We start from the raw sequence: 57671 nt of genomic DNA, 5'->3' as shown, positions 1-57671 counted from the left end.
AAACCTGACCGAAGGTGAGATTGCCTTCAAAATTCTATTCAAACCCTCAGAATCAGCCCTTGATATTACCATCTCCGATTCAGGAGACGGGTTTGATGTCAGTGCGCTCGACGAAGACTGCCTAACGGCCTGTTATGGCCGCGGGATCTGTTTTTTACGGGAGCTCTGCGAAAGTGTCAGATTCAGTGATAATGGTTCAACGTTGAGTGTGCGGTTGTCCATGGCGAAATAAACGGCACGTAATTAATCGGCTGAAATTTGACGCTTGTCTCAGTGGAAAACACATTTTGTTCATTTACGCGTATATAAAGGTAATTTTTCTAAAACGGACATAAAGCTATGTTAAAAGCGGTACTTGAGCTTTTTCGCAACAATCAAGACGATAAACCACAACAACACACCGTCAAATTGGCTACCGCAGCACTGCTAAGCGAGATTATTCGTGCAGATAGGCAGGCCGACCCTCGCGAGTTACAAGCTTACAAAACACTGCTCAATGAGCAATTCTCCTTGTCAGATGATGAACTAAGTACATTAATGGAAGAGGGACAATCATCGGCGGAAGAGGCGGTGGATTTGGTGCAATTCACGCAAGTTATTAATCAAAAGTATAATAATAATGAAAAGCAGGATATTCTTACCGACCTGTGGAAAGTGGCCTATGCTGATGAAAATATTGCGCCCATTGAGGAGCATATTATACGGCGGATCGCCGATTTACTGTATATACCTCACAGCCAGTTCATAAAATCTAAGCTCTCGGTAACTGAAAATCATGCTGAGTAGCCTGCGCCTTTTTGCGGGTGCAGGATAGTTAAGGAAAGACGCCTTGTTCCGGTCGATAAAATTGCCTATTACACTGTTGGTAACAGCGGTAGTCTCTGTCTCTGTTGTGGCGACGTTCTATTTGTCTGCGCGCAGTCAGGACGATCGGATAGAGATGCTGGAAAAGCAAAAAGTATCGAACCTTTCTGACAATATCGCCATGCGAATAGCTAGTGAGAGTGATACTAGCCGGCAAAACGTCATCATCGATAGAGAGTTGGCGCTGCTCGAAAACAGTCAGGCCAACATTGCTGCATACATTTTCGACGAACAAAAACGTTTGCTTGGTTCTTCCGGTGGCGGTCGTTCAGAGGAAATGAAACAACTGGCCTTAAAGCATCCCTATGGTGTCCTTGCTGACGACGATCTCATTCTTAGCGTGTCGGAAATTGGAAGTGATTACGCGGTAGAAGGCACCGTGGTCGTTATCAGTGATTTATCTGACGTTAAAAAGCAAAGTCAGCAGGTCCTGGCTTTTCAGACTTTGCCTGAACTCATTGCGGTCATTATTATTGCCGTTGTCATCGCTTTTTTAATTATTCAAGTGCTCTTGAAGCCACTTAACGATCTTATCGACTTCACGCGAAAAATATCGCGAAACAAAGATTATACTGCCCGTTTCTTGCCTGGAAAAAGTCGCGAAATCAGTAGTCTCGTTGGAAACATCAATAGCTTTCTAGACACGATTGAAGTTGAACTAACCATCAATAAAGAGCAAAACGCGACACTGGTAGAGCAGCAGCAAACCATGATGCGACTTGCGAATTACGACAGCCTGACAGCGCTTCCTAATCGCCAGTTTGTCGTGGATAACCTCAGGTTAGAATTGGCGAGAGTGAGACGGCTACGAGAAGATTTAGCACTCATCTTTTTTGACCTTGACGGCTTTAAAAGTATTAATGACTCACTGGGTCATGAAACCGGTGATTTAATTCTCATTGAAGTGGCCGACAGGGTGCAAAATTTATTGCGGGAAGGGGATTTAGTGGCCCGTCTCGGTGGCGATGAATTTATCATCGTTCCCGACCGCGATGTGTCCGATGTGAGTCTGAATAATCTGGCGACAAAATTAGTGAGTGCTTTTGAAGAGCCCTTTATGTTGCGGGGACTAGCATTGTCTGTGGGGGTGAGTGTCGGTATTGCCAGAGCCACGGATGCAGGCTACGAGCTTAGTCAACTGATGAGCAATGCTGATCTCGCCATGTATCGCTCGAAAGCGAAAGGCCGGGGAACCCATACTCTCTTCACTGTTGATATGGTGGAATCGTACAAACGCAAAATGTCTCTGGCAAACAGTATCGACAGTGCGATTCGTCATGATGAGTTTCGTGTTTACTATCAGCCAAAAATCTCTAAACATGGCGCGGTCATAGGTCTTGAAGCGTTAATCCGCTGGGAGCATCCAGAGTACGGTATGGTGATGCCTGGCGAATTTGTTCCTATTGCAGAGCAGGGCGGACGAATTTCATCCATTACGCAATGGATGATAGAGCGGGTCTGTATGGAATTGCCTGATTTGCAGATGCTGGTCGACAATAAGTTTAGAGTTGCCATTAATCTTTCTGGTCATGATTTACGTCATACCGACCTATTCAACGATATTTATGAATTGTTCGAGCGCTATAAGGTGCACCCTGAATATTTTGAATTTGAAGTGACCGAATCCTCTTACCTGGAGAACTTTGATACTGCCGACAAGTTCTTTAAACGCTTGAGTAACATGGGCTGTGCCATTGCTTTAGACGACTTCGGTACCGGGTATTCATCGTTAAGCTATCTCACGCAAATCACCATTGATACGTTAAAGATTGATAGACAATTTATCTGCGAATTGGAGTCTTCAGAGCGGTCGCGAATGGTAACCGGCTCGATCATTGATTTAGCAAAGCGCCTTGCGCTTACCGTCTGTGCAGAAGGCATTGAGCAACCAAGCCAGTGGCGCTATCTCAATGAACATGGTTGTGATCATGTGCAGGGCTTCTTGTTCAGCAAACCTGTTCCGCTATCTAAATTAATAGAATTGCCGAAAAACTTCTCCCATTTTTTGGATGACACTACCTCCTTTGAGTAAATCCCATCTTCAGTGTGTAGGTATTTAGCAACACTCTAAATATCGTAATTAATTGGTTTTGCTGTAAGTATCTGATATTTATCTGCTTTTCATGTTTGGCATTACTCCTGCTTATTTATGAGTAGGTGAGCTTCTGTATCGACGCAGTGATTACGTTTCCATACATCCGCTCACGCACATTTGAGCACAGGAGGTCTGATATGAAACGTATTGAAAAACTATTTTTGCTGCTACTCACCATTGTCACTATCCAGGCAGTCGCCGTGGCAGATGCCCATGCTGTTGAAACAATGTTGTCAGATTTTGATGACGATCAAGACGGCGCTATTTCCTTAAAAGAGGCCGTAGCGGACACCCGATTATTGCGCTTGTTCAGTCGTATCGACAAGAACGGTGATGGTTTGTTGAGCATGGATGAACTGGAAAGTAGCAAAGAAGTGATTTTGGTGAGTTTGCAAACGCCAAACTAAGTGTTAATTACGATGGCTACGCTGTTTTTGGCGTTGCCATCTATTGCGGCAATCATAGGGGTGTGCGATCCTGAAAAACCGGATTTTACTTAGTGATCGAATTTTGCGAGTTGGTTCCCTCAGACAACTAACCCTAGGCAGTTTCATACTGGCTTTGGTTCCCCTTATTGCACTGTTGTGGCAAAGTCAAAGCGACCTTGCAAAAGTAAGCCGTATGACAACGGCGGAAACCCGATTCGTGGTTACCGCTGTGGGAATCATGCAGCAATTAGAAGGTGCTGCGATAGACTTGGAGCGTACCCTTCGACAGTATGCCATCATCCAAAACACCACCGTGGCAGATTTGACAGACAATGCCATTGCGCAGTTTGCCTCAGCGCGGCAGGATTTGTGTGACATCATCGACAATTCTGAAAACTGTCAGCAATTGGTTAAGCAAATCGAACAACTTCGAAATTTTCGCACGATCAACGATCAACTATTGCTCAATGCCTATCTTGCATCGTTAAGTAATGGCGTGATTGCAATGCGCAAAGACGTCGATGCATCCATTCAGGCGCGACTGGCTATTCAACGTGAAGATATGACCAGCATGCAGGCCAAACAAGCCTGGTCGACAGCCATGCTGGTATCGGTGTCGTTACTGTTAATTCTGTTAGGAAGCCAGCTGATTGTTAAGCCGGTCAATAAACTCAAACAGATCATTCAAATTCTCGCTCACCAACGGGGAGAGCTGCCGCCTCTTTCAACCAAAGCGCCGTTTGAACTTATTGGTGTGGAAAAAGATCTACACTGGCTTTCTGAACGTTTACAACAACTTGAGCATATCCGCACTGCGCTGTTACGTCATGCGGCCCACGAGTTAAAAACCCCGTTGGCAAGTATTAAAGAAGGCTGTAGCTTGCTGTCTGAGAATGTAGTCGGGGAGTTGAATCCCCAACAGGCAGAAGTTTTATCGCTTTTGAGTTCCAGTACCCAGCGCTTGAATACGTTGGTGGAAAAGTTACTCGACTACAACCTCTTGCTACAACAAGCCGAGCCTAAATTCACCAGTATCGATCCTGCCGAACTCGTACGTGACTGCGTAGAAGATTATGCACTGGCGCTTCAAGACAGAGAAGTGACGGTGGATGTACGCGTTGAATCGGTTAGTGTCGATGAGGAGCTCTACCGCCGTATCCTCGACAACCTCGTGTCGAACGCCGTTGCCCATGGTGCTATTGGTCGACCGATTTCAGTCAATATTTATGAGCAGGACGGCGTAGCCGTGCTCGACGTGGCAAACCGGGGGAAAAAAATACCGCCGGAAAAAGTGGGTAAATTATTTGAACCCTTTACCCGCGGTGACGATCCGAGAAATGACAATGTCATTGGAACAGGTCTCGGCCTATCTATCGTCTCAGATTGCGCGCGCTTGATGTGCGGTGATGTTGCTGTTGTTGAAGTTGATTATGCTGATGTGTGTTTCAGAGTCAGTATCCCGCAGAAGGAAAAACGTAAATGAGAATTAAATTATTGTTGCCCATCGTCGTCTTGTTAGGCGGGTGCGCAGCAATAGAAGGGAATCAGTCAGCGCCGGTAATCCCGGTTGAAGACAACAGTCAAACGCCACAACTCGTGGAAAGTGACTCCTTGTGTCTTGTTGACGAAGACGCAGCCAATTTTGAACATCAGTGCGACTTATTGTATTGGGTCAATCTATGGGTTCAGGCTGACAACACCCGCTGGCCTGTACGTAAACAAGCTATCGCTGATTTGGGCGAGGGCATTGACGATAAAATTAAAAAAGTCATTTTATCGTTACCCACAGACACGCCGTATCAGTCTCGACTGCGGGCTCAACACTGGTTAGAGGAAATCGTCAGTGAACTTACGCCAGAAATGCAAGCTGTGGTGAAAACCATTGTCGACGCGCCAAACAGCGAAATGCTGGAGTTGGAATCGGCACTGGTCATCCTAAACAGAGTGAATACCGACAAAGAAAAACAAATAAAGATGCTTGAAGAAGATTTAGAAGTGCAAACAAAGAAGATGGATGAGTTGCTCAAAGTAGAAGCAACGCTGATGGATAAAAACAGGAGTACCCAACGATGAATAAATCCGGAGAACGCAATGCCCGATTGCTACTCGTTGATGACGATAAGAGTCTGTTGCGCCTGCTAACCATCCGACTTGAAGGTGAAGGCTACCAAGTCACTGCGGTTGAAGACGGCCAAGCCGCTTTGCGTAAGATCCGCAGCGAAGATTTTGATGTGGTGTTATCCGATCTGCGTATGCCCGGACTCGATGGATTAAGTCTGTTCGAGGAAATAATGGGCGTACGAAAAGATATTCCAGTGATTTTAATGACGGCCCACGGCACCATTTCAGATGCCGTTGCCGCCACGCAACGGGGTGTATTTGGTTTCTTACCGAAGCCCGTTGACCATGATGAATTAAGAAAATTACTACAAAAAGCACTGAGCCAATCGCTTTCAGTGCAACCTGAAGATTGGTGTAAAGACATCATTACCCGCGCGCCGGAAATGACCAGCGTGATGGATCAAGCATTCCGCATTGCACAGCGTGAAGTGAGCGTGCTGATCAGTGGTGCTAGCGGTACCGGTAAAGAATTGTTAGCAAATGCTATTCACCGCGCCAGCAATCGTCGCGATAAACCGTTTATTGCGATTAACTGTGGCGCACTGCCGGAAAACCTGCTGGAGTCAGAATTGTTTGGCCATGCGAAAGGGGCTTTCACCGGCGCCGTACATGCGAATCCGGGTCTGTTCCGCGAAGCGGATGGCGGTACACTGTTCCTCGATGAAATTGGTGACATGCCGATGACACTGCAAGTTAAATTATTGCGTGCTTTGCAGGAACGACAAATTCGCCCGGTGGGTAGTGCTAAGCATGTGGATATTGATGTACGCATTATTTCGGCCACCCATAAAGATTTGCACAAAGAGATGGGAGAGGGCACCTTCCGGGAAGATTTGTACTACCGTCTTAACGTTGTGAATCTGAAACTGCCTTCTTTGAAAGAACGTAGCGAAGATATTCCGCTGTTGGCGCGCACCTTGTTGCAACAAAGTGGGCAGCGTCATGGCGTTAACGTGACGCAGTTTTCTGACGATGCTATGCAGTTAATGGTGAAATCTGAATGGCCGGGTAACGTGCGTCAACTGGTCAACGTGGTTGAACAGTGTGTGGCGTTAACCCAGACGCCGGTTATTCCGTTACACCTTGTACAGCAGGCGCTGTCGGCGACCCGTCAGAGCTGGCCAACCCTTACCGAAGCGCGGGATGCTTTTGAGCAGAAGTATTTGCATAAACTGCTTAAAATGACCGACGGTAATGTGACTCGCGCGGCTGAGCTGGCTGGTCGCAACCGCACTGATATGCACAAGTTGATGAAAAAACATGAACTTGATGCCGGAGATTTCCGCTAAATCTCTCGTTTGGATTGTTAAAACAGGCAAGTTTGTTCGGCTGCGGGGGGCGCAAAACTGAGTTGAGGTAATGCTGCCTGCGGATAGTGGGCGTTGTAAGTTTCGATAAATTCCGCAGCTAACCAGGGGGCATCGCCATTTTCCGGCTTATGGAAAAACATGTATGGTGCCCGGCCTTCTTGTCGCCATTGATGACATTTGCTGATCCAAGGCTGTAAACAGCGGGTATTGGCGGCATCGTCGGTGCCGCCTACAAAACGCACCACAGGGTGCATGCCGGTAGCAATCACGTTTACCGGCAATTTTGGCTTCTTGCTTTGTACTTCAGCAGTGAGTTCATCAAGTGGCGGGTTGGCGAACAAGCCGCGGGTATCCATGATCACCCGGTTAACCTGTCTTTCTATCAATAAACGATTAAATTGCTGTTCCGCATCCCCCTTTCCAAAAAACGCCGGGTGACGCACTTCCACACCCATCGCCACATCCTGAGGAAACTGCGCCAGTATTTCTGCCATGGCTGGCAGACTTTGCGGCCCGATGCTGGCCGGAAACTGCAACATAAGCATGCCGAGCTTGTCTCCTAATGGCGCCAACAACGCAAGCTGCTTCTCAATATCAGGATGAAACGGATCGAGTGCGCCGCTGTGGGTGATGGTCTGATGTACCTTAAAATTAAAGCGAAAGTCAGCAGGTGTCAGCTCAATCCAGCGCTGCACGGTTTCCGGTGATGGCAGGGAGTAGAATGTCGTGTTGCCTTCCACTGAATTCATTTGTTTTGCGTAGTGCCCGAGCATGTTTTTACGGGCACTGGCATCGTTAAACCAGTCCGCTGGCCATCGCTGATGCTGCCACTGAGGCACGCCAATGTAGACGGGTGGCAGAGAATTGTTCAGTTGGCCGTGGAAATCGTTTTTTGTCATTGGGCTTTACGATGCATTTGTTTATACTATGCGACCTTATTTTTATCTAAAGTCTGAGGCTTATCCGGATTGTTCTGTAAGTGGAACACGAATATCCGGCGGCATTGAAGCACTGACCGCAACGTCTTGCAAGTCAGCATCGCCAGGCAGACAACACATTACCAGAGGTTCAGGGACCATGCGCACAGATTACTGTGGGAATATTGATTCATCATACGTCGGCCAGGAAGTCACACTTTGTGGTTGGGTTAACAAGCGTCGTGACTTAGGTGGCGTTATCTTCATCGACCTTCGTGACCGCGAAGGTATCGTGCAGGTGGTTTTTGATCCGGATTTACCGGAAGTACTGGAAGTCGCGAACAAGCTGCGCAGCGAATTCTGCGTAAAACTCACTGGTAAAGTGCGTCCTCGTCCTGAAGGTCAGATCAATAAAGGAATGCGTACCGGTGAAATTGAAATTCTCGGCACGGGCCTGGAAATTATCAACAAGTCGGCAGTACTGCCTCTGGACTGGAATCAGGAAAACTCTGAAGAACAACGTCTGCGTTATCGTTACCTCGACCTGCGTCGCCCGGTAATGAGCGACCGCCTGAAGTTTCGTGCCAAGGTAACCGGCGCAGTACGTCGTTATCTGGAAGAGGAAGGTTTCCTCGATATTGAAACGCCAATCCTGACCAAAGCAACGCCAGAAGGCGCCCGTGACTATTTGGTACCAAGCCGTACTCATAAAGGTGAGTTCTTTGCGCTGCCACAGTCTCCGCAGCTGTTTAAACAACTGCTGATGATGTCGGGCATGGACCGCTACTACCAAATCGTAAAATGTTTCCGTGACGAAGACTTACGTGCTGACCGTCAGCCGGAATTTACCCAAATCGATTTAGAAACCACCTTCCTTGATGCCGATGGCGTTATGTCTATCACTGAAGGTATGATCCGCGACCTGTTCCAGAAAATGCTGAACGTGGATCTGGGCGAATTCCCGCGCATGACCTACGCAGAAGCGATGAAGCGTTTCGGTAGCGACAAACCAGACCTGCGTAACCCGCTTGAGCTGGTCGACGTGGCTGACTTGCTTGAAAACGTAGAGTTTAAAGTATTCTCTGGCCCTGCTACCGATCCGAAAGGGCGTGTTGCGGTTATCCGTGTACCGGGCGGTGCGAGTCTGTCTCGTAAGCAGATTGACGAGTACACCAAGTTTGTTGGCATCTACGGTGCCAAAGGTCTGGCATGGATGAAGGTTAACGAAGACAAGCCTGGTCAGGAAGGTCTGCAGTCGCCCATTCTGAAGTTCCTTTCTGAAGACATTACCGATGCGCTGCTTCAGCGCACTGGTGCACAAGCTGGCGACATTCTACTGTTTGGCGCAGATAACAAAACCGTGGTTACCGAAGCCATGGGCGCTTTACGCTTAAAGCTAGGCGAAGATTTCGAGTTGCTGGAAGGCGATTGGAAACCGCTGTGGGTAGTAGACTTCCCGATGTTTGAAGAAGCTGACGGTGCATTGTTTGCGTGTCACCACCCGTTCACAGCACCTCGCGGCCTAACAGCTTACGAGCTCAAAGCCAACCCGGCAGAAGCCATTTCTGATGCCTACGACATGGTACTGAACGGTGTAGAGCTAGGCGGTGGTTCTGTGCGTATTCACAATCAAGACATGCAATCAGCGGTATTCAGTATTCTGGGTATCGACGAAGAAGAAGCACAAAACAAGTTTGGCTTCCTGTTAGAAGCACTACAGTTTGGTGCACCACCGCATGCGGGTTTGGCATTTGGTCTGGATCGTCTGGTGATGCTGATGACCGGCGCAACGTCTATCCGTGACGTAATGGCGTTCCCGAAAACCACCACCGCTGCATGCCCGCTCACTGACGCTCCAAGCCCGGCGAACCCGGCTGCGCTGGCAGAACTGGCCATCGCGACTATCAAGAAAGACGCTGAATAATTCCGGATGCCATTTAAGCGACCGGAATCGGTGCTGGTGGTGCTCTATGACGAGCACCACCGACTTTTAGTGCTTCAGCGCGATGATGATCCGGATTTCTGGCAGTCTGTCACCGGTACCGTTGAGCATGGCGAAATGCCTGAAGAAACGGCACTTCGTGAAGTGGCAGAGGAAACCGGCATCGTATTGTTTCCCCAGCAGCTGAAAAACTGTCATCAAATCAACCGCTATCTTATCCGTAAACGATGGCTCCATCGTTATCCGCCAGGTACCCAATACAACACAGAGCATGTGTTTATTGCCCAGGTTCCCTCTACGGCGAACATCATTCTTACCGAACATTTAGCCCACGAGTGGCTGAGCAAACCCCTTGCGTTAATGCGTTTATGGTCGCCATCCAACCGCGATGCAGCAGAAGCATTTGTACCAGGACCACTAACATGATTATACTGGGTATAGATCCAGGGTCGCGAATTACCGGTTATGGCGTCATCGCCAGAAAGCAGGGAAAATTAGTGTACCTAGGTAGTGGTTGTATCCGTGTGAAAAGTGATGTGATGGCCGATCGACTGGCGCAAATTTTTGCAGGTGTGGGCGAAGTGATCCGCCAATTTAGCCCGCAGCAGTTCGCCATCGAGCAAGTGTTTATGGCTAAAAATCCTGACTCGGCATTAAAGTTGGGGCAGGCCAGAGGGGCCGCAATTGTCGCCGCGACACAGGCTGAACTGCCGGTAGCTGAATATTCAGCCAGGCAAATTAAGCAAGCGGTAGTAGGGAAAGGCAGCGCCGAGAAAACCCAGGTGCAGCACATGGTGAAACATTTGCTGAATCTGCCAGGCACACCTCAAGCTGATGCGGCCGATGCCCTGGCTGTGGCACTGTGTCACGCCCACACGGAACAAAGTCTAATTAACATGGCGGGACAGGCCAGCAAAACCGTCCGTCGCCGCTTGCGCTGAATCGGTGCTAGCAGGCTCTTTGGGAGCCACGTGTCGGTGCCGTTTAAAACACGCCGTGAACCCATCCCTGGGGGCTCTGCTGCAGCATCCATGCTGCAGAAGGTTTTAAACGTCCCCGACAAGTGTCTCTGCGAGCCTTTCGCACCTGAAAAGGTAAGCATGACTATTTTTGCAGTTGCGCACGAATTGCCAGCAAAAATTAGACATGCACCGATATTCAGTAACTAATTTGGTTATCAAATAAATGATTGGAAGAATTGAAGGGCGATTATTAGAAAAACAGCCCCCGGAAGTATTAATCGATGTGAATGGTATTGGCTACGAGATTCAGATGCCTATGACCAGTTTTTATCAGCTGCCAGCAGTGGGTGAGAACGTTGCGGTTTATACTCATTTTGTGGTGCGCGAAGACGCACAGTTGCTGTTTGGCTTTGCCGATAAAATGGAGCGGGAGCTGTTCCGTGAACTGATTAAAGCCAATGGTGTGGGGCCGAAGTTGGGCCTTACCATTCTGTCTGGCATGTCTGCAGGACAATTCCTGATCAGTGTGCAGAACGAAGATGTGAGTGCACTGGTAAGCCTACCGGGCATTGGTAAGAAAACTGCCGAACGGCTGGTGGTTGAACTGAAAGACCGACTGGCGAAGTTCGGTAAGCAACAAACTGTTCCCATGCCCGTAGACGTTGACGCCAAATTCATGAACACCATCGTGCCGGTAAACGATGCCAGAGAAGAAGCGCAAAGTGCACTGATTGCCTTGGGGTATAAACCTGCTCAGGCCAGTAAGCTGGTTGAATCTGTGTATCAGGACGGTATGGGTAGCGAAAGTCTTATCCGCGAAGCTTTAAAAGCGGCACTTTAACGGAATTTTTTGATGATTGAAGCTGATAGACTGATAGCGCCTTCTGCTACTACAGAAGACGAAGTCATTGACCGCGCCATTCGGCCAAAAATGCTGTCTGACTACACCGGTCAGCCTCACGTGTGTGAGCAGATGGAAATTTTTATTCAGGCTGCCCGCAACCGCGAAGATGCGTTGGATCATCTGTTGATTTTTGGTCCGCCTGGGCTAGGTAAAACCACCCTGGCAAACATCGTGGCTAATGAGATGGGTGTGAACATCAAAACCACCTCCGGCCCGGTACTTGAAAAAGCGGGCGATTTAGCGGCACTGCTGACTAACCTAGAAAAGAACGATGTGTTGTTTATCGATGAAATACATCGCTTGAGTCCGGTAGTAGAAGAAATCCTTTATCCAGCCATGGAAGATTATCAGTTAGATATCATGATTGGCGAGGGGCCTGCGGCCCGTTCTATCAAGCTCGATTTACCGCCATTTACGCTGGTGGGAGCGACTACCCGGGCCGGTTCGTTGACATCACCACTGCGAGACCGCTTTGGTATTGTTCAGCGTCTTGAGTTTTACAACGTTAAAGATCTCACCACCATTATTCAGCGTAGCGCTAGCTATTTAAATTTAGACATGGACGAAGAGGGCGCTCAGGAAGTGGCTCGTCGCTCTCGTGGCACGCCACGTATTGCTAACCGCTTGTTACGTCGTGTACGAGATTATGCAGAAATTAAAGCGGATGGACAGGTGCATGCCGATGTCGCAGCAAAAGCCCTGGACATGCTCGATGTGGACAAAGAAGGTTTCGACTATATGGATCGAAAGCTGCTCACTGCCATTATTGACAAGTTTGATGGTGGTCCGGTAGGTCTGGATAACCTGGCTGCTGCAATTGGCGAAGAAAAAGAAACCATTGAGGACGTGATTGAGCCTTTCCTTATTCAGCAAGGTTTCCTACAGCGCACCCCACGGGGACGTATTGTTTCTCAACGGGCTTATTTACATTTCGGATTTGAACCTGAATCCTGATATCTCCACTATATAAAGGAAAGAACAGCTGTTTTTTCCTTTTTCTTTCTATTCATGTATCTTTCAGGCAGTTTTCAACAGGCATAAAAAAAGCCCGCTCAAAATGAACGGGCTAAAACAACAAGTGTTGAAGGAAATAAATCCAGGGAACTCATGTCAATCAGGAGAAAACTCGTGTGAAACGTCTTACAACTGTTTCACTCTGTTCGACAGATGACGCGCATTATAAAGCGTATTTTTACCCTGGCAATTGAGTAAAATTATATTTTTTAATTAGAAAAACTAATGTGTTAATTCGGTGTTATCAACATGGTTGTTATTCGCTGTTAACCTTGATTTATCGGCGATCTATCGCCGAAAATAGACCATTTGGTGGGTGCGAAACGTTGAATTATACTGTGACAGTTACATTACATTTTTATAGTGGAGTATTGCATGGCTACCCATACCCTGAAAGTCAGGGTTTACTATGAAGACACCGATGCCGGCGGCATCGTCTATTATGCCAATTATTTAAAGTTCATGGAGCGTGCGCGCACAGAGTGGTTGCGGGAGCTCGGCTATGAACAAGACAAGTTAATGGAACAATCCATAGCCTTTGTCGTCAAACGGGTTGAAATGCATAACCATGCGCCAGCCAGATTTAATCAATTGTTGAGTATTGAATCGCAAATTGTAGAATTGAAGGGCGCAAGCCTGACGTTCAGGCAACTAATAAAAGATCCGCATGACAAATTGATTGTTTCGGCGGACATAAAAATTGCATGTGTCGACCCTGTGGCAATGAAGCCACGGAAAGTACCAGCCACTTTATTAGGGGATTTATCCAGTGGAATCTGATTTAACATTTATCGGACTTTTTTTACAGGCCAGCTTTGTAGTACAGCTCATCATGTTATTGCTGTTGAGTGTTTCCATTGCTTCCTGGACATTTATCTTCCAGCGCACTAAAGCGCTAAATGCCGCAGACAAAGAGATGCGCCAGTTTGAAGACAAATTCTGGTCCGGTGCCGACCTCAACCGCCTTTATCAAGAATTGTCTGCCCGCTCAGATGTAAAAGGCATGGCCAATATTTTCTGTGCAGGATTTAAAGAGTTTGTGCGTTTACGCAAAGGAAGCACGCCTGTAAACGGCATTGTCGACGGTACATATCGTGCCATGCGTGTATCCATGTCACGTCAGGTAGAAGAATTGGAAAGCCGTTTACCGTTCCTCGCCACCGCGGGTTCCATCAGCCCTTACATCGGCCTGTTCGGCACGGTGTGGGGTATCATGAATGCCTTCATTGCCTTAGGCGAAGTGCAACAAGCTACACTGGCTATGGTTGCGCCGGGCATTGCAGAAGCGCTGATTGCTACCGCAATCGGTTTGTTTGCTGCTATTCCAGCCGTTATTGCCTACAACCGCTTCAGCCACAAAGTTGAAAAGCTTGAAAATAGCTATGGCAATTTTATGGAAGAGTTTTCTGCGATTCTGCAGCGCCAGGCCTCAACAGCGCAACCACAATAACTTTCGCACTGGAGAACGAGTATGTATACCCGTAAACGACGTCGTCCGGTATCCGAAATCAATGTGGTGCCTTACATCGACGTTATGTTGGTGCTGTTAATTATCTTTATGGTAACCGCACCGCTTATCTCGCAAGGCGTGAAAGTCGAACTGCCAAAAGCCAGTGCTCAGCCGATTGAACAGGAAGACACGCCGCCGCTCATTGCGTCAGTCGATGTGCAAGGCAATTATTATCTGAATATTGGTAACGATCAGGAAACCGCTTTAGGTACGCAAGAGCTTACCGCCCTTGTCGCTGAGAAATTAAAAGCTGAGCCGCAAACGCCCGTCGTGGTGAAAGGCGACGGTCAGGTAGCGTATAACGAAGTCATTCAGTTGATGGTGTTGCTGCAGCAGGCGGGCGTGCCGTCAGTTGGCCTGATGACCGATCCTGTAGACGAATAGTCATAAAGTATGCGTAAATTAAATTCTAATCAGCAAGCATTAGCTAAAGCCATTGGCGTTCATGTGGCGATTGCTGTAGTGTTGCTAATTAGCGTCAGTTTTTCTCCTGAGCCTTTCGAGCCGGTGAGCAACAGTGATGCGCCTGTCATACAGGCGACCTTCATTGATGCTCAAGCAATAGCCGACAAGAAGAAAGCCGAGGAAGCTGCTGCAGCGAAAGCCCAGGCTGAAGCGAACGAGCGCCAGCGCAAAGCACGTGAAGCCGCTGCGGCGGAGAAGAAGCGTAAGGCTGACGCGGCTGCTCGACAGGCAGCAGAGAAAAAGGCGGCGGACAAAAAACGCCGGGAAGAAGCTGAACGTAAAAAGCAGCAAGAACTGAAACAGCTAGCCGCACAAAAAGAGAAAGATCGTAAGGCCAGAGAAGCCCGTGAAAAGGCTGAAGCCGAGCGAAAAGCAAAAGAAGCGGCTGAAAAAGCAGAACAGGACAGGATCTTGCAAGAGCAGCTTAAAGCGGAACAAGCCGCGCAGGCTCAGCGTCGTAGGAAGCAGGTGATGAGTGAGGTCGATCGTTATCGCGCGCTAATTACCGCAACCGTACAACGATTCCTGATTGCGGATGACAGCTTTAAAGGAAAAGAGTGTAAATTAAATATTCGCCTCGCAACTTCGGGTTATGTTACCCAGGTCACTCGTCGGGGCGGTAATGACGCACTTTGCCGTGCAGCAGAAACAGCCGTTCGTCGGCCGGATAAATTGCCAGTATCTGATGATCCGGCTGTATACGAACAAATAAGAGATATAAACATAACGGTGAGACTGTAGTGACGATGAGAAATATCAGGATGTTATTAGGTCTGGTTCTACTGAGCATCAGTGGCCTGGCCAACGCTTCATTAGAAATTGTGATCACCGAAGGGGTAGACAGTGCGCGTCCTATTGGCGTAGTGCCGTTCAAGTGGGGTGGTCCCGGTCAGATGCCGGAGAACATTTCAGATGTGGTTACCGCGGATTTAACCCGCAGTGGTAAATTTAATCCTATTGCACGGGCAAAAATGCCTCAGCAACCTACGACCGACAAACAGGTTAATTACAATGCCTGGGCCAAAGCGGGCGTCGATACTATTTTAGTGGGTACCATTACCCCGGAAGGCACAGACAAGTATCGTGTGTCATACGAACTGATCGACGTGTTACGAGGCCAGGTAACGGGGGGTAAATCTCAGGGCATGAGCAACGGTAAACTGGCAAACAGTGCCGACCATGTTATCGATAGTCGTCAGGCTGTGATCAGTTCGGCAGATTTTCGCCAATACGCTCACCGCATCAGCGATGTGGTGTATGAGAAACTTACCGGTGAACGTGGTGCCTTCCTGACTCGCTTGGCTTATGTTGTTGTGCGTGATCGCAAAACCAATAAATTGCCCTACCAGTTGGTTATTTCAGACTACGATGGTGAGAACGAAACGCGCTTGTTGTCGTCACCAGAGCCATTGATGTCGCCGGCATGGTCGCCAGACGGAGAAAAGCTGGCTTATGTGAGCTTCGAGAACAAACGTCCGCAGATTATCATTCAGGATATTTACACCATGAAACGGACCACGATGACGGATTTCCCCGGCATCAACGGGAGCCCGGTATTTTCACCCGATGGCAAGAGTTTGGCCATGGTGTTATCGAAAGACGGAAATCCTGAAATCTATGTTATGGATATTGCAACGAAAAATCTGCGCAGAATCACCCGTAACCGCGCTATCGACACTGAGCCAGGTTGGTTACCAGACGGTAGTGGGTTAATTTTTAGCTCGGAACGGGGTGGTAAACCTCAGATTTATAGCGTAAATTTATCTTCCCGGAAGGTAAGACGCCTTACATTTGAAGGCGAGCAGAATCTTGGCGGTACCATCACACCTGATGGCAGGCAGATGGTTTTGGTGAATCGCACCCGTGGTGATTACCATATCGCTAAACTTGGATTGGAAAATGGCGGTATACAGGTACTGACGAAAACCTTTTTGGATGAGTCTCCGAGTATTGCCCCGAATGGAAGCATGATTATTTACAGTACCCTTCATGAGGGCACTCAGGTACTATCTTTAGTGTCACTGGATGGGCGCTTTAAAGCCAGGTTACCAGCCACAAATGGACAAGTGAAGTCGCCGAGTTGGTCACCATTTTTGTTATAAAACAGATAAACATAAATAAAATATAAGGATTAAGAGGATGCAAATGAACAAAGTAATGAAAAGCTTCATTATTGCCTTACCGGTGGTGACTATGATGGCTTGTTCTTCAGGCCCTTCTGAGGAAGAGTTAGCCGCAGAGCGTAACCGTGTTGCGCAAGAACAAGCAGAAGCAGAGCGCCAAGCTCGTGAAGCAGAAGCTGAACGTGTACAGGCTGAAGCTGCTCAGCGCGTTGAACGTATGAAAGAAATTGTTGAAGAGCAGAAAGCTGCACTGAAACAAGAGCAAACGGTTTACTTCGATTTCGACCGTTCAACGATTAAAGCGGAATTCCAAACTCTGTTAGATAAGCACGCTGAGTTCCTGGTACAAAATCCAGATCAAAACGTGGTTATCGAAGGTCACACTGACCAACGTGGTACACCAGAATACAACATTGCACTGGGCGAGCGTCGTGCACAGGCAGTTGAAACGTATCTGATGAATGCTGGTGTAAGCAGCAGCCAGATCTCAACCGTTTCTTACGGTGAAGAGAAGCCAGCAGTTATGGGTTCTACCGAATACGCGATGGCACAAAATCGTCGTGGTATCGTTGTTTACCAATAAGGGCTTAAGCTTTGGTTAAACCAATGATTCAGGGCGTCACCTTGTGTGCCGCCCTTTGTATTTCAGCAGTGGCACAGGCGCAAGCTCCGGTCTACGACCTTGGCAATTCGCCTCAGGCATCCTCAGCGTCTTCTGGCGCGCCGTCTAGCACACTGGAACAGCGTATTACTGTTCTTGAGCGGATGGTCGACAGCCGTACGCAAATGCAACATCGCTTACAGCAGCAAATCGACACCATGCAAGGTGAAATTGATGAGCTGCGTGGTACGGTTGAAGTACACACTAATCAGCTAGAAAAAGTACTCGAGCGCCAGCGTGAGTTATATCTAGAGATTGATAAGCGAGTTGAAGCATTGAAGCAAGCGGGGATTGGCGCCGCGTCGTCAGCAGATCCTCAGGCTGCTTACACGCCGCCAGCGACACCAGCCGCTTCACGTCCTACGCAGAGTCAGCCCGCAGCAAGCACAAGTTCTGCTGCGAGGAACGATCAAAGCGACAGTGACGCTTACGAGGCTGCTGTGAATCTTATTCTCAAATCGGGTGAGTATGACAGGGCAATCGCGTCGTTACAGTCGTTCCTGAGCGATTATCCTGATAGCTCATACGTCCCTAATGCGCATTACTGGCTCGGGCAGATTTTGTTCCGTGAACAGCAGTGGGACGCCGCTTATGAGCAGTTTGATACTGTCGTTAATCAGTACAGCGACTCAGCTAAGCGTCCAGATGCGATTTTTAAGCTGGGTATGATTGCGGAAAGACAGGGTAATGCAAATAAAGCCCGTTCGTTATTCGAACAGGTGATCAAGGAATATCCTGATTCCGCCGCAACGAAACTTGCACAATCACGTATGTCAGGCGTTTAACGTTTTTAAAAACCTCCTCCGGGAGGTTTTTTTATTTTCGTGTCTCTACATTTCTCATGATTTATTTTTACCTTATCGTTTTTTATCGATAAAGGATGTCTTTTTCACACTTCCTTTGTACTAATTGTAACCAGTGGAAATATCGACTATTCATAATAACTTGCGGGAATTAGCAGGTTTACTGAACGATTTGATTTCATTTTGAGCGTTTGAACGGGAAAGGGCAGAAAAACACAAATAAATGCGTATTTTGGGTTGCGCTGCCTCAGAATATGAGTATTATATGCCGCCGTTGCCACAGAGTGGTGACAAAGAAAAGCGAATGGGTCGTTAGCTCAGTTGGTAGAGCAGTTGACTTTTAATCAATTGGTCGCTGGTTCGAATCCAGCACGACCCACCATTCATTTAAAATGAATAATTCGCCTTTCACGCAATCAAAAGATGGGTCGTTAGCTCAGTTGGTAGAGCAGTTGACTTTTAATCAATTGGTCGCTGGTTCGAATCCAGCACGACCCACCATCTTATCCAGTCGGAAAGACATCTTTTATATTGCAATCAAATGATGGGTCGTTAGCTCAGTTGGTAGAGCAGTTGACTTTTAATCAATTGGTCGCTGGTTCGAATCCAGCACGACCCACCATCTCTCCTTGATTGCACACTCACTCAGAAATATCCTAATAAGCACACGCTCTCTTTCATTCCAAGCTGAATAGTCATTACTTTACTTTCAAGCCACGTTATTCTTTCGTCTGATAATCCGCGATAACCTTATATTCGTAGCTTATCAGTATGTAATTTTTATGACAGTCGGGTATAATCCGTCGCCCTATTGTCCATAATTCAGGCTACTTGTTATGTCTATTGCTTTCAGAGTCGATCAAGTTGATTATCCGTTCCCAGCAAAGCCTGCGCCGTTAAGCGCAGAACGCAAAGCTGAACTTAAAGAACAGATCAAACAACTGCTCAAAGATCGTAACGCTGTTCTGGTGGCACATTACTATACTGATCCCGAAATTCAGGCACTGGCAGAAGAAACCGGTGGTTGTGTGGCTGACTCGCTGGAGATGGCGCGCTTTGGTCGAGATGCCGAAGCCGACACCCTCATTGTTGCCGGCGTGCGCTTTATGGGCGAAACCTCAAAAATTCTCAGCCCTGAGAAAACGGTGCTAATGCCCAATCTGGAAGCTACTTGCTCTTTGGATTTAGGTTGTCCAATTGAAGAATTCAGCGCATTTTGTGATGCCCATCCTGATCACACCGTGGTGGTGTATGCCAATACCTCGGCGGCAGTAAAAGCGCGCGCAGACTGGGTAGTGACTTCCAGTATTGCGCTTGAAATTGTTGAACACTTGGACGAGCAGGGCAAACCCATTATCTGGGGGCCTGACCGTCACTTAGGTTCATACATTGCTAATAAGACTGGCGCTGAAATGTTGATGTGGCAGGGCGAATGTATCGTGCACGATGAGTTTTCGGCACAGAAGCTTAACGATATGAAAGCACTGTATCCTGATGCGGCAATTCTGGTGCATCCTGAGTCTCCGGCAAGTGTGGTAGACCTGGCAGATGCTGTTGGCTCTACCAGCCAGCTTATCAAGGCTGCTGAAGATATGCCGAATCAAACCTTCATTGTGGCCACAGACAAAGGCATTTTTTACAAGATGCAGCAACTAATGCCACAAAAGACGTTTATTGAAGCCCCAACGGCCGGTAACGGCGCAACCTGTAAAAGTTGTGCTCATTGCCCGTGGATGGCAATGAACGGCTTACAGGCCATCTACAACAGCCTAACGGAAGGCGTAAACGATCACGAAATTCATGTAGACCCGGCTCTACGTGAAAAAGCGCTCATTCCACTGGATCGCATGTTGAACTTCTCTGCAGAATTAAAACGTAAACAAGCCGTAAGTGCTTAATTATAAAGCAGTCGGCGAATTTTTACTGACTTTTGCTTGATTCAGCGACGGAGTTTCCCTACTATACGCGCGCTCGACGATAAACCGTCGACACACAATTTGGAGAGATGGCTGAGTGGCTGAAGGCGCACGCCTGGAAAGTGTGTATACGTTAATAGCGTATCGAGGGTTCGAATCCCTCTCTCTCCGCCAGATTTGATGAAGCCCCGCTTATGCGGGGCTTTGTTGTTTCTGAGGCTCTATCTAATTAGGTTTTAATGCAATTCCTACTACAGGCAATGGCGTAGCTCTTGCCTAATCAACCCGTCGTATGTCGAAAGTGAGTGAAACCGACATGCCTGGTTTTAATCGCTGTAGGGAAATTTTGGCATTATGCAAATTGGCTATGGCATTAACGATGCTCAGCCCCAATCCACTTCCCGATGTACTTCTACTTCGGTCGCCGCGATAGAATGGTTTGAATAACAATGCAGAGTCTTCAGCTGAAATTCCTACGCCATTATCTGTTACGCTTAATATTGCCTGTCTCTCTGATATAGGTTCAAGGCTAAGTGTGAGGGTGGTGCCTGGCCCACTATGTTTAATCGCATTTTCCAAAAGGTTCACGATCAGTTGAGTCAGTAATCGCTTATTTCCAGAGACAACAACATTACCACTCGCATTGAGTAATAATTGTTGGTCGTTCTCTTCTGCTAAAGGGAGATAGATCTCGTAAATTGACTCCACCACATTATTTAGACACACCTTAGAAAAGTCTTGTTGGGTTGTTCCTGACTCGAGTTCTGCCAACTGCAACATAGCAGTAAAAGTCTGTAGGGTTTCATCGAGCATCGCTAGGGCATGCTTCGCATCTTCTGGTGTTGGAGCGTTGTTATGTGACATTGCCTCCAATTGCTGTCTCACCCTTGTCAGCGGCGTTCTGAGATCATGAGCAATGCTGTTGGTTACATGTCGAATCTCGTGCACCAAAGACTCTATGCGCTCTAGCATGGCGTTAATGGTTTCAGCAAGCTGATCAAAGTCATCGTTTGCCTTCGAAACAGGCAGGCGCATTGATAATGAGTGGCGGCCAATTGCTTTACTGGTTTGCGTTACTTCATCAACACGTCTGAGAAACCGGCGGGTGATGAGTAATGCACCTGCCACACTAAACAGCAGTGTAAAAAACAGAAATGTGAGGACATTGTTTCTGAGCACCGTTTTTAATTCTTCGATATTCTCCAGTGGTTCAGCAACATAAAGCGTATAGCCATCCTGCAAGGGTTTTACACTTATCAGTAATGCGGGAGCATCATGAGTTTGCAGCCAGCCGGCGGTTTCATTTACCGCTATTTCTTGGTCAAAAAGTACCCGTCCGTGACTATCTTTCAGCGCATAGAGCAAATCGTTGCCATCATGGAGTTCAACCCTTTCGCGGATGTCGTGTAAAAGCTCCTGAAGCCCATCTTGCCGGTAATCTACGAGTAGCCTGTTTTCTTCTTGGATAATGTTAGTGCGAACTTGCTCTTCCAGAGATGTTTGCAAACGATAAAAAATGAGAACGGCGAGTAGAAGAGTGGATAAACTGAAGCAGGATGCATAAACCAGCATCATCCTGAATCCGGCGCTATGAATGATTCGGTTCATCGAGTACATACCCAGCTCCACGTACCGTCGTTAAAAAATCGGGCTCGTCATTACCATTCAGCTTGGTACGAAGGCGACTGATGTGGGTTTCGACAATATTCGTTTTCGGGTCAAAATGAAAATCCCAAACCGATTCAAGTAACATGGTACGGGTAACCACCTGACCTTTATGGCGAAGTAAGAACTCAAGTAAACGAAATTCCGTTGGTTGGAGTTTAATTTCCCTATTGCCTCGCAAGATTATCCGCTTTAGAAGATCCATGGTTAAATCGCCACACTGTAAGCTGTGATCGACCTTTATTGCTGCGGGCCTGCGCAGCAAAGATCCAATACGGGCATAAAGTTCTGCGAACGCGAACGGTTTTACCAGATAATCGTCGGCAACTTTAAGGCCTTCGACTCTGTCATTTATTCCACCGAGTGCCGTTAGGAAAAGTGCTGGGCTTTGCACGCCCGCAGTACGAAGGCTTTTTAATAAAGAAAGGCCATCAAGCCCAGGCAGCATTCGATCTAGAATGAGAATATCGTAGTTTTCTTGAATGCTCAGCAGTAAGGCTTGTTGGCCCTCCGAGGCGTGATCAACGACATGCCCGTGTTCAAGTAATCCCTTAACAACAAACGCCGCTGTGGTTTCATCATCTTCGGCGAGTAAAATACGCATTATTGCTCCACGAATGAAAGGAAAAACGCGGGCTGAAAGCCCGCCGGTTCAATTTCAGAAATCAGTCGTCGTAATCTTCACGTACACCGGTTACTTCTCCACTTTTGGCATCGACACGAACATCAAACACTTTGTTGTCTTTCACCACCGTAACTTCGTATGCGGGTGTGAAGCTATCATCGTCGATACCTGCCTCAAACGCCTTGCCACCTTGTTCGCTTTCAGCGGCAGCTATGGCTTGGCTCAGGGTAATTTGGGCTTCATTAAACGCTCTGACATCACTGTAGTCTGCCCAGGCTGCTGTACCAGCAGATAAGATCATAATACCACTTGCGGCGATACAACTTTTTACTAATTTATTCATAGGTTTCTCCTGTAAAATGGCGCAGAATTGCGTCAGCACCTTTACATTGCCACAGTGCTCATTACCCCAGACATTCTGAAACTATACAGTTTTGTATAGAAAAGAGAGTGATCCGTTTTATATGGAGTAGATGCCTCTGTTACTTCACGTTTCTTTCACACTCGTTCTGCTCAAATAGCGCGATTGGGAATGCGAACATTTTATTGGTTGCAGGCAAACATAGGCATTTTTAGCGGGTAAAGACAGGAGTGAATGGATGAAAATACTCATTGTTGAAGACAACTTACAAGTGATGGAAACCTTGTGTGATTATCTCATGCTGGATGGCCACATCGTTGAATGTGCATATGATGGCAAGGCGGCGTTAAGCCTGCTGGGCGCTGTACGTTTTGATGTGATCATTATGGACATCATGATGCCCCGCTTAAATGGAATAGAAACGGTAGCCGCGATTCGTCAAACGTTGCATCTTTCCACTCCGATCCTTTTCTTAACTGCAAAAGATGCGATTTCCGATAAATTAGATGCCTTTAATGCAGGCGGTGATGACTATCTTGTAAAGCCTTTTGATATGAAAGAGCTTGAGTTAAGAGTAACAGCACTGTCTAAACGTGGAGAGCGCATAGATGTGACGCCTATCCGTGTTGGGGAGTTAAGTTTTATTGCCCACAAAGACCATTTTACTTACGCCGAATCAATATTAAAACTGAGTCCTAAGCAGCATCTTATTTTAAAGGAACTGATAACTGCATACCCCGCAACAGTAAGTCGTGAGCGCATGACCGAAGCCCTATGGGGCGATGAAAGCCCAGATAGCGATGCACTTCGGAGCCATGTTTACAGCCTGAGAAGTCATCTCAAAAAAGTCGCAGGTAAGGATCTACTCGGCACTGCTTACGGCAAAGGATTCAATCTTGTCCTCTAGTCATATTCCGCGTTTGGCGAAAAAATTATATTGGGTGTTAGGGGGAGTGGCTTCAGTATTCATCTTCCTCATTTGGTTTGTGCCCATTTTTGTTGAAGACCAAATGGAGGTCATAAGTCTGCATCACTGGTTAGAAACGGAGTCTCAGCGATATGCAAATAGCGTTGAAAGTGGGGAAGAGATTGCGTATCCGAATCCGTTGGAGTTTGAAATTTACTGGCAAAACAAACCAAAGCCCAATTGGTTAGACGCATTTTCTTCGCCAGGATTCTACGAAATGGAAGAGTTCGATAATGATAGGCATTTTGTGGTAGCGCAAATGCCTGGCCGCGATGAGCTTTACTATATCGTGTTTAAAGATGAAGCGGATGACTACCTTGATGAATATGAAGACAAATTGCAGGTGTTTATTACGCTCGCAGTACTCATATTACTGTTTACTGTGATTGTGCTGAGTGTTTATCTCGCCCGTTATTTTGCGCGCCCTTTGGAGAGAATGGCTGCAAAAGTAAAGTATATGGAGCCACAACAGCCAGATTTTCAGGTTGATACCACGTTTTACGAAATCGCTTCTATAGAAAAGACGATGCTAGCTTGTAAGCAAAGAATCAATAACTATTTCGAACGAGAGCAGGATTTCAGCCGGTTTTCTTCCCATGAAATTCGCACGCCGTTAATGGTAATGCAAGGTTCTGCGCAGTTGCTGGAAAAAGTGCCCAACCAATCACCACTGCAACTCAAAGCCATTCAACGTATTTTAACCGCCTGTGATGATGTCAGTTTGCTGACCGATACTTTTCTGTTACTGGGCAAAGAAACGATTGAAGCGCAGTTTTTCGAAGATATAGTGCTTGCATCGGTATTGTATGAACAAATCGACGTGGTTACCCGTGTCCTACAGGGGGAGCGGCCAGAGTGCAATATACAAATTAACAGCGATTCGGTGGTGCGGGCCCCCCGTAGTTTTTTGGTGATTGCATTCAGAAACATCATTAAAAATGCGCTTTCCTATGCGCATAGCAAGGTTCAGATCACGTTAGATTCGCACAGGCTTGTGGTAGAGAACGATTTTGAGCAGAGCGAATGTCAGAAAGGATATGGGTATGGCTTGGTGATTCTTGAAAGAATTGGCGCAAAGCTCGAATGGTCGTTGACCATCGAACAGTTGCCAGCAGGCTATCGCGTATCAATCACATTCCCTGACTAACATGTCCTCCCGGTTTTTGATGCCCAAGCAATAAAACCATCCTTTTCGTCCAAAAATGAATTGACCTTCACGTTTGCTTCACACCCGAAGAATTATCCTGCGTCATGACTACTTTTAAATAATCGTGATAAGGACTTTTCATGCAATTTCGTAAAACTTTGATAATGGCTGCTTTAGCTTCAACATTGATGGCCTGTGGCTCTAGTAGTGATTCCAGTGACAGTAATCAAACGCCCAATACTGACAACAGTAATTCTGGCAGCGACCAGACTCTCACGTCTATTCCAGACACTGTTATCGGTAAAATAGCCAGTGCGACGACAAATAGTATTTCGGTGAACAGCTACGAAGTTTCTACGGCGAGTGTTGAGACGACCTATCAGGGCGAAGTGATAGACGCTTCCGTCTTAATTGAAGGTATGCCGGTAACGGTTTTTAGTACAGATGATGTTGTTACCGAAATTGCAATCGACCCCGATGTGGCTGGTGAAGTAACGGCAATCAGTACCGATTCGATTACTGTTGCAGGGGAAACTTACACCTATTCCGGTAACGATGTCGCCGTGGGTGATTACGTGTTTTTGGTACTGGAAAATAGCAGCGTGGTAGCCCTTACCGATACAGGGGCGGGTATGGTACCGCTATGGACAGAAATAGAAGGCTTCATTGCAAGTTTGGACAGCACGGAACAACAGCTTGTCGTTAATGGCGTAACCGTTGATTACAGCACGGCACGCATTGAAGATGGTGAGATTGCGATCAACAGCTATGTTGAAATAGTCGGTACATACGCTGACGGCGTATTGGTAGCCACCGAGATTGAGATCGAAAGAGATAGCAATACCGGAGAAGTCGAAACTGGCGGAGTTATTACCTGGGTTAATGAAACTTATACCGCATTTGAACTGAGTAATTTGTATACCTTCGAGATATTGTCTTCAACACGCATTGAAGACGGTGTAGCAGCCGATTTACAGGTAGGGGGTTACGCAGAAGCGACTACCGTTGATGGTGTATTGACTGAATTAGATCTTGAGGGCACGGGCACCAATTCAAGTACACCAGAAGAAGGCGTTTCAGGTAGCACTATCCCTGCGAACTTCTCGGTTTCTGGCGTGATGGATTACAGCAATAATCTACTCACTTTTAACGGCTATACCTTTGTTATAGACAGTAATACGCGCTTTGATGATTATCTAACGCTGGAAACGCTTGCTGGCGCATCGTTGGAACTTGAAGGCGTGGTAAGAAATGGCAGTTATGTTGTGCGCGAAGTGGAATTAATGGATAACGATGCTGAACTTGATATTGAAGGTCAGGTTACCGACGGCACGCTATGGGGTTACACAATTACAGATGCTAGTTTAAGTGCCTATGAAGGTCTGTGGATTGATGTAGAGTGTTATTTTGACGGCAATACAATAAGCAATTGTGCGCTTGACGACTAAACGCATTGAGTAAGGTAATAAAACGAAACCGCCATTCAGGCGGTTTTGTTTTTTATAGTTAAAAGTGTAAGGCCCCAGATTATGACTTAATCACACCGCACAGTGCCCTGGCACCGCCACCACCAAGTTTTTCAGGGGCATCAGAATAGTTATCACCGCCTTGGTGAATCATTAATGCACGGTCTTTGAGGTCGTCCATGGTTAAGCGTGGCGCGAGTACGGGATGCGTTGCCATGCCGTCACTGTCTACCAGCAGGATAGGGAGGTCGCCGAGATGGCTGTTGTCTGCCCAAGGGTAGCCGTGCTGTCCCGTCTTCTCCGGATCGAGGTGACTGCCTGCGGCGCCGGCTGGTACAGTTTTACCGTCTTTCTCAGCACTTTCACAAGATGCGTTCTCGTGTACATGAAAACCATGTCCGCCCGGTGCTAAACCTTCCAGGGAAGGTGTGAACACCAGCCCATATTCGCTATCACTGATCATCACTTCACCGGCAGCCTCGCCGGAAGTGGGGTCCATCATATAAACCGTCAATTCGTCATCAGCCAGTGCGGCTGTAGTAGTAAGTGCAATCGATAAGGCAATAGCGGCTTTCTTCATTGTGATACTCCTTGATCCAATTTAAATTTTTTGCCGTCGCAGAGGAGCTGCCTTTCATGCAATGGCTTACAGGGTTCTTACCAAGGAAGGGAGCGGGGAAGATCAGAATTATTTTGTTAAAGCACGCAATACAGACAGCCACGACGGCACTCTGACAACGTTAGTTAGTCACTATTTAGATGCGCAAAAATCGACTCGTGCTACTAAAAATACCTCGCAAATAAGTCGTCAGTCTGGGGCTAAGTATACTTCCGTCTAATATGTTTCAGCGTTAGATATGTTAAATTTGCCACAAATGCGGATGAGAAGAATTCTTCTTTGCAATCAAGTTTTCGAAAACTTTGCAGTTGTTTGTCTATGTAAATGGGCTTTTTAACTTGGTTTTTTGCCATTTTGCTGTCGGTAGCAAGATTTTTCTCATAGCATATTAAGTAATAATAAATTGTTTATTTAGTTAAAGTGAGTGGCGTTAACATTTTTAACGTGGGCTTTACGATGCAGTTTGTTAGTTTTTGGGTTTAAAAGTTAAGGCGATTTTTTAATGAATTTAAGTAAACTTTCTGTGGTAATTTCTGCTTCTTTACTCCTTGGTGCATGTGGAGGTGGCTCTGGCGGAGACGACACGGTTACAACACCAACAACTCCCACGCCTACCAATACAGCCCCAACAGATATTAGCCTGACTACCGCCGTTGTTACTGAAAACGCAGCCGGTGCGGAAATCGGCACGCTGTCTGCAACCGATGCAGAAGGCGGAACCATGACTTATACTGTAGATAACGACAACTTTGTTATTGATGGTTCAGTGCTGTCTTTAGCTGAAGGTGTGACGGTTGATTTTGAATCTGAACAATCGCTTACGGTCACGGTTACCGCAACGGATTCTGAAGGTGAGAGCTTTTCGAAGGCATTCACGATTGATGTACAGGACGAACTTGATACTTACACCTTCGCAAGTAAATTTATCGACGGTGAATCAAGTGTTTCCTACAGCGGTCAGACGGCTCGACACGTACTCATCTCAGAACTGAACTACTACATTACGAATTCATTAAAAGATGACCTGGACAACGGTACCCTTACCGACCGTGCTGCGATTCTGGCTCAGTTAGACAAGTACTTCCGCACTACTGAAGAGCAATACGATAACTTCCCGATTACCTTTGTTGATGCTGAACAGGGCTTTCTGACTGATATTTCAGGCTCTCACAAAAATCTGGTTGGCAAAATCGCTGGTAACGATGCGCAAGGTCAGCATAAATTGTGGAACGACGGTGATTTCGAAGGTTGGGGAGCGAAAGGCTCAACAACCCCTGAAGGTCTGGTCGACATTTTCTTTGGGCAACTTGCCGATAACGCCGAAGCACACCTGAACGGTGAAGTGCGTCAGGCGGCAACGGGTGAAGCGATTGCAGACATTTACGTGAATGAAAACGGAACCGACCTTAAGCAACTTATTCAAAAATTCCTGCTTGTTGCCATCACATATTCTCAATCTACGGATGATTACCTGGGCAACGAGGCCACCGATGCAGCCGGTAATGACATCGACGGCAGCAAAGGGCTAACAACGGATAACATTTCAGCTGTTTCGGGCAAAGCGTACTCCACACTGGAACACCAGTTCGATGAAGGTTTCGGCTATTTCGGTGCCGCACGTGATTACCTGGCATACAACGACAATGAAATTTCTGGAAAAGTCAGTTCTGAAGAAGACGGACGGGCTGATTACAACGGTATGCATGACACCGACGGTAATGGTGAAATTGACTTGTTGTCAGAATACAACTTTGGTCAATCTGTGAATGCTGCAAAGCGTGACAGAGGCACTGCTTCTAACACCAACCCAACGGATTTTTCTACCGCTGCAATGGAAGCCTTCCTTAACGGCAGAAAGATCATTAATGACAATGCGGGTATGGCGTTGACCACCGAGCAAATGGACAGTCTGCTGGCGCAGCGTGATATTGCTGTAGATGCCTGGGAGCGAGCGATAGCGGCAACCGTTGTACATTACATCAATGACACCATTGCTGACCTCGATAATCTGGATACTACTGATTTCAGCTTCACTGATTTAGCAAAACACTGGTCTGAAATGAAAGGGTTTGCGCTGGGTCTGCAATTCAACCCTTACTCTTTGATTTCTGATGAAGACTACACCCAATTGCACGCATTGATGGCAGATGCTCCGGTGTTAGATACGGCATCAGTTGAAGACTACAAGGCAGACTTGCTGGCAGCCAGAGACATTATTCAAAACGCCATGAGTTTCGACGCAGAGAATGTTGAAAACTGGTAATCATCACTAGCGTGACAATATAAAAAGCTTGATCGGAAACGGTCAGGCTTTTTGTTGTTTAGATTTAGATCAACGTTTCCCTAAGAGGTATCAGATTCATGGCAGACGTGAAAACACATTCCGGTAGTGTGATTTCTATAGCAGTCGCCTCAGCTTTGCTCACTTCAGGCTGTGGTGAAAGTAGTTCTTATACTGCTGGAGAAGGTTATGGCACAGGCGGCAACGCACCGGTAACGACAAGTTTTAATGAGCAGGCATTACTTACACATTTGACTGACAATGTGATTACCCCTGTTTTTCAACAGTTCAATGCTGATGCGCTGCAACAGGCACAAGAGGTAAGCGCCTACTGTGAGTCAGAAGTGGCACTGGCCAATTTTGATATCACCGATGCCGAACTGACACCGTTTAAAAGTGCTGCGCGCTTGAGCTGGGAAAATGCAATGGAGTCGTGGCAGCAAGCAGAAATGATGCAAATGGGGCCTCTACTCGACAACGACGGCTTACTGAAAAACAACATCTACTCATGGCCTGTGGTTAATTATTGTGCAGTGGATTACGACGTTGAGTTTTTCCGTGAGGGAGAAGTCAATGGCGCGCCTTACGACATTACTCTGCGCACACCGTCAAGAAAGGGCATGGTTGCACTGGAATACTTGTTATTTAACGAGGATCTGGATGTTAGTTGTGAATCAGGTTCTCCGGGCAACTGGCATAACCTTTCAAACAGTGAAAGACGCGTAGCTCGTTGTGAGTTTGCCGTAGAAGTGGCCAATGATATTGCTACGAGTAGCGAAACGCTGCTGTCGCTTTGGGCTGGCGACAACGGCTACGCAGCACAGCTTAAATCAGCAGGAAGTGCTTCGAGTATGTTTGCCAGTGAGCATGAAGCGGTTAACCGAATTAGCGATGCTATGTTTTATCTGGACTCTATGACTAAAGATGGAAAACTGGCTACGCCACTTGGCCTTTTTGCCAATTCATGCGGTGCTCAGGCATGTCCAGAGGATGTGGAGTCCGGGTACGCGCAGCGTTCTTTTGCACATATCTTAAATAATCTCATTGGATTTCAAGCCCTGCTTACGGGCAGCGATGGCCCCGGCTTTACCGACTTTCTCATTGACGTTGGCGATACAGACACCGCAGAAACAATGCGTGACGACATCACCACAGCGATTGAAAATGTAAGGGCCTATGAAACGACGTTGGCTGAAGCACTTGTGCAAGATCCTGACGCCGTAACGCAGACCCATGCCGATGTTAAATCGGTGACGGATAATTTAAAGGCTGACTTCATTAACAGCCTTGCGCTTGAATTGCCGGCCACGTCAGCAGGGGATAACGACTAAGATGATTAAGACTACACCTTCTGTACTGGCAATTGCGATTTCATGCTGCTTCACTTCTGCATTTGCACAAGAGTCTACAGCGAACGATACGGCGGATATGTATGAACGCATTCAAATTATCGGCACCGACGATAGCCTGAGAACCGAAGCTGGTTCTACAACGGTTATCACCGAAGTCGAATTGGAGCGCTTCAAATTCGATGATATCAACCGTGTGTTGTACGGTGTCCCTGGTGTGAATATTCGGGAAGAAGATGGCTTTGGCTTACGTCCGAATATTGGTTTTAGAGGGGCTACACCGGAACGAAGTAAGAAAATAACGGTGATGGAAGACGGTGTGTTAATTGGTCCAGCGCCTTATTCTGCACCCGCCGCCTATTACTTCCCGATGATGAGCAAAATGACCGGCGTAGAAGTATTTAAAGGTCCAGCGGCCATTAAATATGGCCCTAACACGGTTGCCGGTGCGTTAAATCTGGTTACTCGTCAAATCCCTTCAACTACAGAAGGGCTGATTGATGTCGCTGCCGGTAGCGATGGGTATGGCAAGCTGAAAGGTTACTACGGCGGTGTTTCCGGCGATTTAGGTTATCTGATAGAAGGCATTCATCTTCGCTCCGACGGGTTTAAAGAACTCGATGGTGGCGGTGATACCGGGTTTGAGAAAAACGATGTCATGGTTAAGCTGAATTATGACTTGTCATCGAATACATTGTCGCAAATACTGGAACTAAAAGTCGCTTATGCTGATGAACTGTCTAACGAAACCTATTTAGGCATCACTGACAATGATTTTGCTATATCACCAAACCGTCGGTACGCCGCTAGCCAGCGAGACAGGATGGATTGGGAGCATTCCCAGTTTTTATTAACGCATTTCGCTGGTAACTCCACATTCGACGTAACCACCAGGCTCTACAGAAATAATTTTGAGCGCTCATGGTTTAAGATAAACGGTTTCAAAGGCGGCCTGGTTAACAGAGATTTGCAGCAGATTCTGGCTGCGCCGGAAGACGACACCAACGCGCAATTTTACGCTATTCTCACCGGGCAATCCGATTCCGTGCAGGAATATGAAAAAATCATTCTAGGCGATAATGCGAGGAAGTATTACTCCCAGGGTATTCAGTCGGATGCTTACTACAATGGTTCGTTTGGCAACCTTAAACATCAACTGAATGCCGGCTTTCGTTTTCATCAAGATCAAATCAGACGCAGACATACGGAAGATGCTTTCCTAATGGAGGCTTCTAACCTGATCACCGATGGCTCGGCAACAGTGGCGACCTCGACAAACCGCGAATCGACGGATGCCTTATCGGTATTTCTCAAAGAAACGCTGTTTTGGTCTTCTTTCGAGTTTACTTTGGGCGTACGTGGCGAGTTCTTCGATTCTGAGTATCAGAATGAAGCTAGCGGCGAAGAGAACGATTTTCTTCTGAAGAGTACCCGTATTTGGTTGCCTGGAGTCAGTGTATTCTATCAGTATTCAGACTCACTCGGTTTCTTTGCCGGTATTCATGAAGGTTTTATTCCAACAAGCCCGCAAGAGAGCCCCGAAGTTGATGTTGAGAACAGCATCGATTATGAAATTGGTACCCGTTACCACGAAGGCAGCTCGCAATTAGAAGCCGTTGTGTTTTACAACGATTTCAAGAAACTCAAAGAAAGTTGTTCGTTCTCTGCCGCATCAGCCTGTGGTGACGCGTTAGATGAAGAATTTAACAGCGGTGCAGCAAGTGTATTTGGTGTTGAATTTGCCGCGAAGCATACTTTTGAGACAGATGGTGCGGTGAATATACCGGTTTCTTTAACCTACACTTATACTTCAGCTGAGTTTGATACCAGCTTTGACTCAGATTTCCCGATGTGGGGAAGTGTGGTTGAGGGTGACCCGCTGCCGTACTTGCCTGAACATCAGGTATCTTTTGATATTGGGCTTACCGGCGATCGCTGGGATGTGTTTGCCAGTAGTCGTTACACTGGTGCAATGCATGAAGCATCTGGCGATGGTGTACTATTATCTGGTGTAGAAACCAAAAGTCTTTTGGTCACCGACTTGTCAGCCAGTTATCTCATTAATACGCATATCCAGGTTTATCTTAAGGTAGATAACGTGTTTGATGAGCAGCAAATTGTCAGCAGACGCCCTTATGGAGCAAGGGGAAACAAGCCGAGACAATTTATGATCGGGTATCAATTCCGTTACTAACATAGCAACAAATCACATTTGTTGTTTTAGCAGAGGAGAGCCAACATTGTTTGAATTCATTCACATGAATGGCAATGAATTGCTGAATTATTTGTTTGATGCAAATAAACGCATTTTTTGGCTCTATCTGCTGTTCGCTTTGATTTTCGCGACCTTTTTATTTTTCCAACTTGATAAACTGCGCGAGTTAGCCAACTTTACGTCAGCGTATTACGACGCTGACAGAATGGCTGGTAAGCCGCGCTGGCGCCGGTTTATTCATTTTTTACTTCCGCGACGTATTTTAAAAAGTAAATCCGCATGGCACGACGTGGGGCTACTTTTCCTGAACAAATTAATAAAAGCTGCTATTTTCCCTGTTGTTATTATCACCATGGTACCGGTTGCCATTGGTTTCTCGAATGCCATTGAGTATGTATTTGGCGCTCATGCGCCCATTGTCATGCCCGATGTCGCTGTGGTCTGTGTTTTTACCGTGCTGCTTTTTATCGCTGACGATTTTAGTCGCTTTTTATTGCATTGGTTATTACACCGGGTGCCTGTTTTATGGGAGTTCCATAAGGTCCACCATTCCGCCGAAGTGCTGACCCCCTTCACAATCTACCGCTCACATCCGGTAGAAAGCTACCTTTATGGTTGCCGGATGGCATTAACACAGGGGATGGTTGTTGGGTTATGTTACTACTTATTTGGACCAACACTGACAATGTTTGATATTGCCGGGGCAAATGTTTTTGTATTTGCATTCAATGTCATGGGCTCAAACCTTCGTCATAGCCATATCTGGTGGTCGTGGGGGAATAAGGTCGAGAAGTGGTTTATATCGCCAGCACAGCATCAAATACACCACAGTAGCAATCCTAAACATTTTGGCGTTAACCTTGGCTCGGCGTTGGCGGTGTGGGATAGACTTTTCAATACCTTGATATACTCATCAACGGTTAAGTCGTTGCAAATTGGTATTGGAAAAGAGTACGAAGAGCACAAAAGTTTGACCGGTATTTATCTTAACCCTTTCAAATGTGCCTTTAGAAGAGTGATACATTTTCGAGCGCCTGAAAAAGTGCCTGAATCCAGTCGGCAACTCCCATTAGGTGAACCTGAGAGTACCGAGGTATCGAGTGGGCCGAGCGTGTGAATGTCAGCGTGTAGGGAACCTACAGCATACCTTAGGCATAAAAAAAGCAGCCGATTGGCTGCTTTGTTCATCGGTGTTTTTTCGATTTACAGCGCCGCAATGGCTGCTTCGTAATCTGGCTCATCAGCCGTTTCAGCGACTTGCTGGGTGTAGGCTACTTTGCCTTCTTCATCAATTACCACAACGCTGCGTGACAACAGACCAGTGAGTGGGCCTGTGGTAAATTCAACGCCGTAGGCTTTACCGAAATCAGAGCGGAAAGTTGAACCGGTTTCTACGTTTTCTACACCTTCTGCACCACAGAAGCGAGCTGCTGCGAAAGGAAGGTCAGCAGATACGCAAACCACAACGGTGTTATCTAAAGACGCCGCTTTTTCGTTAAAAGTACGGACCGACATGGCGCATGTGCCAGTGTCTACCGATGGGAAAATATTCAGTACAATTTTCTTGCCTGCCAGGTCAGCCAGTGTGACCGTAGACAGATCGGTTTTTACCAGTTCAAATGCCGGAGCGGCTGAACCAACAGCAGGCAGTTCGCCAATTGTTTCAAGTGGATTGCCTTGCAGTGTAACCGTAGCCATGGGGAGTTCCTTGGTTGTTGTGAATGTTCCTGTTTATAGTGATGGTATAAGATTTAAATTCAACCACCTAAGTAAGAATTTCATCGCATTTTTCCACTTTAGTCGGCGGTTCGGTCACATTCATGCCGGCACAGTAGGTTAGCGTTGTTAAATTTTCCAGAGCGTTAGCTAGCAGCCAACTTTTCCAATGCTGCGCCATCCAGGCGATAGCCTAACCATTCCGACTTGGGTTTTGCGCCAAGAGAATCGTAAAACTCAATAGCCGGTGTGTTCCAGTCTAGTACGCTCCATTCGAAACGTCCGCAGTTGTTGTCTACCGCTAATTTCGCTAAATGCTTTAACAGGGCTTTACCCGCGCCGGTGCCGCGCGCAGACTGAGACACAAAGAGATCTTCAAGGTACAAGCCATTGCGTCCTTGCCAGGTTGAATAGTTAAAGAAGTACACGGCAAAACCAATCGCTTCGTTCTCGTTTTCGCAAATTACGCAATGGGCCGTGGCGTTTTCACCAAATAACGTCTTTTCTAAATCACTGACAGTAGACTCTACTTCATGTTCAGCTTTTTCATAAATTGCCAACTCTGTGATAAACGCAAGAATTTGCTGGCAGTCATTAATGGTTGCGGGGCGAATGGCTAATTTACTCATAATGTACTCTTTATCATTAAAATAAAAAACGCCTCAGTGAGGCGTTTTGTTAAAGCGGCTTCAGGGATTTGCTTCCGATATGTCTGTCGAGCGTTTGCCTGGCAGACGTTTGCTAATAACCGTTTTTAGCGCATTACCAGCAATACCGATATCAACAAGAATCATATACAGGCAGGGTACCAGAATAAGTGTAACCAGTGTGGCATAAAGTACCGCAAAGCCTAGCGCGATGGCCATGGGGATAACCAGTGCTGCTTGCATACTGGTTTCAAACATTATTGGAGTTACACCCGCAAACGTTGTGATGGATGTGAGCGTAATGGCTCGGAAGCGGGCAGAACCGGCTTCTTCCACGGCGTCACGAATGGAATAGCCCTGAGCACGACGCTGATTCACAAAGTCTGTCATTACTAATGAGTCGTTAATTACCACCCCTGCGGCGGCAATCAGACCAAACATGGAAATAGCGGTGAGGTCGTAGCCAAGGAAGTAATGTCCAAACGCGGCGCCGGTAAAACTGAAGGGAATGACCGACATGATGATGAGTGGCTGAGCATAACTTTTTAGCGGCACAGCAAGCAGAATGTACACCATAAGCATACCAGCAACGAAGAACAGCATCTGTTCGTCTTGCTGAGCCATCTGTTCTTCGATATTGCCGCCAATCTGCGTTTTCACTGAGGGATACTTTTTCAGTAATTCTGGAAGAATGTTTTCGTCCACTTCACCCATAACCGCAAAGGGCTCGACCTTTTGCTCATCGATGCTGCCCCAGATATACACACTGCGGAAGCCACCTTCGCGACGGATGTAGCTGATCCCTGGCTTCTCTTCGAGAGATACCACATCACCCAGCATGACCTCGCGGCCTTGCGGGGTAGTAATAACGGAGTATTTCAGGTCGGCAATACGTTCGCGTGACATCGCCGGGTAGCGAACCATCACCCGTACTTCCTCGCCATCACGAATAACCCGTTGCGCTTCGCCGCCGTAGAAGCTGCTACCCACCTGAGCAGCGACATTCTGCAAAGTAAGTCCAAGATCGTAGGCCACTGGCTTCAACGTCATCTGAAATTCTTTACTTGTAGGGTCGATGGTTGAGCTGACATCAAACAGGCCATCTTGCTCCTGAAGCATCGAAATGAATTCTCTACCAGCGGCATTCAGGGTTGCCAGGTCGCTGCCGTAAAGCAGGTAGCCGAATTCACCGTCACCATCGCCACCGCCCATCAGGCTGTCGTTAATGTAGAATGCCTTCATGCCGGCTATTTCCGGCATGGCTTCGCGCCAACGTCGTGCAATCTCGAAGGTGTCCATAACTCGCTCGTCTTCATGAACTAGCGGCATGAAGAGTTGTCCGTTGGTGCGGTCATCATTAAAGGCCAAGATATCTCGTACCATCCCTTCGCCACCAAACTCCTCTATGACCTTCTTGTCTTCTTTTCTGATGATGGTTTCAATGGTTTGTAAGGCATTAATTATGGCGTCGTCAGCCACATTTTCATTCATCTCAATAGAGATAGAGGGGAAGTCGTGGGGAACTTTGCCTTGAGGGACAAAGCGCAGGTGGTTACCGTCCAACAGGCCTTTTGCAAGCAGCAGTAGGGCAACGAAAATCATTAATGTTGCCCAGCGCCATTTAATTGCGCGAACGACTGTACGGCGGTAGGGGCCATTGACAATGCGGTTGAACCCGGCGTTGAATTTAGAGCGCCAGCCACCAGGCTTGATGGGGGTGAAATTAATATGCGCAATGTGTGCCGGAAGAATGAGTTTTGATTCCACCAGGCTGAAAAACAAACACAAGATAGCCACCACGGCAACATTATAAAACATTGCGCCTTCCATACCTGAGCTGCCGGTAAACGGAGCGAATACCGCAATGGTAGTCAGTACACCAAAGGTTGCCGGCGTAGCAACCCGTTTGGCACCGCGTATAACGCTATCAACACTGGCGCCTTTATTCTCTATTTCGGTATAAGCGCTTTCTCCTATAACGATGGCATCGTCTACAACGATGCCGAGTACCATGATGAAAGCAAACAGAGACATAAGGTTAATACTTACGCCGAACAACGGCATTAGCATAACTGCACCCAGGAAGCAGATAGGTAAGCCAACCATGACCCAAAAGGCGAGTCTGAACCGCAGGAACAACGAGAGCATAATAGCGACCAGAATTGCGCCTTGTAGCAGATTCTTTAGCATCATGTCCAGACGGGCATCGAGGTAATAGGTGAAGTCCACCATCACTTCCAGCGATACGCCATCGGGTAATTGTTCGTTTTTTAACTCTACGTAGTCTTTAATGCTTTGCGCTACAGGAATAATACTTTGGGTTTTCGTTGCCCTTACTGTCATGTAAATGGCGTTTTTACCCGAATATTTGAAGTACATATCACCTTCGGTGAAAGCATCTTTGATTTCAGCTACATCGCCGAGTAACACCTGAGAGCCGCCCGTACCAATTTTAACCGGGATCTTGGCAAATTCATCTCCCTGGTAATACTGGTTTTCAACCCTAACGGCAATAATGCCGGATTGGGTTCTGAGCTGACCGGCAGAAATATTACTTGAGTAGGCACGAATAGCAGTGGTGATGTCGTTGATCGAAAGGTTGTACTTACGCAGCACGTCTGGCTTTACTTCGATGGCGATTTCATCAGGCGGGTAACCGGCTTGCACAATACTGATGTTGTCCAGCTGAAGTAATTCGTCTTCCACTTCTTTCGCGATGTCTTTTAGTTCGGTAAGGGGAAGATCACCCACCAGTGGAAGCTCGATAACCTGCTGAGTAAATTCTTCCTGTACAATGGTAACGGGTTCCATGTCGGCAGGGAAAGACGCAATACCGTCAACACGGAGGTTAACCTTGTCGAGTACATTAGCCAGAGAGGCTTTATCGTCAATAGTAAGCCTTAATGAGCCCGAGCCACGAAAGGCCCGGGACACAACCCGCTCTACTTCCGGCACATCTTTTAAAGCCTCTTCTATTTTAACGATGATCCCTTCTTCAATTTCCTGAGGCGAAGCACCGGGATAAGACGCACTAATTCTGATGTAATTGAATTCCGCCATAGGAAACATCTGGCGCTGTAGGCCACTGTATGCCGCCAAACCCATGACAACGATGAAGATCATTAAAAGATTTGCAGCAACGCTGTTGCGGGCGAACCAGGCGATAATGCCATGGTTCGTATCATGTTCATTGTGCATGGCGTGTCCTTACTGCGTGATTCGTTGAGAGGCGACGAGTTTCTTGCCGCTTTCAATCACTTTCACGGCCATTCCGTTGATTGGGTATTCGGGAGGGGTAACAACCAGCATGCCGCCGTCGATGTCGCCACTAACGAAGAAATATTCTCCTTCTTCACGCAGCACATTAACACGTTCACCTACCAGTTCGCCGTTCTCGTTTACCAGCCAGATCTGTTTGTTGTTCACCAGTTCCTGAGGCACGCGGTAAACGGCTTCAAGGGTTTTGCCGGTAAAACTAATATTGGCAAAGCTACCAAACTTCACCAGTGGCTTGCCTGAGCGTACGCCGTATGGGTCGTCAATACGGGCGACGAGATGACTCATTCGGGTTGCTTGATCAACAACGCCGGTATCTCGGTCGATACTCGCGGTAATTTCACGATTGTCGATAGTGATAACGGCATCTGTACCGGAAACCGTTACTGGCAGAAAAGATTGGTCGAAACCGGCAACCGGGAAGTTCAGTTCAGCCGTTTCTACATTATTTAGCGTAGCTGTTACCGTGCCGGTGCTAACAAAATCGCCGGTACCAATTTCTCGCGAGACGACCAGGGCATCATAAGGCGCGCGCACTTCGCAATTGTCTAAGTCCCGTTTGGCAATGCGAAGCATGGCTTCTGCTGATTTCACCGCAGCCTGCGCACTTAACAACTGTGGCTTTCTTAAATAGAGATCCGTGATTCGGCTACCGGTCATGCTCGCGGCTTCACGTTCGGCAACGTCGGCTTGTGCTTGTTCTTGAACGAGCTGCGCTTGCGCAGAAATCAGTGTGGCTTCGGCTTCCAATAACGCCGCTTCGTAAGCATCTTTTTCAATGCTAAACAGAATTTCACCGCGCTTCACCAGGCCGCCGGGCACAAATTTTGGATTCCAGGACACCACTTCACCGGCTACCTGTGCGGCTAAGTTGGTGCTTTCAAGCGGCGTGATTTCGCCATAAGACGTAATAGTAACTTCGTAATCTTCTGCGCGAAGTTCACTGATAGATACCGTAGGTCGTGTATCTATTTCTGCTGCAGATTCTTCTTCATTTCCCGCAGAAGCGATCAGTGTCATACCTGCATAACCCGCCACGAGTATGGCTATTGGCAGGACGATTTTTTTCCATTCCATCGACATTCCTTTCCCCAGTATTTCTTTATTATTTTATTTTAATAGCTTTGTGTTTCGATTGAATTGACTGTTTGTAACAGTTTATGACTTCACATTATGGCAATATCATTAGGCCATATCGTGTGCGCACACTATCTTGTTACGGCCCAGTTGTTTTGCTTTATATAATGCCTTATCGGCAAGCGATAGTCCCCGGTTTAATGAAATATCGCTGTTAATTTCACAAATGCCAAAGCTGGCAGTTACTTTAATTTCCCTTTCTTCAAGCCATACCGCGGTGTTTTCTAGTGTTTTTCTCACTTTCTCTGCCAATATGGCGGCGCTTTGTTCTGAAGTTTCCGGCAGAACCATGAGAAATTCCTCGCCTCCCCAGCGACTGACAATATCTTGTCGGCGCACATTCTGTCGCAAATGCTGTGCCGTTCTTTGCAACACGATATCACCATTATTATGTCCGTAGGTGTCATTAATTTGCTTAAATTTGTCTACGTCTACAAGGATGAGTGTGAGCGGAATCTGGGTTCGATAATGCCGTTTAATTTCTTGATCAAGTAACTGACTGATCCCGCGCCGGTTTGGTAAAGAAGTAAGAGTATCATGTAATGCTTGCTGTTCAAATTGCGCGCTGAGCATACGCATCATTTCGTAGGTGTTTTGTCGACTGGATTCATAGAATGCAGAAAGAAACGTGACCGTGCAGAAGGACAGTAGCAAGCGGGTTTTGAAACTATCGCTGTAATGAGTAAGAAGCAGTGATCCATGAGGGCTGAAAAGAATAATAGTAATAAGCAAGGTAAATACGGCCATGACGATTAGCCCGCGTTTAAAGCCTCCGAAAAACATGGCTACCGGCGGCAAAATATAAAGCCAAAGCGGACCCGTGTTGTCGTGGCCGCCGGTGACTAGCAGGTAGGTCTCCAACCCCATTAAACAACCGGTTAGCAAGTATACTGAAACCACCTGACCCACCTTATTGCGATAGGCAACCTGAATCTGACTTGCCAGGAAAAAGATGAGTGAAGCGGTGAGTAAACTGAAGCCTAATGTCCAGGTTCCACTGAACAACGCATAAAACCCCAGCACGAGGGTGATGGTGTAGCCAACGAAAGAAAACAAGTTCACCACGAGGATACGGCGATTCGTTTCTTCATCAAAGTCGGGATGACAACCCCGTTTAAAAAAACTGTTGGCGGTGATTTGGCGCATATTCTTTCTATTTTTGTGGCGCGCTACACCTCATCGGAAATCGCCGTAGCAAGATCGCTAACGAGTTGGCGCATGGTGACAACGGCTTGCTCAAATCCGTCGCCTTGCATTGGTCGGCGGAAGTCAAAATACTGAATTTTTTCAGATTTACCCTTGCCATCGAGCCAAAATTGGCCTTTTAGCAACACGATACCGTCGGATGAAGCAATAAAGTCATCAATTTTTACATAAAGTTTAGCAACCGACGACTGTTTTGCATGGCGGTGGGGCGGAATTATCTCGATATTTTTATCAGAAAGTAATGCGCCGTTTAGTGCCTGTACAAAACTTTTGTCCAGCGGTTCAGCCCACACGTGTTGATTAGAGACGTATACCGTTGCTGGCCCCGTTAGCATTGTGAGCGAACGTTGTTGCAGATAATCCGGCAACACCAGTTGCTGTAGTGCTACTTTTTGCGTGGGTTGATTATGTTTGCTGACTTTTGCGTTCGGTGAATGCAACACATAATAAGTGAGTGACGTAGAGGAACTGCTACATCCTGCCAGCACCAATGAAAAGAAAACAAAACACAGGTGACTAATTTTCATCAAAGATTCCTTTTCTTGCTGCTTTTGGTTGCATGTCATTATCGTTGTCGTCGGAGAAAATTAAACGATTGGGTTTCTGATTAAGCTGTAACAATAGTGGCTGAATGTTGCGCAACGTCTCTTGCAGCGCATTTGCTGTTTCAGTAATTTCCCCCGCACTGCGCCCGCCATCGGAATAGTTATCTAAAAGCGCAGACACTTTCGTCAGCATTTCATTCAGGTTTTCGTTCAATGCTTTGGCGTCGATATCGCCCATTAAATCGTCGAAATCACTGCTCGCTTCTTCTACCCGGTTTGACGCAGCCTTAATGTCGTCAATCACGTTGGTCACTTCAACAATCATTTTCTCCAGCGGGAGGTTGTTCATTTTGTCGAGGATAGCGTCGGCTTTTTGTGTCAGTTGGGTAAATTCATTCGATACCGTTGGAATAACTTCAATATCATTTATGGTGTTTATCGCCAGAGTTGAAGCATTATTGTCGTGCTGTAGATCAACGTATAATCCACCCGTGATCACATTCCCCATACGCAGCGTTGCCCGTAGGTCGCGGCCAATCCAGGTGTGCATGGTGTCTTTCACTGCTTGCAAACCTTCTTCGGTATCCTGTTGACGAACTTTACCGGGATAAATGCGAATAATGACAGGGATCGGATAGTCCTGGTCGAGGATATTGCCATCAATTAAATCAGGAGGATTGATGCGTGCAACTTCACCAATTTCGATACCACGGTATTCTACCGGCGCCCCTTCGGTGAGCCCCCGCACAGTTTCGTCGATTAACAGCAGGTACTTTGCATACAATTTATATCGGGCATTGGACGCAGCAGCATCATCCTGGAATATCTTAAATGTTGCATTCTCGTCAACATCGCCACCGGATGATGCGCCGCGGGGTATACCGAATGTTACGCCATTTGCTAACAAGGTCTCAAGAGAGCCAGTTTCAACTTTAACCCCATTCGAGCGTAGATGAAGCTTAACGCCACTCACATTCCAGAATCGCGTATTTTGCGTGATCAATTTGTGATAGGGCGCACGAATAAATGCACCGTAATGTAAAACCCGCTCTTCTATGTCGAAGTCTGCATCTTCAAATTCACCGACTTTGAAACCTTTATAAATGATAGGGTCGCCTGGCTTGTAGGCAAAGTTATCGTTACTGGTAAGCGTGACATGCAAACCAGGTGTACCTGGAGGTGTGGCGGGGGGACGTTCAAGGGCCACAAAGTGGCTTTTACTCTTACCTGAATCATCTGCCGTCATGGCAATGTAGGCACCCGATAGCAATGTATTTAAACCGGATACTTCGGAGAAGCTGATCCGAGGCGCCACAACCCAGAAGTCAGAATTTTCAGTAAGAAGTCGCTCGGCACTGGCATCAATGCGTGCGGTTACCAATACGCCGTCTAAATCTGGTTTAAGATCGATTTTTTTAACCTGGCCGACCTCTAAATCACGCACTTTAATGGGGGTTTTGTTTACTTCAATGCCGCTGGCAGATTTCAGTTCGATAGTGATTAACGGGCCCTGGTTTTTCCACTGATACCACACCATCCATCCTCCGATAACGATGGCGAAAAGCGGTATCAGCCATACTTTGGAAATGTGAGTGGTGGATTTTATTTTTGCGTCACTCGTCATGTTTACTTCCTGTTCTGCCAAATCAGGCGGGTATCAAATGTCATTGCTGCCACCATAGTAACGAAAACTACGGCGCAAAAGGCCAAAGCTGCAGGCCCTGGATAAATAGAGAATGTATTACCGAGTTGCACCAGGGCTACCAGAATGGCAACCACGAAAACGTCGATCATCGACCAGCGGCCAACCCCTTCGATAATCTGATAAAAGCGGGTTCGAATGCGGGCGCGTTTCTCTAAGCCACGTTGCACCGTTAAATTCAGCCAGGCTAGAACAACGATTTTAGCCACTGGGATAAATACGCTAGCAATAATAATGATTAATGCTACAGGATAATCGCCGCTTTCCCAAAGCGTAATTGCTCCGCCGATAATCGTACTCGGTTCGTCTCTGCCGAACATTTCAGTATGCATGATGGGTAAGAGATTCGCCGGAATATAAAGTAGTGTTGCAGTAATGAGCAGTGCCCAGGTACGCTGAATACTTACCGACGCCCCTGCTGGTGTCAGCGGCTTGGGCGAGGGGACTTCTCCAAAAAGCCAAAGCGCGAAACGGTTGCTGTCGAATTGAATAATGCAAGCGGTCATACAAATGGCAAAGCCGATGAATGCGTAAAACGACAATCCAATAGAGATATCTGCCATGGACGATATTTTGATTAAGCTAACCAGCGTGCCCACCAGAAATATCTCCGCCATGCTCCAGGGCAGTAAGGCTTTTACCCAAAAAAAGATATGTTTGACGAACGGTCTGTGAATGTCCCGGTGACGACAATGACTCAGCACAAGCATGCCCAGCAATACCAGGCCAGGAAAAATAACCGTCGCTGCCCCGGTAATAATGGCTAACGACATATAGTCTTCGTTAAACAGGGTTATGAAGCTATCTGGTAATGCGATTTGATGCTGAATGCCACTGGAGCGAAAAGAAAGAAAATTAAAGGGTAAAGACAGGGCAAGAAAGACGAGTGCACTGAAAGCCAACGCAAACACATTGTCGTTCTGATGCCGCCTGTAGGTGAGCAGCGTATGACCACAGTTCGGACAGACTGCGCGTTGTCTGTGCGCCAGTGCTGGCAGCGCCACCACTGTCAGGCATTGTTCACACTGTATTGTCTGTGACGATTCGGTATGCATAAAGAACGCTGAGACTCAATAAACGATTAGTATACAATAGCATGATTTTATTCATGTTTACGGTATTAATGTGTAACCGGATGTCATCTGCCTCAGAAAAACATAAGGCGGCCTTTCGGCCGCCTTATTGTTATTTATTGCGTTTTGTGATCAGTAATTTGCATTACCCGGCGTGCGCGGGAATGGAATAACATCACGCACGTTTTGCATACCGGTTACGTAGGCGACCAGGCGTTCAAAGCCTAAACCGAAACCTGAGTGCGGTACGGTGCCATAGCGGCGAAGATCGCGGTACCAGCTGTAGTCTTCTTTATCGAGGCCCATTTCTTCCAAACGCTGGTCGAATACATCCAGACGTTCTTCACGCTGAGAGCCACCAATAATTTCACCAATGCCAGGCGCCAGAATATCCATCGCTGCAACCGTTTTGCCATCATCATTAATGCGCATATAGAAGGCTTTAATGTCCTTCGGATAATTTTGCATAATGATTGGCGCGCCAACGTGCTCTTCGGCCAGATAGCGTTCGTGCTCAGATGATAAATCCACACCCCATTCAACAGGGAATTCAAATTCTTTGCCACTGGCTTTCAGAATATCAATCGCATCGGTGTAATCCATACGAACGAAATCAGTACTGATCAGTTTTTCCAGGCGGCTGATAGCATCTTTACTGATGCGCTCGGCGAAAAATGCCATGTCGTCAGCACGCTCTTCAAGCACAGCTTTACACACGTATTTCAGCATGTCTTCTGCCAGTTGCGCCACATCGCTTAAATCAGCGAAAGCCACTTCTGGCTCAATCATCCAGAACTCCGCCAGGTGGCGAGAAGTGTTACTGTTTTCAGCACGGAATGTCGGGCCAAAGGTGTACACTTTAGACATAGCTGCACAGTATGTTTCAACGTTCAACTGACCAGAAACCGTAAGGTAGGTTTCTTTACCAAAGAAATCTTCTTTGTAGTCTATATCGCCTTTGTCGGTGCGTGGCAGGTTCATCATATCTAACGTAGATACTCTGAACATTTCACCTGCGCCTTCTGTATCGGATGCAGTAAGAATAGGGGTACTGATCCAGAAATAGCCACGCTCGTGGAAGAAACGGTGAATGGCTTGTGACAGACAGTTACGAATACGGGTTACCGCACCAATCACGTTGGTACGAGGGCGAAGGTGCGCATACTCACGAAGATATTCGATAGAGTGGCGTTTTGCCGCCATTGGATAGGTATCTGGGTTTTCTACCCAACCCAGAATTTCTACGCTTTTCGCTTCCAGTTCTACTGCCTGGCCCTGACCTTGAGAAGGTTTTACTTCGCCAACAACAGACAATGAGCAGCCTGCGGTTAGGCGCTGAATATCAGCATAATTTGACAGAGAATTTAACGCGATTACTTGAACGGGATTAAAGCAGCTGCCATCGTGCAGAGCAATAAAAGAAAGTCCGGCTTTCGAGTCGCGGCGAGTACGCACCCAACCTTTAACCGTCACCGTTTCGCCAACTGCGTACTTACCTTCAAGCACGTCGACAACGGGCGCATGCGTCATTTGAATGTCTCCATCTTACCTGTTTAAAATAAATATACCTTTTCGGTCTGTCAGTGTAGTTAAGCCGAAAAGTGTTAAAGACACAGCAGAATTGCCGATAGTAAATACAAAACCAAGCGCTGCGAAAGGCAACGAAAAAACTTAGATAGTGCAGCGACATGTCAGCCTACAGAATGAGGCATGACTCTGTTGTGTCATTTCCTACGTATAAACGAACCGCTAGTATACTCATTCAGAAACGGGATACCAGCTAACTTTCAGCCCACAGAGCCAATTTGCATGAATTCAGGTCACCAGGACAGACGGGTTATTCCCAGAGACAAAGACGGATTTTACCGTTTTATTGTTACCGTTAACTTTATTAGTTGGCTGGTGCTGATTGGTGCTTTGATCGTGTTTCATTTCGCCCGCCCGGAAATGGTGACAGGATTACAGACCTACTGGGGAATAGAAGGGCGAACTACCTGGTCAGATGAACATGTAGATATGCTGGTGGTGCTGTTACAGATTTGTTTGGGCATGGCGTTGGTCACCATGTTGCTGCGTTCGCGCCGCAATCGTCGGGAGGCCGACAATTACGGCGTGAATTTGTTTATTCTTGCGGGTATTTCAATGGTGAGCCTGGTCACCTTAAACGTAACCGTAGCCTAATAAAATACGTGTTTAGCTTACAAAAGCCGATTGTACCAAGTACCAGGTATAAGCCACGTAACCCAATACAAATACCCCACCTTCTAATCGGTTCAAGCGGCCCTGACGACCTTTGAGGCCGATACAGAATATAAACAGAGCAACCGACAACACCAGCATAATGAGCACATCGCGGTACAGAAAGCTTGGTTCTACCTGCATAGGCTGAATGGTACCGGCAATACCCACAACCGCGAGGGTGTTGAACATGTTCGAGCCGATAACGTTGCCCAGTGCCATATCATGTTCGCCTTTGCGAATTGCCATCAGTGAAGATGCCAGTTCAGGTAACGATGTACCTACTGCGATGATGGTTAAGCCGATAATTGTATCGCTAACACCAAAATCGGTGGCGATTTCAACGGCACCCCACACCAGAATACGAGAGCTGGCCACTAACAATAACAAGCCCGTGAACAGCCAAATTGCATTGGTCTTTACGCTTATTTCGTCGCCGGGGATTTCGCTGTCATAGCCTTCTGCCAATTTGTCTTTATCGCCTTTGGTTGCAGCCCAGATGCTCCAGCCCATTAGCAGAATAAATAAACCTAATAACGAGAATGCATCGTCGGTGGAGATATAAAAGTCAATCAGTTGCCAGCTGGCAAAAAAGGTCAGGCCGAGCAGGATAGGGAGTTCACGTTTGATGATGTCTGAACTTACTGCAATGGGGCTGATAACCGCGGTGAGACCAAGAATAAGTGCAATATTGGCAATGTTCGAGCCGTAGGCGTTACCCAGTGCAATACCCGAATTACCTTGAATAGCGGCGAAAATAGAAACAATGATCTCGGGGGCTGAGGTACCGAAGCCGATGATCAGCATACCAATTAATAGCGGCGAAAGGCCGAAATGACGGGCAATACCTGCTGCACCACCGACAAATTTACCGGCACTCCACAGTAAAACTGGCAGGCCAACAATAATAGCAGCAATGGCTAAAAGCATATTCTCTCCTTGGGTCCGTCTTTTTCAGGCAAACGGAATAACTGATTTTTGAACCGCCATTATATGGCGATTTCGTTAAACATTTTAAACGTCTGAACGCGCTAAATGGGCCAGAAATCTTTTCCAGCAACGCTATCATAAAATCTCATGGTTACGATAAAAAAAAGCCGTGCTGAAATTACTGGTGAAACAGCCGGTTTCCTCTACACTGCGCTTCAATATCTACCAGCTCTGAACAAGTTCAGAAGTGGCAGCAAATCACTTTTCTTTAGGAAAAAAGAAGCATTTCATGCACAAGACTTTAATCGTAGTTGATGACACCAGCGGTTTTGACATTCCTGATCAGACAATTCTGACCTTTCAGCAATATCTGGAAGAATTTCCGAAACGCAACGAGCCGAAAACCCGGGTGATCAACCTGTGCGATACCTCACGATATCTGAGTCAGGGTTATTATTGCTCGTTATTAGCGCAAGCCCGTCAGCACCGCGTATTGCCGTCGGTGAAAACCATCAATGATTTACGCATTGTTGATGAAGGTAGTGCTCGGCTGCCGTTGCCGGAAAAATTTCAGTGGTCCGGCGCAGAAGGCATTGAGTCGTTCTTTGTACTGTTTGGTAAAACAAAGGATCAGCGTTTAGCTGCACTGGCAAAAGCGGCGTTTGAGGCATTTCCGTGCCCGGTGCTTACTGTTGCGCTGCATATTGCGGCAGACAACATTGGTTTTATGGAAATACAACCGCGGGGCTTTGTTGATTTATCTGACGACGAAAAACAAGCGTGTATTGATGGGTTGCAACAATTCACCGAACAGGAATGGCGTAGCGATCGCAAAGGCAAAAAAATGCGCTGGGACATGGCCATATTGGTTAACCCGGATGAGCCGACGCCACCGTCTGATGACAAAGCAATTCGCAATTTCGTGAAAGCTGCCGAGAAGGTTGGTTTTAATGCGGAAGTGGTAACCAGTCTGACGCCAGAAGCGGTTGGGCATTACGATGCACTGTTTATTCGTGAAACCACGGCTATCGACCATCATACTTATCGTCTTGCCCGTGCGGCAGAACGTGAAGGTTTGATTGTGATTGATGACACTCAGTCCATCCTGCGTTGCTGTAATAAGGTGTACTTGCAAGATGCGTTTGCGTATCAGCAGGTACCGGCACCGCAAAGCGAAATGGTGTCTGACAGCGACGACGAAACTTGTGCTGAACTGATTGAAAAGCTGGGCCTGCCGCTGGTGTTGAAATTGCCAGAGAGTTCATTCTCGCGGGGTGTATACAAAGTAGAAAGTGCCGAGGCACTGAAAACGCGACTGGTAGAAATGCTGGAAGCGTCAGCGCTGGTACTCGTGCAGGAATATGTCTTTACCGAGTTTGACTGGCGCATTGGTGTGTTGGGTGGCAAGCCTATTTATGCTTGTCAGTACTTCATGGCACGCAACCATTGGCAGATTTATCACCACGAAGGTGACCGCTTTAGCTCTGGTGGCTTTAAAACCATGCCGACCTTTGAAGTGCCCAAAGCTGTGCTTCAAGCTGCAATTAAAGCGGCGAAGGTCGTGGGCGATGGCCTTTATGGTGTAGACATCAAGCAATCAGGCAACAAAGTTTACGTGATTGAAGTGAACGACAACCCAAGTATCGACTCGGGTGTTGAAGATAAATACCTCGGCAAAGAACTGTATCAGTTAATCATGCAGGAATTTGCTAACAGATTGGAGTTACGCGGTCGATGAGCGCAGAACGTGCTTTACCGCTACCAGCGATGCTGAGTGTGCGCTCAGCTGACGCTGGCGATTTACCGCAGTTGTGCGACATAGAACAACGCTGTTTTGCCCACGATCGGTTAAGCCGCAGGAGAATGCGTTTTTATCTCACTGCCACCCATGCTGAACTGCTGGTGGCAGAACGAGACGGCGTGCTGCTTGGTTATGCCTTGCTACTGCTAAGACGGGGCACCATGCTAACGCGACTTTACTCTATCGCGGTTTTGCCGGAAGCCCGTGGACAACAGGTGGCGCAATCACTGATTGCTGAACTGGAGGTCAGGGCGCTGTCGCGGGGAAAGCGCTTTATGCGTCTGGAAGTGTCTGAGGACAACAAGGGCGCCATAGCACTGTACCAGCGTTTGGGTTTTACTCAATTCGGTATGTATAACGAGTACTACGAAGATAAATCTGATGCCATCCGTATGCAGAAGGTACTCAATTTTCCTTCCAGTACCACAGAAGTCGATGTGTACCCTTGGTACCAACAGACAACGGAATTTACCTGTGGCCCGGCATCATTAATGATGGCCATGGCAGCATTGGATAAAAACTATGTGTTGTCGCAGGAAAAAGAGCTGGCATTATGGCGTCGAGCCACCACCATTTTCATGACTTCAGGCCATGGTGGTTGCCATCCTGTAGGGTTGGCACTGGCGGCCGTCGACGAAGGTTTCAGCAGTGAAGTTTGGGTTAACCGCGCGTTTCCGCTGTTTACCGATGGCGTGCGTACAGCGCACAAAAAAGCCATTGTAGAAGTGGTGGAACAAGGCTTTCTTGACGAAGCCGAGCGCAAGCAGATCCCCGTGACTATTTCAGAATGGAAAATGGAATCAGTCGACAGCTTACTGGAAGAGGGCGCAGCGGTAATGTGCCTCATCAGCACCTATGCCTTTGACAAGAAAAAAGCGCCGCACTGGGTCACGCTTACAGCCTCGGATCAACGATGCTTTTACATTCATGACCCCGATCCGGAAGCGTTCGAAGGCCAAGCTGTGGAGTATCAGCATATCCCCGTGGCACGAGAAGATTTCACTCGCTTGGTAAGCTATGGCCGCCGGAAGGTACGGGCAATTGTCATCGTCAGGCAAGCCTGACATCAACAGCTAAATAAGCGCTGTCCACATGGGCAGCGCAAAAACTAGTGACTAATCTTAGCGTTAAATGACCGCAATGAAGAAACCAATGCCGCTAAATCATTTAAAGACTGATTGCTTAACGCTGGCTTGGTAAAGGTGGTGCCTTTGCGGGCAGTGTTGAATGCACGTTTAATGTCGAATGCTGCAGTGCGCTCTTTCAAACGTAGCCATTCGTTTTGCAGTGAACTAGGGATAACATGACGTTTAGCCAGAATTTTGTCTCGAATTTGCAACACTTGGCCAATTAATAACGTATTTTCATTTAACATTAGTAAACCTATTTTTCGTCTGGTTAGTTGTTTCAGCCTTTATTTATGGGGTCCTACAACAACTACCTGCTTTGTGACCCTGAATAAAGGAACGTCTTACACAGAGGAAATTGCAACATTGGTGCCTATAGTCTTTAGTCTAATAGGAGATCGATGAAGTGCAGCTGAGAGCGATAAATTGAAAACGGGAGGGAAGGGGCTTATTCCGCAGTATGTTGGCAAGCGAAACCTTTTGCATCGACCCGAGCGATATCATCATTGCCGCACACTTTTAGTGTCGTAGTCTGTTGATTATCGTCGTTAAACCCTTTCGCTATGACACTTGCCGTTGCGACAACAAGAACTGCTGAAACCACCTTTGCGAATCGAGTCATTGCACTGCTCCTGCTCTCATAAAATCCAGATTAACTCATCAAGCCAGTAAATAAGTACCCGACAAAGAGTAAGGCGCCAATCAGCAGGGCAGAACGAAATAATGAAAACTTGCCGGATTTGCCTGCATTTTTTTCTTGTTCAATCTGCTGAAGTATTTCTTCTACTGACCCTTCTTGCGCGCCAAAACGGGTCATTCTGAACGTGCGTGTTTGCTCCGAATAGGCGAAATCGTCGTTACTAGCTTCGCGAGTAGAGCGTAAACGTTGAGTGCTATAAGGTGCTGCATTATTCTCAGCTAGTTTATTTGCAGACAACTTGTTGGCAGAGCTAGGCGCACCAGCACTTTGTTTGCTAGAGGTGTCATTTCTGCGTTGATGATCCGTAAATTGGCGTGTAGTCATTCGCATTCCCTGCCCGACATGGTGTTCGTTTTTCATAGTGCCAGTCTATTGTGGCCGAGTGAAATATCAACAATTCATAGACGAATGACAGTATGGAATTAAAATCGTAGTTCTTTGCTTATATACCTGAAACCGGATTTTAATGCTGAAAGAACGTTAATACATTAGCGACTTGCGCGGCGCACTGGGCTTTTTCGAGCTGCTTTGAGAAACAGGTGGCCAATGCTCATGACTAATAGAGAAAGAATAAGCGGAAACAAACCGGCTAGTAGCGGGGAGATGCCACCATACGATATTGAAATGAAACTATCGCTGGTTGCTACCTGATAATCAGCTGGCGTCCAGAATGTATGGTAGATACTCATTGCTAGTGCAACTGCTGCACCAAAGAGACCTGATAACGTGAGCACCCATCCGGTGGCTGTGGTGATGTGTTTCCCTAAATCCATGGGAATCTCCAAGTAATTGGAACGAATTTTAACCAATTATCGTAGGAGATGGGGCTATGATCAAGTCTACGGCTATCTACTTTAGGGTAAATCGCAGTATAACCGCGATAAAATAAGATTTATCGCAAGTCCATGGAGGACGTCGCGCCATCATCTACAACAAAGCGGCGTAGCGTAAATCGATAATCGTCCTGTAACTGGATGCGGGTGACTTCACTTTTCTTGTCAGCCCGATAATGCCGCCAATTCCATTCACCGTCTTTCAGGATGACATTTTTGATACCAAAGCGCGACATGTCATCGACCGAGTAATCGAACCCCTGTGGCCCGTAACCAAAATAGTTCAGGAAACGCTCTTTAAGTGCTTTGACGTGCTGCCCGTAAACTGTGAAAAGATTATCAATTTCTAAATCAGCGTAGAATTGGGTTTCCTGCTGGCGCATTGCATTTATTATTACAGAGAAGCCTTCGATATCTTCACTGCCTGCCCAATCTTGCTGCCAGGCACTGCCGTGCCAAAGAAGAACGGAGTCTTTTCTTAAGAACTTCTTGTTGGCAGCCGGAAAGACATAATTTGCGCAGGAAGACGCACACACTACAGATACCTCCACATTCAAATTATGTTCATGCACCCATTTTCCAAGGGCCATACCCTGAGTAATATCGCCTCCACCACTGTTGATAACCAGCAAGTCAGGTTTGTCGGTAGCGTTGTCAAAATCGTTGAAAACTTTCTGATTGTTTTCTTTGTTGATAGGCCCGTCGTAGTGAAGTGCGTTGACATCCCGGTTGGCCAGTGAAGTGGCGAGAGCATAATTAGAAAATAGCAAAAATCCGGTTGTAACGGTCATTGAGGTTCGGGTAAAACCCATCATCTTGTCCCTGATGAAAATAAACAATGACCAGATAATAAACGGTTTGCTTGTCGAAAACACGGTGTGCTGTCTTTTAGGCAGCACATTTTATCGTGCATCAGTCCAGTCTTTTAACTGCCTTATATTGTCTTTTCAACAAACGTTCAGGCAAATAAATCACCGCAATATTCATGCTGCGGTTATCATCAGACAACATAGCAGACTGAATTTGAATTTTGGTGCCGTCAGCACTAAACGTAGGGTGAGTGTGATCTCTTGCTGTGGGTTTATGGCCGGTGCTGAGCAGCATCATTTCATCGGTTGTGCGATCGATCAAATACAAGCTACGGCTGAAATCATCACCCACCGCCCACCGGCCGTCAGATGAGCCATGGACATGCCATAAACCGCTGCCACTTCGGGTTTGACCTGCAATGCGCATTTCATTAGTTCGAAGGTTTACGATTCCGAGTCCAGTGGGTTTTTGTCTGCTTGCTGATGGTCCCCATTCATCATCAGTGCCCACTTCACGGTGCCCCATAATCGCGAAAGCCACTTCATCTTTGCTGATCACGGCTTCGTGCGTTACCCATTCATAATTGGCTTCCGGGTATAGAGCTTTCACTTCGCCGCCCACTTTCATGGTCCACATGCGTTGTGGTGATTTACCACCGGTTTCCCAACAGAATACCAATTCCCGGCTGACCCATGGGTTGGTTTGAATATGACCGAGCTGGAAGGGCAGTGCGACCACCATGTCTATTTTCCCGGTGCGTAAATCCATGCTCGCAATACCGGTAGGACCTGCCCCCATATTTCGTGGACCAAAGTTTTCTTCCAGTTCCACATCATCGGGTAGGTGTCGGGCGGCTTCTTCACGGCCAATTCGAAAATAAATGATGTCCTCGGCGGCATCCAGCGCCATGTCGCCACCGGCACCCATGCTCGCCGGGACTACGCCCACTACACGCTGATAATGGCTTTTATCTCTCACCTTTCCTGTGGTGGCATCACGCAGCAAAGCCGCCATATCCACCTCAACGATTTGCTTATCGTTATCGCTGCTTCCATATCGCGGTTGGTTATCTGCGCTGAAAGACGGATCACGCATCAGGTACAGTTTGTCCGTTTTTCTGGCGTTCACCAGCATGCCGAAGTAGCCGCCTTCACTTACCTGTACCAAAGTGCCATTTTCTTCATTAACTGCCATTGCTTCTCCAGGCACACGATTCGAGCGAAACACTAACCATTTCCCATCGGCCGTCCATTGGGCATGAGTGGGATAAATCTTCGAATCGCCAAGTGGTTGACTGGTGAGGAAGGCGATTTTCACTCCGGTTATTGGATCGTTTATCACCTTCCTCTCCGACGGAAAAGTTTGCCCGATAGTCGCTGCATTGGCAGGGGATAAGAGCGTTAACAGAATAAATATGTTTATCAGGATAAGGGTTTGTTTGGCAGTCACGAAAGTCTCACGTTTTCTTGTTATCAGAATGTAACGGTGAGCAAAACACAGAGAGATGCCGGAAGCGAGCCATTCCGGCAATTTAGGTTAAATATGAAACTGACAGCCTAAATAGGCTAATCGCTTTCATTTTGCCGGAAGACTGGAAAGCCTTCCGCATCCCAAAAAATGACGCGAGCACGTGCATGGCGATTGGGGTCGGAAAGGGCTGAACCTCGTAACTTTTGATAGTCGCGGCTATGGTAAATCATCAGATCGGTGATGCCGTCTTCAGCTTTAACAAAACTGTTGTGGCCTGGTCCGTAGCGACCCAGCTCAGCGCGAGTGGTAAATACAGGTTCCTTCTTTTTATGCCAGCTAGCGGGGTCTAACAAATCCGCGTTTTCATCTGCCCAGAGTAATCCCATTGCATAGCGATCATCGGTTGCGCTGGCAGAATACGTGATTAAAACGCGACCATGACGAATGATTACAGCCGCGCCTTCATTCACTTTATACCCGGCGGTTTCCCAGTCGAGGCTGGGTTCGGTAAGTAGGGTGACGGTGTCGAAGTCGATAGTTGTGGGCGAGGTCATCCTTGCGAGCCACAGCGCTGAGTTGTAAGTGCGTGCAGCATCTTGCTGCGCCCATATCAGGTAGCGTTCGCCCTTATGTTCAAAAGTAGTAGCATCAAGTGAAAACGAGTCAACGGGCGTTTTTATTTGTCCTGCTTCCGTCCATTCACCTTCCATCGGATTTGAGGCAGCGTTTTTCAGCGCGTACATCCGAATGCGCCATTGATCGTCTGCATCACCAGCCGCGAAATAAATGTACCAGCTGCCATCTATGCGATGGAGTTCCGGCGCCCAAATATGGTTACCCATGGGGCCTGCGGTTTTCTTGCGCCAAATTATTTTAGGCTCAGCAATTTTTAAATCATTCAGGCGACAAGCCTGGCGAAGCTCGATCTCATCAAACTTAGGAGATGTACCAATGAAGGTATAACAGCCATCATCGTGTCGCACTAACCAAGGGTCGGCGCGCTGCACAACAATGGGGTTATCGATGGGAGGCATAGCGGCCGCCAAACTTGAGAAGCTACAGCTGGCCAGCAAGATGAAAGCAACAGCAGACAAAAACGATGGCATAACCTTCCTTGTTGAAAATCCTGGTTTTAAGAAGGGTTAAGCTAGCACAGCCTGACTGCGCGTCCTATCTATTGTAAGAGTGAGTCCGTCTGAAGTTTATTATGTGAAACTTTAGTAGGGCTGCGCTCCTTTGCAGGAATGCAAGGAGCCAGAAACTATTGCAGCACGCGCCGCAACGACTACACCAACAGATTGTTAAACAACAATCCTGGCATAAAAAAGCTGGTGGCGAATACCACAGAGCCGGTAAGCATAAATGCGGTAACACAGAAGATAGCCTGACAACCGAATACGGCGGGCCGTGCACTTGCACTGTGTCTTAGCGTAACGACGGCGAGTGCCAAAGCGTTCTGGGTAACGCGATAATGATGTTGTAGCCACACCAGTGCTGGTTTAAAGAAAAATAGCAGGAAAGCGAACGCGACTTCTATACCGCCAAACTGCACCAGCATGGCTATTTCCGGTGCCAGCATGCCAATGGCAAGAATGCCCAGTCCCACAGCCAATTTTTGCAACAGCGATAAATCTTCCCAGTTTCTCATAACGTTCCCTCGTAAATAAAAGGCAGACTGAATCCTATAGTCTGCCTGTTTGCGATTTTATTACAGTAATTGTGTCAAAAATTGCGTCAGCTAAAAATCGGCGCTTAGCGTTGACGCTGCCGATTCTGTTTTTTCATCCGCTTGCTTTGTTCTTCCCGCTTTTCGTTGCGACGCTCTTTACGATCCTGACGCTCTGGCGTGGCGGAACCTTGTTTGAATTTTTCCTTGCGTTTAGCTTTATCGGCAGCTTTTTTAGCGGCCGCTTCTGCCATCTCAATTTTTTCTTTTTCCAGCATCGCAGGGGTTTCCAGGGTGATGCGCCCCAGTTTACCGGCTTGCAATTCGGTGAGCAGAATTTCACAAATTTTGTGAAGATTCACGCGGCCACCAGCCATGATAGCGCCACGAGTGCGCGCAGCTGCTTCCAGAAATTCAATTTCGGTATCGGGTAATTCGTTCAGCTTGAAACGGGCTTTCATTTCTTCCGGATAAGCTTTAATCAAATAATCGGCAGCATAGAAACCCACATCATCAAATTCCATGGCGGTATTTTTTACTGCGCCAGATGCCGCAAGGCGATAAATGGAGTTCGGGTTTTCCTGTTTCGGCCACAGTACGCCGGGGGTATCGAACAGAATAATACCGTTACCCAAATTAATGCGCTGCTGCATTTTGGTTACCGCCGGTTCGTTACCGGTCTTGGCGATAGTGCGGTCTGCGAGAATATTGATCAGCGTCGATTTACCCACATTAGGAATACCGGTGATCATGGCGTGAATGGCTTTGCCTGGTCCGGCCTTCTGTGGAAACATGTCTTTCACAATGCTGGCAATGTGTTTGGCGTTACCAGGATTGTCTGTTGAGGTAGTAATGGTGCGCACACCCCGTTCGCTTTCAAGGTGCGCCTGCCATTCGGCTACCAAATCAGGGTCGGCTAAATCAAACTTATTCAGAATTTTTAGCGCAGGTTTATCGCCACGGATTCTCGCAATTTCCGGGTTTTCACTGGAATAAGGGATACGGGCATCCAGTACTTCAATCAGCACATCTACATCACTGAGTGATTCTTTAATTTCTTTAAGGGCCTTGTGCATGTGCCCAGGAAACCAGTGTAACGCCACGGTGTTCTTTCCTTTAAATCTTTAATGGCGGTAGTTTACTGGATTGAGAGAAATTTGCGCGGAGAAATATGAATTTGTCTTGCTGCGAGTTTATTCCATTAACCCCAGTTCTCGTTGCAAACGTTTGCTCAGTCCTGCACTCACTATGCGAAATGATTCACTGACATAGTACGTGAGAGCTTCATCAAGTTCGCCCCGAGTATCGGTTTGCTGAATCCATTTCATACCTCGACTCGCCAGATAAGGTGCCGGTATGTAGCCGTCGGCTTCGCAAAGAAAATAGTAGTTCTGCTCTGAGGTTTTAAAAATAAATGCTGGTTCACCGGTTTTACTACGACTACCAATGGCAAAAACTTTACCGCCAATTTTCCACACATCGGAATTTCCCCACTGCACCACATGGGTGACAGCTGGGAAGGTGTTGCAAAAGGCATTGAATTGATTGCGGTCCATAGTCGTTAGATATGTTGCCTTACGCTTTTCCTGTGCGTTTACTTTTCTGCTCTCGCACACGGTTAACAATGGGCATTAGGTCATTCATGTTCAGCGGTTTGACCAAATGATGATGAAAACCGGCTTGTTTTGAACGATGAATATGTTCGGGCTGGCCCCATCCGGTTTGCGCCACAAATACCGCATTTTTTAGTGCGCTCATTTCTCGCAGAGCAATACATAAATCGTATCCATTCATGCCTGGCATACCGATGTCCAGTAAGAGTAAATCCGGTGAAATTTGCTTTACTGCTCTAAGCGCCGAAGGGCCATCCTCCACCACCGTCACGTCACAGCCTTTGGCTTCCAATATCCAGCCCATAGTAATTGCGGCATCTTGATTGTCATCTGCGATTAGCACCGTCAGAGGGCCATCAACCGAAACGGGTAATTCAACCGCAGAAGAGGATTTGTGCTGAACTGTTTGTTCGTGAGCGTTCAGTAGAGGCAAGGATACCGTCACGCACGT

Annotated in this window: 56 protein-coding genes and 4 tRNA genes (2 of these 60 only partly in view); 34 read left to right on the top strand and 26 right to left on the bottom strand. The window is 47.2% G+C overall.

All coding sequences use genetic code 11. The features are described 5' to 3' along the window. The 7 genes from BFC18_RS17775 to BFC18_RS17745 form a co-directional block, all read left to right on the top strand. Window positions 1–232, top strand: the 3' portion of a protein-coding gene (locus tag BFC18_RS17775) for a fused response regulator/phosphatase (RefSeq protein WP_070126890.1). 1418 nt of this gene lie to the left of the window's left edge; only the last 232 of its 1650 coding nucleotides appear in the window; its start codon lies beyond the left edge, outside the window; the stop codon is at window positions 230–232. Window positions 233–339: 107 nt separating this feature from the next. Then, entirely contained in the window at window positions 340–786 is a 447-nt protein-coding gene (locus BFC18_RS17770) for a tellurite resistance TerB family protein (protein ID WP_070126889.1), read from the top strand. Between the two features lie 61 nt (window positions 787–847). Then, complete coding sequence (locus BFC18_RS17765; protein WP_245680424.1) at window positions 848–2896, top strand: putative bifunctional diguanylate cyclase/phosphodiesterase; 2049 nt, start codon at window positions 848–850, stop codon at window positions 2894–2896. A 200-nt stretch (window positions 2897–3096) separates the two neighbouring features. Continuing rightward, window positions 3097–3366 carry an EF-hand domain-containing protein gene (locus BFC18_RS17760; RefSeq protein ID WP_070126887.1) on the top strand — a complete coding sequence of 90 codons (270 nt, stop codon included), beginning with the start codon at window positions 3097–3099 and terminating at the stop codon, window positions 3364–3366. 100 nt (window positions 3367–3466) lie between these two features. Further along, on the top strand, window positions 3467–4870 hold the full coding sequence (locus tag BFC18_RS17755) for a sensor histidine kinase (RefSeq protein ID WP_083273169.1): 1404 nt from the start codon (window positions 3467–3469) through the stop codon (window positions 4868–4870). Continuing rightward, entirely contained in the window at window positions 4867–5460 is a 594-nt protein-coding gene (locus BFC18_RS17750; protein ID WP_070126885.1) for a hypothetical protein, read from the top strand. The genes BFC18_RS17755 and BFC18_RS17750 overlap by 4 nt, the downstream gene beginning before the upstream one ends. Next, window positions 5457–6797: a sigma 54-interacting transcriptional regulator gene (locus BFC18_RS17745; protein WP_070126884.1), complete on the top strand. Its 1341-nt coding sequence runs from the start codon at window positions 5457–5459 to the stop codon at window positions 6795–6797. Before BFC18_RS17750 ends, BFC18_RS17745 begins: the two co-directional genes overlap by 4 nt. A 17-nt stretch (window positions 6798–6814) precedes the next feature. Here BFC18_RS17745 and BFC18_RS17740 read toward each other — a convergent pair whose 3' ends face one another. Further along, a complete protein-coding gene (locus tag BFC18_RS17740) occupies window positions 6815–7717 on the bottom strand; it encodes a DUF72 domain-containing protein (RefSeq protein WP_070126883.1) in 903 nt (300 codons plus the stop codon). Window positions 7718–7895: 178 nt separating this feature from the next. Here BFC18_RS17740 and aspS point away from each other — a divergent pair, with 178 nt between their 5' ends. The 17 genes from aspS to BFC18_RS17655 all read left to right on the top strand — a co-directional run bounded on the left by aspS (window position 7896) and on the right by BFC18_RS17655 (window position 20209). Next, a complete protein-coding gene (gene aspS / locus BFC18_RS17735; protein WP_070126882.1) occupies window positions 7896–9659 on the top strand; it encodes an aspartate--tRNA ligase in 1764 nt (587 codons plus the stop codon). A 6-nt stretch (window positions 9660–9665) separates the two neighbouring features. Next, window positions 9666–10103, top strand: coding sequence for a dihydroneopterin triphosphate diphosphatase (gene nudB, locus BFC18_RS17730; RefSeq protein WP_070126881.1), 438 nt, complete (start codon window positions 9666–9668; stop codon window positions 10101–10103). Further along, a complete protein-coding gene (gene ruvC, locus BFC18_RS17725; RefSeq protein WP_070126880.1) occupies window positions 10100–10618 on the top strand; it encodes a crossover junction endodeoxyribonuclease RuvC in 519 nt (172 codons plus the stop codon). Before nudB ends, ruvC begins: the two co-directional genes overlap by 4 nt. Before the next feature lie 244 nt (window positions 10619–10862). Continuing rightward, the gene (gene ruvA / locus BFC18_RS17720) at window positions 10863–11480 is read left to right on the top strand and encodes a Holliday junction branch migration protein RuvA (protein WP_070126879.1); all 618 of its coding nucleotides are present in this window, start codon (window positions 10863–10865) and stop codon (window positions 11478–11480) included. 12 nt (window positions 11481–11492) lie between these two features. Beyond that, entirely contained in the window at window positions 11493–12497 is a 1005-nt protein-coding gene (gene ruvB / locus BFC18_RS17715) for a Holliday junction branch migration DNA helicase RuvB (protein ID WP_070126878.1), read from the top strand. A gap of 435 nt (window positions 12498–12932) precedes the next feature. Beyond that, the gene (gene ybgC, locus BFC18_RS17710; protein WP_070126877.1) at window positions 12933–13337 is read left to right on the top strand and encodes a tol-pal system-associated acyl-CoA thioesterase; all 405 of its coding nucleotides are present in this window, start codon (window positions 12933–12935) and stop codon (window positions 13335–13337) included. Further along, window positions 13327–14007, top strand: a complete 681-nt coding sequence (gene tolQ / locus BFC18_RS17705) for a protein TolQ (RefSeq protein WP_070126876.1) — start codon at window positions 13327–13329, stop codon at window positions 14005–14007. Before ybgC ends, tolQ begins: the two co-directional genes overlap by 11 nt. 21 nt (window positions 14008–14028) lie before the next feature. After that, on the top strand, window positions 14029–14451 hold the full coding sequence (gene tolR, locus BFC18_RS17700) for a protein TolR (RefSeq protein WP_070126875.1): 423 nt from the start codon (window positions 14029–14031) through the stop codon (window positions 14449–14451). Between the two features lie 9 nt (window positions 14452–14460). Beyond that, window positions 14461–15273 carry a cell envelope integrity protein TolA gene (tolA, locus tag BFC18_RS17695; protein WP_070126874.1) on the top strand — a complete coding sequence of 271 codons (813 nt, stop codon included), beginning with the start codon at window positions 14461–14463 and terminating at the stop codon, window positions 15271–15273. A gap of 5 nt (window positions 15274–15278) precedes the next feature. Further along, window positions 15279–16634 (top strand): Tol-Pal system beta propeller repeat protein TolB, encoded by a 1356-nt coding sequence (gene tolB / locus BFC18_RS17690; protein WP_070126873.1) that lies wholly within the window; start codon window positions 15279–15281, stop codon window positions 16632–16634. Between the two features lie 37 nt (window positions 16635–16671). After that, window positions 16672–17238 (top strand): peptidoglycan-associated lipoprotein Pal, encoded by a 567-nt coding sequence (gene pal / locus BFC18_RS17685; RefSeq protein ID WP_070126872.1) that lies wholly within the window; start codon window positions 16672–16674, stop codon window positions 17236–17238. Window positions 17239–17249: 11 nt separating this feature from the next. Continuing rightward, complete coding sequence (gene ybgF, locus BFC18_RS17680) at window positions 17250–18101, top strand: tol-pal system protein YbgF (RefSeq protein WP_425388399.1); 852 nt, start codon at window positions 17250–17252, stop codon at window positions 18099–18101. Window positions 18102–18425: 324 nt separating this feature from the next. Beyond that, a tRNA-Lys gene (locus tag BFC18_RS17675) sits at window positions 18426–18501 on the top strand. A gap of 43 nt (window positions 18502–18544) precedes the next feature. After that, a tRNA-Lys gene (locus tag BFC18_RS17670) sits at window positions 18545–18620 on the top strand. A 45-nt stretch (window positions 18621–18665) separates the two neighbouring features. Further along, a tRNA-Lys gene (locus BFC18_RS17665) sits at window positions 18666–18741 on the top strand. Window positions 18742–18955: 214 nt separating this feature from the next. After that, window positions 18956–20017: a quinolinate synthase NadA gene (gene nadA, locus BFC18_RS17660; RefSeq protein ID WP_070126870.1), complete on the top strand. Its 1062-nt coding sequence runs from the start codon at window positions 18956–18958 to the stop codon at window positions 20015–20017. A gap of 101 nt (window positions 20018–20118) precedes the next feature. Continuing rightward, window positions 20119–20209, top strand: a tRNA-Ser gene (locus BFC18_RS17655). A gap of 102 nt (window positions 20210–20311) precedes the next feature. Here the strand turns inward: BFC18_RS17655 and BFC18_RS17650 are convergent. The 3 genes from BFC18_RS17650 to BFC18_RS17640 form a co-directional block, all read right to left on the bottom strand. Continuing rightward, a complete protein-coding gene (locus tag BFC18_RS17650) occupies window positions 20312–21610 on the bottom strand; it encodes a sensor histidine kinase (RefSeq protein WP_070126869.1) in 1299 nt (432 codons plus the stop codon). A 13-nt stretch (window positions 21611–21623) separates the two neighbouring features. Further along, window positions 21624–22304, bottom strand: coding sequence for a response regulator transcription factor (locus BFC18_RS17645; RefSeq protein ID WP_070126868.1), 681 nt, complete (start codon window positions 22302–22304; stop codon window positions 21624–21626). Between the two features lie 61 nt (window positions 22305–22365). Then, window positions 22366–22668 (bottom strand): PepSY domain-containing protein, encoded by a 303-nt coding sequence (locus BFC18_RS17640; RefSeq protein ID WP_070126867.1) that lies wholly within the window; start codon window positions 22666–22668, stop codon window positions 22366–22368. Between the two features lie 256 nt (window positions 22669–22924). Here BFC18_RS17640 and BFC18_RS17635 point away from each other — a divergent pair, with 256 nt between their 5' ends. From BFC18_RS17635 to BFC18_RS17625, 3 genes are all read left to right on the top strand, one after another. Continuing rightward, window positions 22925–23593, top strand: a complete 669-nt coding sequence (locus BFC18_RS17635) for a response regulator transcription factor (protein WP_070126866.1) — start codon at window positions 22925–22927, stop codon at window positions 23591–23593. Continuing rightward, window positions 23583–24800 (top strand): sensor histidine kinase, encoded by a 1218-nt coding sequence (locus BFC18_RS17630; protein ID WP_083273167.1) that lies wholly within the window; start codon window positions 23583–23585, stop codon window positions 24798–24800. Before BFC18_RS17635 ends, BFC18_RS17630 begins: the two co-directional genes overlap by 11 nt. Window positions 24801–24940: 140 nt before the next feature. Then, window positions 24941–26248, top strand: coding sequence for a DUF5666 domain-containing protein (locus tag BFC18_RS17625; RefSeq protein ID WP_070126864.1), 1308 nt, complete (start codon window positions 24941–24943; stop codon window positions 26246–26248). Window positions 26249–26327: 79 nt separating this feature from the next. On the opposite strand, the gene sodC is transcribed toward BFC18_RS17625, so the two are convergent. After that, window positions 26328–26846 carry a superoxide dismutase family protein gene (gene sodC, locus BFC18_RS17620; protein WP_070126863.1) on the bottom strand — a complete coding sequence of 173 codons (519 nt, stop codon included), beginning with the start codon at window positions 26844–26846 and terminating at the stop codon, window positions 26328–26330. A gap of 541 nt (window positions 26847–27387) precedes the next feature. Here sodC and BFC18_RS17615 point away from each other — a divergent pair. The 4 genes from BFC18_RS17615 to BFC18_RS17600 all read left to right on the top strand — a co-directional run bounded on the left by BFC18_RS17615 (window position 27388) and on the right by BFC18_RS17600 (window position 33847). Beyond that, window positions 27388–29148 (top strand): DUF4856 domain-containing protein, encoded by a 1761-nt coding sequence (locus tag BFC18_RS17615; protein ID WP_070126862.1) that lies wholly within the window; start codon window positions 27388–27390, stop codon window positions 29146–29148. A 98-nt stretch (window positions 29149–29246) separates the two neighbouring features. Continuing rightward, on the top strand, window positions 29247–30497 hold the full coding sequence (locus BFC18_RS17610; protein WP_070126861.1) for an imelysin family protein: 1251 nt from the start codon (window positions 29247–29249) through the stop codon (window positions 30495–30497). Between the two features lies 1 nt (window position 30498). Beyond that, on the top strand, window positions 30499–32709 hold the full coding sequence (locus BFC18_RS17605; protein ID WP_070126860.1) for a TonB-dependent receptor family protein: 2211 nt from the start codon (window positions 30499–30501) through the stop codon (window positions 32707–32709). Between the two features lie 46 nt (window positions 32710–32755). Beyond that, window positions 32756–33847: a sterol desaturase family protein gene (locus tag BFC18_RS17600; RefSeq protein WP_083273166.1), complete on the top strand. Its 1092-nt coding sequence runs from the start codon at window positions 32756–32758 to the stop codon at window positions 33845–33847. An 86-nt stretch (window positions 33848–33933) separates the two neighbouring features. Here BFC18_RS17600 and tpx read toward each other — a convergent pair whose 3' ends face one another. From tpx to asnS, 9 genes are all read right to left on the bottom strand, one after another. Then, a complete protein-coding gene (gene tpx / locus BFC18_RS17595) occupies window positions 33934–34428 on the bottom strand; it encodes a thiol peroxidase (RefSeq protein WP_070126859.1) in 495 nt (164 codons plus the stop codon). A 164-nt stretch (window positions 34429–34592) separates the two neighbouring features. Then, on the bottom strand, window positions 34593–35075 hold the full coding sequence (locus tag BFC18_RS17590) for a GNAT family N-acetyltransferase (protein ID WP_211481048.1): 483 nt from the start codon (window positions 35073–35075) through the stop codon (window positions 34593–34595). Between the two features lie 60 nt (window positions 35076–35135). Further along, window positions 35136–38291 carry an efflux RND transporter permease subunit gene (locus tag BFC18_RS17585; protein WP_070126857.1) on the bottom strand — a complete coding sequence of 1052 codons (3156 nt, stop codon included), beginning with the start codon at window positions 38289–38291 and terminating at the stop codon, window positions 35136–35138. Between the two features lie 9 nt (window positions 38292–38300). Next, on the bottom strand, window positions 38301–39446 hold the full coding sequence (locus BFC18_RS17580; RefSeq protein ID WP_070126856.1) for an efflux RND transporter periplasmic adaptor subunit: 1146 nt from the start codon (window positions 39444–39446) through the stop codon (window positions 38301–38303). Window positions 39447–39554: 108 nt separating this feature from the next. Beyond that, complete coding sequence (locus BFC18_RS17575) at window positions 39555–40652, bottom strand: GGDEF domain-containing protein (protein ID WP_070126855.1); 1098 nt, start codon at window positions 40650–40652, stop codon at window positions 39555–39557. Window positions 40653–40675: 23 nt separating this feature from the next. Next, the gene (locus tag BFC18_RS17570; protein WP_070126854.1) at window positions 40676–41239 is read right to left on the bottom strand and encodes a PqiC family protein; all 564 of its coding nucleotides are present in this window, start codon (window positions 41237–41239) and stop codon (window positions 40676–40678) included. After that, window positions 41229–42881, bottom strand: coding sequence for an intermembrane transport protein PqiB (gene pqiB / locus BFC18_RS17565; RefSeq protein WP_070126853.1), 1653 nt, complete (start codon window positions 42879–42881; stop codon window positions 41229–41231). The genes BFC18_RS17570 and pqiB overlap by 11 nt, the downstream gene beginning before the upstream one ends. 2 nt (window positions 42882–42883) lie before the next feature. After that, window positions 42884–44014: a paraquat-inducible protein A gene (locus BFC18_RS17560; RefSeq protein WP_083273164.1), complete on the bottom strand. Its 1131-nt coding sequence runs from the start codon at window positions 44012–44014 to the stop codon at window positions 42884–42886. Between the two features lie 150 nt (window positions 44015–44164). Beyond that, window positions 44165–45562: an asparagine--tRNA ligase gene (gene asnS / locus BFC18_RS17555; protein WP_070126852.1), complete on the bottom strand. Its 1398-nt coding sequence runs from the start codon at window positions 45560–45562 to the stop codon at window positions 44165–44167. A gap of 279 nt (window positions 45563–45841) precedes the next feature. Here asnS and BFC18_RS17550 point away from each other — a divergent pair, with 279 nt between their 5' ends. Continuing rightward, entirely contained in the window at window positions 45842–46213 is a 372-nt protein-coding gene (locus BFC18_RS17550; protein ID WP_070126851.1) for a hypothetical protein, read from the top strand. A 12-nt stretch (window positions 46214–46225) separates the two neighbouring features. Here BFC18_RS17550 and BFC18_RS17545 read toward each other — a convergent pair whose 3' ends face one another. Next, window positions 46226–47200, bottom strand: a complete 975-nt coding sequence (locus BFC18_RS17545) for a calcium/sodium antiporter (RefSeq protein WP_070126850.1) — start codon at window positions 47198–47200, stop codon at window positions 46226–46228. Between the two features lie 289 nt (window positions 47201–47489). On the opposite strand from BFC18_RS17545, the gene BFC18_RS17540 reads away from it, so the two are divergent. Continuing rightward, window positions 47490–48938 (top strand): RimK family protein, encoded by a 1449-nt coding sequence (locus BFC18_RS17540; RefSeq protein WP_070126849.1) that lies wholly within the window; start codon window positions 47490–47492, stop codon window positions 48936–48938. Next, window positions 48935–50065 carry a GNAT family N-acetyltransferase/peptidase C39 family protein gene (locus BFC18_RS17535; RefSeq protein ID WP_083273163.1) on the top strand — a complete coding sequence of 377 codons (1131 nt, stop codon included), beginning with the start codon at window positions 48935–48937 and terminating at the stop codon, window positions 50063–50065. Before BFC18_RS17540 ends, BFC18_RS17535 begins: the two co-directional genes overlap by 4 nt. A 44-nt stretch (window positions 50066–50109) precedes the next feature. On the opposite strand, the gene BFC18_RS17530 is transcribed toward BFC18_RS17535, so the two are convergent. The 11 genes from BFC18_RS17530 to BFC18_RS17485 form a co-directional block, all read right to left on the bottom strand. Continuing rightward, complete coding sequence (locus BFC18_RS17530) at window positions 50110–50376, bottom strand: hypothetical protein (RefSeq protein ID WP_070126848.1); 267 nt, start codon at window positions 50374–50376, stop codon at window positions 50110–50112. A 200-nt stretch (window positions 50377–50576) separates the two neighbouring features. After that, window positions 50577–50750, bottom strand: a complete 174-nt coding sequence (locus BFC18_RS21755; protein WP_170826623.1) for a hypothetical protein — start codon at window positions 50748–50750, stop codon at window positions 50577–50579. Between the two features lie 30 nt (window positions 50751–50780). Next, on the bottom strand, window positions 50781–51152 hold the full coding sequence (locus tag BFC18_RS17525; protein WP_070126847.1) for a hypothetical protein: 372 nt from the start codon (window positions 51150–51152) through the stop codon (window positions 50781–50783). A 164-nt stretch (window positions 51153–51316) separates the two neighbouring features. Then, window positions 51317–51601, bottom strand: a complete 285-nt coding sequence (locus BFC18_RS17520; RefSeq protein ID WP_070126846.1) for a hypothetical protein — start codon at window positions 51599–51601, stop codon at window positions 51317–51319. 119 nt (window positions 51602–51720) lie between these two features. Further along, entirely contained in the window at window positions 51721–52452 is a 732-nt protein-coding gene (locus BFC18_RS17515) for an ATP-dependent Clp protease proteolytic subunit (RefSeq protein WP_139139040.1), read from the bottom strand. A 121-nt stretch (window positions 52453–52573) separates the two neighbouring features. Continuing rightward, complete coding sequence (locus tag BFC18_RS17510; protein WP_245680423.1) at window positions 52574–53920, bottom strand: TolB-like translocation protein; 1347 nt, start codon at window positions 53918–53920, stop codon at window positions 52574–52576. Between the two features lie 116 nt (window positions 53921–54036). After that, entirely contained in the window at window positions 54037–55047 is a 1011-nt protein-coding gene (locus tag BFC18_RS17505) for a glycoside hydrolase family 43 protein (RefSeq protein WP_070126845.1), read from the bottom strand. 179 nt (window positions 55048–55226) lie between these two features. Continuing rightward, a complete protein-coding gene (locus tag BFC18_RS17500; protein WP_070126844.1) occupies window positions 55227–55589 on the bottom strand; it encodes a hypothetical protein in 363 nt (120 codons plus the stop codon). Between the two features lie 104 nt (window positions 55590–55693). Beyond that, window positions 55694–56710, bottom strand: coding sequence for a ribosome biogenesis GTPase YlqF (ylqF, locus tag BFC18_RS17495; RefSeq protein ID WP_070126843.1), 1017 nt, complete (start codon window positions 56708–56710; stop codon window positions 55694–55696). A 90-nt stretch (window positions 56711–56800) separates the two neighbouring features. After that, entirely contained in the window at window positions 56801–57163 is a 363-nt protein-coding gene (locus BFC18_RS17490; protein ID WP_070126842.1) for an MmcQ/YjbR family DNA-binding protein, read from the bottom strand. A gap of 19 nt (window positions 57164–57182) precedes the next feature. Then, a protein-coding gene (locus tag BFC18_RS17485) for a PAS domain-containing hybrid sensor histidine kinase/response regulator (protein ID WP_070126841.1) crosses the window boundary here: on the bottom strand, window positions 57183–57671 show its 3' portion. Its footprint extends 1530 nt past the window's final position; 489 of the gene's 2019 nt are visible here — the last part of the coding sequence; its start codon lies off the right edge, out of view; its stop codon occupies window positions 57183–57185.

This window comes from Alteromonas confluentis (assembly GCF_001757105.1).
In the GTDB taxonomy this organism is placed as follows: Bacteria; Pseudomonadota; Gammaproteobacteria; order Enterobacterales; family Alteromonadaceae; genus Alteromonas; species Alteromonas confluentis.
The sequence above is the reverse complement of the archived record's forward strand: the minus strand, read 5'-3'. Positions and strand labels throughout refer to the sequence as shown.

Coding starts and splice junctions, on each gene's coding strand:
- BFC18_RS17560 (WP_083273164.1), bottom strand. CDS start 44,014: ATGCATACCGAATCGTCACAGACAATACAGTGTGAACAATGCCTGACA.
- BFC18_RS17750 (WP_070126885.1), top strand. CDS start 4,867: ATGAGAATTAAATTATTGTTGCCCATCGTCGTCTTGTTAGGCGGGTGC.
- ruvA (WP_070126879.1), top strand. CDS start 10,863: ATGATTGGAAGAATTGAAGGGCGATTATTAGAAAAACAGCCCCCGGAA.
- BFC18_RS17650 (WP_070126869.1), bottom strand. CDS start 21,610: ATGATGCTGGTTTATGCATCCTGCTTCAGTTTATCCACTCTTCTACTC.
- aspS (WP_070126882.1), top strand. CDS start 7,896: ATGCGCACAGATTACTGTGGGAATATTGATTCATCATACGTCGGCCAG.
- BFC18_RS17545 (WP_070126850.1), bottom strand. CDS start 47,200: ATGCTTTTAGCCATTGCTGCTATTATTGTTGGCCTGCCAGTTTTACTG.
- BFC18_RS17580 (WP_070126856.1), bottom strand. CDS start 39,446: ATGGAATGGAAAAAAATCGTCCTGCCAATAGCCATACTCGTGGCGGGT.
- tpx (WP_070126859.1), bottom strand. CDS start 34,428: ATGGCTACGGTTACACTGCAAGGCAATCCACTTGAAACAATTGGCGAA.
- BFC18_RS17625 (WP_070126864.1), top strand. CDS start 24,941: ATGCAATTTCGTAAAACTTTGATAATGGCTGCTTTAGCTTCAACATTG.
- BFC18_RS17760 (WP_070126887.1), top strand. CDS start 3,097: ATGAAACGTATTGAAAAACTATTTTTGCTGCTACTCACCATTGTCACT.
- BFC18_RS17570 (WP_070126854.1), bottom strand. CDS start 41,239: ATGAAAATTAGTCACCTGTGTTTTGTTTTCTTTTCATTGGTGCTGGCA.
- nadA (WP_070126870.1), top strand. CDS start 18,956: ATGTCTATTGCTTTCAGAGTCGATCAAGTTGATTATCCGTTCCCAGCA.
- BFC18_RS17500 (WP_070126844.1), bottom strand. CDS start 55,589: ATGAGAAACTGGGAAGATTTATCGCTGTTGCAAAAATTGGCTGTGGGA.
- BFC18_RS17740 (WP_070126883.1), bottom strand. CDS start 7,717: ATGACAAAAAACGATTTCCACGGCCAACTGAACAATTCTCTGCCACCC.
- ruvC (WP_070126880.1), top strand. CDS start 10,100: ATGATTATACTGGGTATAGATCCAGGGTCGCGAATTACCGGTTATGGC.
- BFC18_RS17745 (WP_070126884.1), top strand. CDS start 5,457: ATGAATAAATCCGGAGAACGCAATGCCCGATTGCTACTCGTTGATGAC.
- pal (WP_070126872.1), top strand. CDS start 16,672: ATGCAAATGAACAAAGTAATGAAAAGCTTCATTATTGCCTTACCGGTG.
- BFC18_RS17535 (WP_083273163.1), top strand. CDS start 48,935: ATGAGCGCAGAACGTGCTTTACCGCTACCAGCGATGCTGAGTGTGCGC.
- BFC18_RS17505 (WP_070126845.1), bottom strand. CDS start 55,047: ATGCCATCGTTTTTGTCTGCTGTTGCTTTCATCTTGCTGGCCAGCTGT.
- ybgC (WP_070126877.1), top strand. CDS start 12,933: ATGGCTACCCATACCCTGAAAGTCAGGGTTTACTATGAAGACACCGAT.
- tolB (WP_070126873.1), top strand. CDS start 15,279: ATGAGAAATATCAGGATGTTATTAGGTCTGGTTCTACTGAGCATCAGT.
- BFC18_RS17490 (WP_070126842.1), bottom strand. CDS start 57,163: ATGGACCGCAATCAATTCAATGCCTTTTGCAACACCTTCCCAGCTGTC.
- BFC18_RS17640 (WP_070126867.1), bottom strand. CDS start 22,668: ATGAATAAATTAGTAAAAAGTTGTATCGCCGCAAGTGGTATTATGATC.
- BFC18_RS17645 (WP_070126868.1), bottom strand. CDS start 22,304: ATGCGTATTTTACTCGCCGAAGATGATGAAACCACAGCGGCGTTTGTT.
- BFC18_RS17585 (WP_070126857.1), bottom strand. CDS start 38,291: ATGCACAATGAACATGATACGAACCATGGCATTATCGCCTGGTTCGCC.
- tolR (WP_070126875.1), top strand. CDS start 14,029: ATGTATACCCGTAAACGACGTCGTCCGGTATCCGAAATCAATGTGGTG.
- asnS (WP_070126852.1), bottom strand. CDS start 45,562: ATGACGCATGCGCCCGTTGTCGACGTGCTTGAAGGTAAGTACGCAGTT.
- BFC18_RS17610 (WP_070126861.1), top strand. CDS start 29,247: ATGGCAGACGTGAAAACACATTCCGGTAGTGTGATTTCTATAGCAGTC.
- BFC18_RS17540 (WP_070126849.1), top strand. CDS start 47,490: ATGCACAAGACTTTAATCGTAGTTGATGACACCAGCGGTTTTGACATT.
- BFC18_RS17615 (WP_070126862.1), top strand. CDS start 27,388: ATGAATTTAAGTAAACTTTCTGTGGTAATTTCTGCTTCTTTACTCCTT.
- BFC18_RS17635 (WP_070126866.1), top strand. CDS start 22,925: ATGAAAATACTCATTGTTGAAGACAACTTACAAGTGATGGAAACCTTG.
- BFC18_RS21755 (WP_170826623.1), bottom strand. CDS start 50,750: ATGACTCGATTCGCAAAGGTGGTTTCAGCAGTTCTTGTTGTCGCAACG.
- BFC18_RS17605 (WP_070126860.1), top strand. CDS start 30,499: ATGATTAAGACTACACCTTCTGTACTGGCAATTGCGATTTCATGCTGC.
- BFC18_RS17575 (WP_070126855.1), bottom strand. CDS start 40,652: ATGCGCCAAATCACCGCCAACAGTTTTTTTAAACGGGGTTGTCATCCC.
- BFC18_RS17770 (WP_070126889.1), top strand. CDS start 340: ATGTTAAAAGCGGTACTTGAGCTTTTTCGCAACAATCAAGACGATAAA.
- BFC18_RS17515 (WP_139139040.1), bottom strand. CDS start 52,452: ATGACCGTTACAACCGGATTTTTGCTATTTTCTAATTATGCTCTCGCC.
- BFC18_RS17590 (WP_211481048.1), bottom strand. CDS start 35,075: ATGAGTAAATTAGCCATTCGCCCCGCAACCATTAATGACTGCCAGCAA.
- BFC18_RS17530 (WP_070126848.1), bottom strand. CDS start 50,376: ATGTTAAATGAAAATACGTTATTAATTGGCCAAGTGTTGCAAATTCGA.
- BFC18_RS17520 (WP_070126846.1), bottom strand. CDS start 51,601: ATGGATTTAGGGAAACACATCACCACAGCCACCGGATGGGTGCTCACG.
- pqiB (WP_070126853.1), bottom strand. CDS start 42,881: ATGACGAGTGACGCAAAAATAAAATCCACCACTCACATTTCCAAAGTA.
- sodC (WP_070126863.1), bottom strand. CDS start 26,846: ATGAAGAAAGCCGCTATTGCCTTATCGATTGCACTTACTACTACAGCC.
- tolA (WP_070126874.1), top strand. CDS start 14,461: ATGCGTAAATTAAATTCTAATCAGCAAGCATTAGCTAAAGCCATTGGC.
- BFC18_RS17525 (WP_070126847.1), bottom strand. CDS start 51,152: ATGACTACACGCCAATTTACGGATCATCAACGCAGAAATGACACCTCT.
- BFC18_RS17550 (WP_070126851.1), top strand. CDS start 45,842: ATGAATTCAGGTCACCAGGACAGACGGGTTATTCCCAGAGACAAAGAC.
- nudB (WP_070126881.1), top strand. CDS start 9,666: ATGCCATTTAAGCGACCGGAATCGGTGCTGGTGGTGCTCTATGACGAG.
- ruvB (WP_070126878.1), top strand. CDS start 11,493: ATGATTGAAGCTGATAGACTGATAGCGCCTTCTGCTACTACAGAAGAC.